This window comes from Alkanindiges hydrocarboniclasticus, from assembly GCF_001982605.1.
GTDB classification, from domain to species: Bacteria; Pseudomonadota; Gammaproteobacteria; order Pseudomonadales; family Moraxellaceae; genus Alkanindiges; species Alkanindiges hydrocarboniclasticus.
The window spans coordinates 1-57671 of sequence record NZ_MLCN01000008.1 but is presented as its reverse complement, the minus strand read 5'-3'; the positions used below and the strand labels follow the sequence as shown (position 1 = coordinate 57671).

General features: G+C 45.1%; 53 protein-coding genes, 1 tRNA gene and 1 other RNA gene (1 of these 55 running past the window's edge). 28 read left to right on the top strand and 27 right to left on the bottom strand.

Going from position 1 to position 57671, the window contains the following annotated elements:
* The 4 genes from BKE30_RS03430 to BKE30_RS03415 form a co-directional block, all read left to right on the top strand.
* Positions 1-394, top strand: partial view of an acetoacetate decarboxylase gene (locus tag BKE30_RS03430; RefSeq protein WP_076877261.1) — the final stretch only. It extends 656 nt beyond the left edge of the window; the window shows 394 of its 1050 coding nt (coding positions 657-1050); the start codon falls outside the window, past its left edge; its stop codon occupies positions 392-394.
* Between the two features lie 153 nt (positions 395-547).
* Positions 548-1009: a DUF2147 domain-containing protein gene (locus BKE30_RS03425; RefSeq protein ID WP_076877260.1), complete on the top strand. Its 462-nt coding sequence runs from the start codon at positions 548-550 to the stop codon at positions 1007-1009.
* Between the two features lie 175 nt (positions 1010-1184).
* Positions 1185-2096 carry an alpha/beta hydrolase gene (locus BKE30_RS03420; RefSeq protein WP_076877259.1) on the top strand — a complete coding sequence of 304 codons (912 nt, stop codon included), beginning with the start codon at positions 1185-1187 and terminating at the stop codon, positions 2094-2096.
* Positions 2097-2123: 27 nt separating this feature from the next.
* A complete protein-coding gene (locus BKE30_RS03415; RefSeq protein ID WP_076877258.1) occupies positions 2124-2960 on the top strand; it encodes an SDR family NAD(P)-dependent oxidoreductase in 837 nt (278 codons plus the stop codon).
* An 18-nt stretch (positions 2961-2978) separates the two neighbouring features.
* On the opposite strand, the gene BKE30_RS03410 is transcribed toward BKE30_RS03415, so the two are convergent.
* Positions 2979-4031: an AraC family transcriptional regulator gene (locus BKE30_RS03410; protein ID WP_076877257.1), complete on the bottom strand. Its 1053-nt coding sequence runs from the start codon at positions 4029-4031 to the stop codon at positions 2979-2981.
* Positions 4032-4214: 183 nt separating this feature from the next.
* Here BKE30_RS03410 and BKE30_RS15810 point away from each other — a divergent pair, with 183 nt between their 5' ends.
* Positions 4215-4508 (top strand): hypothetical protein, encoded by a 294-nt coding sequence (locus BKE30_RS15810; RefSeq protein WP_143253637.1) that lies wholly within the window; start codon positions 4215-4217, stop codon positions 4506-4508.
* A gap of 41 nt (positions 4509-4549) precedes the next feature.
* On the opposite strand, the gene BKE30_RS03405 is transcribed toward BKE30_RS15810, so the two are convergent.
* Positions 4550-5596 carry a lipase secretion chaperone gene (locus BKE30_RS03405; RefSeq protein ID WP_076877256.1) on the bottom strand — a complete coding sequence of 349 codons (1047 nt, stop codon included), beginning with the start codon at positions 5594-5596 and terminating at the stop codon, positions 4550-4552.
* A 128-nt stretch (positions 5597-5724) separates the two neighbouring features.
* Entirely contained in the window at positions 5725-6726 is a 1002-nt protein-coding gene (locus tag BKE30_RS03400; protein ID WP_406564663.1) for a lipase family alpha/beta hydrolase, read from the bottom strand.
* A 392-nt stretch (positions 6727-7118) separates the two neighbouring features.
* Here BKE30_RS03400 and BKE30_RS03395 point away from each other — a divergent pair, with 392 nt between their 5' ends.
* A complete protein-coding gene (locus BKE30_RS03395; protein WP_076877254.1) occupies positions 7119-7892 on the top strand; it encodes an SDR family oxidoreductase in 774 nt (257 codons plus the stop codon).
* Between the two features lie 44 nt (positions 7893-7936).
* Here BKE30_RS03395 and BKE30_RS03390 read toward each other — a convergent pair whose 3' ends face one another.
* The gene (locus BKE30_RS03390) at positions 7937-8977 is read right to left on the bottom strand and encodes an AraC family transcriptional regulator (RefSeq protein ID WP_076877253.1); all 1041 of its coding nucleotides are present in this window, start codon (positions 8975-8977) and stop codon (positions 7937-7939) included.
* 279 nt (positions 8978-9256) lie between these two features.
* On the opposite strand from BKE30_RS03390, the gene BKE30_RS03385 reads away from it, so the two are divergent.
* Positions 9257-10549: a serine hydrolase domain-containing protein gene (locus BKE30_RS03385; protein WP_076877252.1), complete on the top strand. Its 1293-nt coding sequence runs from the start codon at positions 9257-9259 to the stop codon at positions 10547-10549.
* 518 nt (positions 10550-11067) lie between these two features.
* On the opposite strand, the gene BKE30_RS03380 is transcribed toward BKE30_RS03385, so the two are convergent.
* The 4 genes from BKE30_RS03380 to coaD all read right to left on the bottom strand — a co-directional run bounded on the left by BKE30_RS03380 (position 11068) and on the right by coaD (position 12464).
* Positions 11068-11144: transfer RNA gene (locus tag BKE30_RS03380), tRNA-Met, on the bottom strand.
* 107 nt (positions 11145-11251) lie between these two features.
* Positions 11252-11615, bottom strand: an RNA gene (gene rnpB / locus BKE30_RS03375) — RNase P RNA component class A.
* Positions 11616-11660: 45 nt separating this feature from the next.
* Positions 11661-11933, bottom strand: a complete 273-nt coding sequence (locus BKE30_RS03370; RefSeq protein ID WP_076877251.1) for a YfhL family 4Fe-4S dicluster ferredoxin — start codon at positions 11931-11933, stop codon at positions 11661-11663.
* A gap of 39 nt (positions 11934-11972) precedes the next feature.
* The gene (gene coaD / locus BKE30_RS03365) at positions 11973-12464 is read right to left on the bottom strand and encodes a pantetheine-phosphate adenylyltransferase (RefSeq protein ID WP_076877250.1); all 492 of its coding nucleotides are present in this window, start codon (positions 12462-12464) and stop codon (positions 11973-11975) included.
* Between the two features lie 168 nt (positions 12465-12632).
* Between coaD and smpB the strand changes: the two genes are divergently transcribed.
* From smpB to cysN, 3 genes are all read left to right on the top strand, one after another.
* Positions 12633-13112, top strand: coding sequence for an SsrA-binding protein SmpB (gene smpB / locus BKE30_RS03360; RefSeq protein WP_076877447.1), 480 nt, complete (start codon positions 12633-12635; stop codon positions 13110-13112).
* A gap of 298 nt (positions 13113-13410) precedes the next feature.
* Positions 13411-14319 carry a sulfate adenylyltransferase subunit CysD gene (cysD, locus tag BKE30_RS03355; protein ID WP_076877249.1) on the top strand — a complete coding sequence of 303 codons (909 nt, stop codon included), beginning with the start codon at positions 13411-13413 and terminating at the stop codon, positions 14317-14319.
* Between the two features lie 123 nt (positions 14320-14442).
* A complete protein-coding gene (gene cysN / locus BKE30_RS03350) occupies positions 14443-16071 on the top strand; it encodes a sulfate adenylyltransferase subunit CysN (RefSeq protein WP_076877248.1) in 1629 nt (542 codons plus the stop codon).
* 52 nt (positions 16072-16123) lie between these two features.
* Here cysN and BKE30_RS03345 read toward each other — a convergent pair whose 3' ends face one another.
* The 6 genes from BKE30_RS03345 to apbC all read right to left on the bottom strand — a co-directional run bounded on the left by BKE30_RS03345 (position 16124) and on the right by apbC (position 25195).
* Entirely contained in the window at positions 16124-17617 is a 1494-nt protein-coding gene (locus BKE30_RS03345; RefSeq protein WP_406564657.1) for a hypothetical protein, read from the bottom strand.
* A 21-nt stretch (positions 17618-17638) separates the two neighbouring features.
* Complete coding sequence (locus BKE30_RS03340) at positions 17639-20044, bottom strand: DUF6160 family protein (protein WP_076877246.1); 2406 nt, start codon at positions 20042-20044, stop codon at positions 17639-17641.
* Positions 20045-20066: 22 nt separating this feature from the next.
* Positions 20067-20744 carry a SymE family type I addiction module toxin gene (locus BKE30_RS03335; protein ID WP_076877245.1) on the bottom strand — a complete coding sequence of 226 codons (678 nt, stop codon included), beginning with the start codon at positions 20742-20744 and terminating at the stop codon, positions 20067-20069.
* 63 nt (positions 20745-20807) lie between these two features.
* Positions 20808-22817: a hypothetical protein gene (locus BKE30_RS03330; RefSeq protein ID WP_076877244.1), complete on the bottom strand. Its 2010-nt coding sequence runs from the start codon at positions 22815-22817 to the stop codon at positions 20808-20810.
* 380 nt (positions 22818-23197) lie between these two features.
* Positions 23198-23767, bottom strand: a complete 570-nt coding sequence (dcd, locus tag BKE30_RS03325) for a dCTP deaminase (RefSeq protein WP_076877243.1) — start codon at positions 23765-23767, stop codon at positions 23198-23200.
* 87 nt (positions 23768-23854) lie between these two features.
* Positions 23855-25195: an iron-sulfur cluster carrier protein ApbC gene (apbC, locus tag BKE30_RS03320; protein WP_227518342.1), complete on the bottom strand. Its 1341-nt coding sequence runs from the start codon at positions 25193-25195 to the stop codon at positions 23855-23857.
* A 118-nt stretch (positions 25196-25313) separates the two neighbouring features.
* Here apbC and metG point away from each other — a divergent pair, with 118 nt between their 5' ends.
* From metG to BKE30_RS03305, 3 genes are all read left to right on the top strand, one after another.
* Positions 25314-27419, top strand: coding sequence for a methionine--tRNA ligase (gene metG / locus BKE30_RS03315; RefSeq protein ID WP_076877241.1), 2106 nt, complete (start codon positions 25314-25316; stop codon positions 27417-27419).
* Between the two features lie 298 nt (positions 27420-27717).
* Positions 27718-29265: a DUF1800 domain-containing protein gene (locus BKE30_RS03310; RefSeq protein ID WP_076877240.1), complete on the top strand. Its 1548-nt coding sequence runs from the start codon at positions 27718-27720 to the stop codon at positions 29263-29265.
* Between the two features lie 35 nt (positions 29266-29300).
* On the top strand, positions 29301-30539 hold the full coding sequence (locus BKE30_RS03305) for a DUF1501 domain-containing protein (RefSeq protein ID WP_076877239.1): 1239 nt from the start codon (positions 29301-29303) through the stop codon (positions 30537-30539).
* Positions 30540-30747: 208 nt separating this feature from the next.
* On the opposite strand, the gene BKE30_RS03300 is transcribed toward BKE30_RS03305, so the two are convergent.
* Both BKE30_RS03300 and BKE30_RS03295 read right to left on the bottom strand, forming a co-directional pair.
* Positions 30748-31422: an SDR family NAD(P)-dependent oxidoreductase gene (locus BKE30_RS03300; protein ID WP_076877238.1), complete on the bottom strand. Its 675-nt coding sequence runs from the start codon at positions 31420-31422 to the stop codon at positions 30748-30750.
* Complete coding sequence (locus tag BKE30_RS03295) at positions 31422-32192, bottom strand: SDR family NAD(P)-dependent oxidoreductase (RefSeq protein WP_076877446.1); 771 nt, start codon at positions 32190-32192, stop codon at positions 31422-31424. Before BKE30_RS03295 ends, BKE30_RS03300 begins: the two co-directional genes overlap by 1 nt.
* Before the next feature lie 306 nt (positions 32193-32498).
* On the opposite strand from BKE30_RS03295, the gene BKE30_RS03290 reads away from it, so the two are divergent.
* Positions 32499-33152 (top strand): glutathione S-transferase N-terminal domain-containing protein, encoded by a 654-nt coding sequence (locus BKE30_RS03290; RefSeq protein ID WP_076877237.1) that lies wholly within the window; start codon positions 32499-32501, stop codon positions 33150-33152.
* Between the two features lie 77 nt (positions 33153-33229).
* On the opposite strand, the gene BKE30_RS03285 is transcribed toward BKE30_RS03290, so the two are convergent.
* From BKE30_RS03285 to orn, 4 genes are all read right to left on the bottom strand, one after another.
* Entirely contained in the window at positions 33230-33745 is a 516-nt protein-coding gene (locus BKE30_RS03285; RefSeq protein WP_076877236.1) for a hypothetical protein, read from the bottom strand.
* 157 nt (positions 33746-33902) lie between these two features.
* Positions 33903-34637, bottom strand: coding sequence for a Bax inhibitor-1/YccA family protein (locus tag BKE30_RS03280; protein ID WP_076877445.1), 735 nt, complete (start codon positions 34635-34637; stop codon positions 33903-33905).
* A gap of 74 nt (positions 34638-34711) precedes the next feature.
* Complete coding sequence (locus BKE30_RS03275) at positions 34712-35869, bottom strand: GGDEF domain-containing protein (protein WP_076877235.1); 1158 nt, start codon at positions 35867-35869, stop codon at positions 34712-34714.
* Between the two features lie 222 nt (positions 35870-36091).
* Positions 36092-36640 carry an oligoribonuclease gene (gene orn, locus BKE30_RS03270; protein ID WP_076877234.1) on the bottom strand — a complete coding sequence of 183 codons (549 nt, stop codon included), beginning with the start codon at positions 36638-36640 and terminating at the stop codon, positions 36092-36094.
* Positions 36641-37326: 686 nt separating this feature from the next.
* Here orn and rsgA point away from each other — a divergent pair.
* The 5 genes from rsgA to BKE30_RS03245 all read left to right on the top strand — a co-directional run bounded on the left by rsgA (position 37327) and on the right by BKE30_RS03245 (position 40783).
* A complete protein-coding gene (gene rsgA / locus BKE30_RS03265; RefSeq protein ID WP_076877233.1) occupies positions 37327-38376 on the top strand; it encodes a small ribosomal subunit biogenesis GTPase RsgA in 1050 nt (349 codons plus the stop codon).
* Between the two features lie 170 nt (positions 38377-38546).
* The gene (locus tag BKE30_RS03260; RefSeq protein WP_076877232.1) at positions 38547-38954 is read left to right on the top strand and encodes a rhodanese-like domain-containing protein; all 408 of its coding nucleotides are present in this window, start codon (positions 38547-38549) and stop codon (positions 38952-38954) included.
* A 65-nt stretch (positions 38955-39019) separates the two neighbouring features.
* Positions 39020-39289, top strand: a complete 270-nt coding sequence (grxC, locus tag BKE30_RS03255; RefSeq protein ID WP_076877231.1) for a glutaredoxin 3 — start codon at positions 39020-39022, stop codon at positions 39287-39289.
* A gap of 60 nt (positions 39290-39349) precedes the next feature.
* Positions 39350-39814 carry a protein-export chaperone SecB gene (gene secB, locus BKE30_RS03250; protein ID WP_076877230.1) on the top strand — a complete coding sequence of 155 codons (465 nt, stop codon included), beginning with the start codon at positions 39350-39352 and terminating at the stop codon, positions 39812-39814.
* Positions 39815-39982: 168 nt separating this feature from the next.
* Entirely contained in the window at positions 39983-40783 is an 801-nt protein-coding gene (locus BKE30_RS03245) for a YdcF family protein (protein ID WP_076877444.1), read from the top strand.
* A gap of 83 nt (positions 40784-40866) precedes the next feature.
* Here BKE30_RS03245 and coaBC read toward each other — a convergent pair whose 3' ends face one another.
* Positions 40867-42150, bottom strand: a complete 1284-nt coding sequence (gene coaBC / locus BKE30_RS03240; protein ID WP_076877229.1) for a bifunctional phosphopantothenoylcysteine decarboxylase/phosphopantothenate--cysteine ligase CoaBC — start codon at positions 42148-42150, stop codon at positions 40867-40869.
* 222 nt (positions 42151-42372) lie between these two features.
* On the opposite strand from coaBC, the gene radC reads away from it, so the two are divergent.
* Together radC and BKE30_RS03230 are read left to right on the top strand one after the other, a co-directional pair.
* Positions 42373-43053 carry a RadC family protein gene (radC, locus tag BKE30_RS03235; protein ID WP_076877228.1) on the top strand — a complete coding sequence of 227 codons (681 nt, stop codon included), beginning with the start codon at positions 42373-42375 and terminating at the stop codon, positions 43051-43053.
* A 26-nt stretch (positions 43054-43079) separates the two neighbouring features.
* Positions 43080-43985, top strand: coding sequence for a bestrophin family protein (locus BKE30_RS03230; RefSeq protein WP_076877227.1), 906 nt, complete (start codon positions 43080-43082; stop codon positions 43983-43985).
* 21 nt (positions 43986-44006) lie between these two features.
* Here the strand turns inward: BKE30_RS03230 and BKE30_RS03225 are convergent, their stop codons facing one another.
* On the bottom strand, positions 44007-44855 hold the full coding sequence (locus BKE30_RS03225) for a PHP domain-containing protein (protein ID WP_076877226.1): 849 nt from the start codon (positions 44853-44855) through the stop codon (positions 44007-44009).
* 47 nt (positions 44856-44902) lie between these two features.
* On the opposite strand from BKE30_RS03225, the gene BKE30_RS03220 reads away from it, so the two are divergent.
* From BKE30_RS03220 to mnmC, 4 genes are all read left to right on the top strand, one after another.
* Positions 44903-45523 carry an inner membrane-spanning protein YciB gene (locus tag BKE30_RS03220; protein ID WP_076877225.1) on the top strand — a complete coding sequence of 207 codons (621 nt, stop codon included), beginning with the start codon at positions 44903-44905 and terminating at the stop codon, positions 45521-45523.
* A 32-nt stretch (positions 45524-45555) separates the two neighbouring features.
* Positions 45556-45852: a YciI family protein gene (locus BKE30_RS03215; RefSeq protein ID WP_076877224.1), complete on the top strand. Its 297-nt coding sequence runs from the start codon at positions 45556-45558 to the stop codon at positions 45850-45852.
* Positions 45852-46214 carry a hypothetical protein gene (locus tag BKE30_RS16275; protein ID WP_227518337.1) on the top strand — a complete coding sequence of 121 codons (363 nt, stop codon included), beginning with the start codon at positions 45852-45854 and terminating at the stop codon, positions 46212-46214. Before BKE30_RS03215 ends, BKE30_RS16275 begins: the two co-directional genes overlap by 1 nt.
* 159 nt (positions 46215-46373) lie before the next feature.
* Positions 46374-48440, top strand: a complete 2067-nt coding sequence (gene mnmC, locus BKE30_RS03205; protein ID WP_076877223.1) for an FAD-dependent 5-carboxymethylaminomethyl-2-thiouridine(34) oxidoreductase MnmC — start codon at positions 46374-46376, stop codon at positions 48438-48440.
* 29 nt (positions 48441-48469) lie between these two features.
* Here mnmC and BKE30_RS03200 read toward each other — a convergent pair whose 3' ends face one another.
* Complete coding sequence (locus tag BKE30_RS03200; protein ID WP_076877222.1) at positions 48470-48784, bottom strand: rhodanese-like domain-containing protein; 315 nt, start codon at positions 48782-48784, stop codon at positions 48470-48472.
* A gap of 95 nt (positions 48785-48879) precedes the next feature.
* On the opposite strand from BKE30_RS03200, the gene BKE30_RS03195 reads away from it, so the two are divergent.
* On the top strand, positions 48880-49368 hold the full coding sequence (locus BKE30_RS03195; protein ID WP_076877221.1) for a YajQ family cyclic di-GMP-binding protein: 489 nt from the start codon (positions 48880-48882) through the stop codon (positions 49366-49368).
* Between the two features lie 29 nt (positions 49369-49397).
* Entirely contained in the window at positions 49398-49898 is a 501-nt protein-coding gene (locus tag BKE30_RS03190; RefSeq protein WP_076877220.1) for a DUF4442 domain-containing protein, read from the top strand.
* An 86-nt stretch (positions 49899-49984) separates the two neighbouring features.
* Here BKE30_RS03190 and BKE30_RS03185 read toward each other — a convergent pair whose 3' ends face one another.
* Genes BKE30_RS03185 through BKE30_RS03175 form a run of 3 tightly spaced genes read right to left on the bottom strand, consistent with a single transcriptional unit; the run spans position 49985 to position 51748 of the window.
* Positions 49985-50404 carry an acyl-CoA thioesterase gene (locus BKE30_RS03185; RefSeq protein ID WP_076877219.1) on the bottom strand — a complete coding sequence of 140 codons (420 nt, stop codon included), beginning with the start codon at positions 50402-50404 and terminating at the stop codon, positions 49985-49987.
* A gap of 12 nt (positions 50405-50416) precedes the next feature.
* Entirely contained in the window at positions 50417-50836 is a 420-nt protein-coding gene (gene trxC / locus BKE30_RS03180; protein WP_076877218.1) for a thioredoxin TrxC, read from the bottom strand.
* 24 nt (positions 50837-50860) lie between these two features.
* Positions 50861-51748 (bottom strand): alpha/beta hydrolase, encoded by an 888-nt coding sequence (locus BKE30_RS03175; RefSeq protein ID WP_076877217.1) that lies wholly within the window; start codon positions 51746-51748, stop codon positions 50861-50863.
* A 203-nt stretch (positions 51749-51951) separates the two neighbouring features.
* Here BKE30_RS03175 and BKE30_RS03170 point away from each other — a divergent pair, with 203 nt between their 5' ends.
* Complete coding sequence (locus BKE30_RS03170) at positions 51952-52287, top strand: TIGR01244 family sulfur transferase (RefSeq protein ID WP_076877216.1); 336 nt, start codon at positions 51952-51954, stop codon at positions 52285-52287.
* A gap of 153 nt (positions 52288-52440) precedes the next feature.
* Here BKE30_RS03170 and BKE30_RS15955 read toward each other — a convergent pair whose 3' ends face one another.
* Positions 52441-57612, bottom strand: a complete 5172-nt coding sequence (locus BKE30_RS15955) for a beta strand repeat-containing protein (protein WP_454464554.1) — start codon at positions 57610-57612, stop codon at positions 52441-52443.
* Positions 57613-57671 lie beyond the last annotated feature (59 nt).

Here is a 57671-nt window from a genome sequence, read left to right as displayed (position 1 = left end):
CCCCAAATGGCTCACCAGTATTGATGTCAATATTGGCACACAAGTCAATGCAAGCCTAAACGATACCCACGGCAAAACCGACTTAAGCCTGACTGCCCCGCTGCCTGCCATGAAAAATGTGAAACCGCAATCGCATCTGGAAACCAAAACCATGCTCAACCAGATTGATGGCGTATGGCATCAGGCTTCGGTGCAGTCCAACACGCTGTCATATGGGCAACAGCTTTTCCCCAGAAATGTGAAACTGGTACGTCACGGCGGCCCACTGAGCCGCTTACTGGATGAACTGGGTGCCAACAAAATCTTGCGTCTTGATGTGGTTAAGGATGCACAACTGGCTCTCCATATGCCAGTGCCATTAAAAGCCCTTAATGCTCCTGAAGGGAAAAAGTAAGAGTCATTAAATCCCACCTGTTGATGCAACCGCATGTGGGATTTTTCCATTAATAGCTCACCCATCAAAACCTAGCGTTAAAAGTCAAAGTAACCTGTCTTTTATTACTCTGGATTTTGATGATCTAACATTATAAATTTTCAGGGATTGATCATGAATATTAAAGTTCTAACAAACAGCTTGCTTGTCATGGCAGCATTGTTTTACTCACCCGCGCTGTTTGCCAGCAATGCCATTGTGGGTAAATGGAAAGTGGTTGATTCCAAAAGCGGTGTGGTGAAGTCAATTAGTGAAGTAACTGAAGAACCGGATGGCACCTTCTCAGTAAAAATTGACCGGTTTGTTAACAGCCTGCGTAAAGAGAATCCGTATTGCACCAAGTGCCCACCACCTTTTCACAATAAACCCTTGTTAGGTCTTAAACTGGTGTGGGGCTTAAAGCCCGGTAGCAAGCCTAATGAATATATTAATGGCTATGCATTAGATATCGATTCCGGAAAAATATATCGCGGTAAAGCTAAGCTGTCTGATGATGGCCGCCGCCTGAAGATGCGTGGTTATGTGGGCACCAGTGTGCTGGGAAGAACAGAAGTCTGGATCAGGGCGGATGAGTAAAGTAAGCAGGCTACAGGAAAGTAGTCATTTTTCAGTGTCATCCCGCGACCAATCATTTTGGCCTAAAAAACTTTTTTATGGCGCAAAATATCAAGCATTCTGGCAGCAAGCGTCAAGCTGTCTGGTCGGCATTGCCTGAAAATCCCATCATCAACCGCCTGATGGAATTTTTACCATGAACAAAAAAGTAGCCAATCCGTTGCAACCTGCTAATGTCCAGTTTGCCTCAGGCGGTATTCAATGTAGTGCTTATCTTTACCGTCCGGCCGCAGCTCAGCCTTCTCCCATTATTGTGATGGCGCATGGTCTGGGCGGTACGCGAAAAATGCGCCTGACCGCCTTTGCCGAACGATTTGTGGCACAAGGGTATGCCTGTCTGGTGTTTGATTACCGTTATTTTGGCGATAGTGAAGGCCAACCCCGTCAGCTACTCGACATTCAGTGCCAGCTTGACGACTGGAAAGCCGCGCTTAACTATGCACGCAGCCTGCCTGATATAGACCCCAAAAGAGTCATTCTGTGGGGGTCGTCTTTCTCGGGTGGGCATGTGCTGGCAACAGCCGCTTCCGAACCAGAACTGGCGGCGGTACTGTCACAGTGTCCATTTACCGATGGTTTGGCTTCCACTCTAGTGATGAACCCAGTCACCTCAGTCAAGCTTACTGCACTGGCACTGCGAGACCGGATTGGTGCTGCCCTAGGTAAACAGCCCATTATGGTGCCTGTGTCGGGTTTGCCCAGTGAAACAGCCCTGATGAATTCTGCTGATACCATTGCAGGGGTAACAGCATTGACCCAGTGTGACCCAGATTATAAGAACCATGTGGCCGCCCGTTTTGCGCTGGATATTATTCGCTACTATCCGGGTCGCAATACACCAAAAATCAAGGCACCGGTGTTGTTCTGTATTTGCGATCCCGATACGGTTGCCCCTGCCAAAGCCACCTTACGCCATGCCAAACGCACCCCGCGCAAGGAAATTAAACACTATGACTATGGTCATTTTGATATTTATGTCGGTGATGCATTTGAGCAAGTGGTGCAAGACCAGCTTAATTTTCTTAAAAAAACCGTTCCTGTTTATTAAGCTATTAACCGAACAGAAGAACACACCATGAAAAAATATCAACTCAAAGACCGGGTGATTGTAATTACCGGCTCAACCGGTGGACTTGGACAGGCTGCTGCACAGGCGTTGCATGCCAAGGGCGCAAAGCTGGCCTTGCTGGACCTGGATCTTGATACAGTTAAGGCACAAGCCAATGCACTGGGTAGTGATGATATGATCAAAGGCTGGGCTGCTGATGTCTGCTCACTGGAAAATCTGGAAAACGCACTGGCACAGGTCGCACAGCATTTTGGCAAAATTGATGTAGTGATTGCCAATGCGGGTATTGGTAAACCAGAAGCCATGCAATATATAGATCCCAAAACTTTTGAACGGACCATTGATATTAACCTTGTCGGGGTATTTCGCACCTTTAGGGCGGCCCTGCCTTATGTGACCACTAGCCGCGGCTATCTGCTGGCTGTGTCTTCCATGGCAGCCTTTGTCCACTCGCCGCTTAATACCCACTATACCGCCAGCAAGGCCGGGGTCTGGGCCTTGTGTGATAGTCTACGTTTAGAACTCAAGCATTTGGAAATTGGCGTGGGCAGTTTGCATCCCACTTTCTTCCAAACGCCCATGAGGGATGCCGTTCAGACTGATCCTGCCGCCAATGCACTATGGAAAGGCAATACCGGTATCTGGAAATATGTGCCTATTGAAGACGTGGTGGCCGGGCTGGTTAATGCCATTGAACAGCGCCGTGATATGGTGATTGTGCCCAAAGCCAATACCTTGGTTGCCCGTGCGCCGGGGTTACTTCGCAACCTCATTGAGTTGATTGGCTTTAGCCGTAAAGGACTGGCACAAACTATGCAAATTGCTAAAAAACAGCAGGATTAATTATTTTTTTAGCGCAGATTAGCCATGATCGACGGTAATGCTTATCTGCGCTGGCGTGGCCTGTATTGACTGTAATTCACGTTCCTGCTGTGGCGTATGGCCTGTCCATTCCTTATAGGCACGGGTGAAGGCACTATGTTCGGAATAGCCCAGCAATAAGGCAATATCAACAATTTGCAATCTGGGGTCCTGCAAATAAAACCGGGCCAGCTCGTGCCGTACCATGTTTAATTCACGGCGAAAACTGGTTCCTGCTTCTGTCAGCCGTCGCTGCAAGGTGCGCCGTGAGCAACACAGCAAATCTGCCAGTTGTGCAATATCAGGTTCACCCTGACGCAGTAAATAGGCAATCTGCTTGCGCACCTGCTCAACAATTTCCTGTACCTGTGGCAATCTGGCCAGCAACTGATCGGCATGCTGATCCAGCACGGCAATCAATGCAGGATCAGGGCTTTTTAAGGGCAAGCTCAGCATATTCAGGCCAAAACGCAACAGGGGTTTGGGCTGCTCAAACAGCACCGGACAACCAAAATAGTCCTCATAAGGCTTAATGTCAGCGGGCTGCTCATGAATAAAATGCACGGCCAGCAATGAAGTAGTACCCCGAATCAAGCTACGGCAAAACTGCACCATCACCGTACGCCCGGTTTCATCCACCAAGCCCCCAGCTTGATAGTCCTGAATATCCCAGGTTAATTCAATGTACGCTGGCCCAATATCAATGCTTGCAGGCACAACATCAAAAATCAGTCGCTGATAACGCTCAAAACGCTGCATAAGTGCGCCAAAATTATCACAGGCCAGCAGCACCGAACCCAGAATGCCCAGATGCCGGGCAGTAATGGTTTGCCCCACATGCAAGCCAATGAGGGGATCATTCAAATGCTGTTTTGCAGTTTGTAACAGTTGATCCCAATGCGCTACAGGCATACCACCAAGGCCTTGCACATCAGGCACAGGCCATGGTTCACCCAGTACGCTTTCAGGGTCATGGCCCTGAGCTTCCAGATACTCAAATAGCAATTGCACATAAGTCTCTGGAATCATCTTGCGGTGTAGTGGTTTGCCCAAGCAGCCAATCTCTTAACAGACACGGTTGGCGCAAAGTATCAAATGATTCATTAAAAATTGTCAAGCCTATATCCGCACGGGCTTATCGACTGTCTATAGAATGCTGGGGCTGGGTGCAGTACAGAAGCAAAAGCCAATCCAGCCGTAAAATCACAGCAGAAACACTCAAGCATGAACATTTGAATGGATATTGAAGGTGTCAGCACACCTGTGTTTGCCACCCTGCAAATGTCATCAGCCACGCAGGATTTTATTCGACAACGACCTATTACCTTGAAGCTGCACCACTACCCCTTCCCTTACAGCCAAGCGCCATCATTAAAAACCGTTACCATTGAAATAAACTTCGAGCGGGCTGATAAAGAGCCATGTCTGGATATTTACCCTACCAAGAAATTCTCAATGTGCTGGTCTACCTATAAGAAAAATTTAAGGCTACCCAGCATATTACTGCTACCCCGTTGCTTCACTGGGTAGCAGTAATACGCCAAGCTTCAAGGCAGGCAGTTGTTTTCCGGTTAATTTCGCTTAAGGGATATTTGCTCATAGGTTTGCACACGAAGCTGCTGCTCTGGGGTATTAAACATGCTGGCCCTTAATGAATCAATTTCCCGTTGACGCGCTTGAGGATCTGCGACTGACACATTAATTTGTTCACGCGCGGCCAAATAACTGTTTACTTGTTTCTGCCATATTGCATTATTGGCATCCAGAACGGCCAGACGGTCTGCGGCTGCCTCACCCACCAAATTGACACGCATCTTACGTAATTCTTCTGGAGAGCCACCCTGCGCCTGAATTTGCTTGGTTAACTTTTGAATCTCTGCATACTGCATGAGAGACTTCATACTCTTGGCTAATTCTGGCGGCTGCCGGGCAATGAGGTCAGCAATTTGTTCTGCTTTTTGAGCAGCACTTAAACTTGAGTCAGCATTAATTTTCATCTCTGCAATCGTATACTGCGTGTACGCATCTTCATTGCCAAAAAAAGCTTCTTCTTCTGGCGGCGTAAAAAACTGCTGCCGTAAGTTTTTTACCCTATATAAAATACCCTCTAACACCTCAGGAGTTATTTTTTCAATTTTTGTAAATTTTAGACTTTGTTGCTGACTCGCATGCCGATATGCCATGTACTTATCAAGCAATTGCAATGCATAAGGGGACGCAGTGGGAGGCAGTACAGTGTTTAAATACAGATCAATATCAGCTACGAGTTGCGATTCGGTTTTTTCACCCAGACTGGATAAGAAATAATCAAAACAGTTACGAATGCCAGTCGTTAAAATCAATTGTTTTTCCTGGTCGATTGCCAAGGAACAATCAACTTCCGTACCACGCAAGGAGGGTGCCAGCGTTGGCAATTGAGCAACTGGCTTTGGATTTAATGACATCTGGACAGCCGTTGGTATATTTATGGCCGCACTGGCTTTCTGTAATGTCCCAACATTTTGACTTACCAGTATTTCAGTAGATTTTGGCTTAAGTTGCCAAATCATCAAAAGGACCACAAGGCAAAAAATAGTGATACCAATGACCAAGCCACCTTTTTCCAAGATTTTTTTCATCGCTAATTTCCTTTTAGCTTGCCTGCTTGTATTAAGCGTTCTTGATCGGGAAAGATACGAGAGGCTATTTTTCCCGATCAAGGCTGAGTTAAAAATCAATCAATTATAAATCAATTACTTAACAACTATTATAATCCGGCAACCTTCAGGCGATTGGCATGTTGACGATACAGTGTCACTGGGCTGACTTCAAAAGGACTGACCAACCCTGCAACCTGATTGACTTCATCTAAATGATTTTGAAAATAATTATCACGAATGACCATACCAAGGTGGCTAGAGCATTTCGGCACCAAGCCATCACTGGGTTCACTGATTAATAGGCCAGTCGCTGTCAATAATGGCGTCGCAGGATTGAGAGGATTGGTTAATTTACCTGTCCCACTCCATGAATAATAACGGATACCATTTACCATAGCGGCACCCTGGCCGCACTTTGTAGTTGGTATGCCTTGAGGAAATTTTTTATTAAATTCAGCTGCTCCTGTTGAGGTAAGTGCGTAAAGACTGGCTTGCGTATCTTGTGAATAATATTGTCCCGCTGAGACATTGATTAATGTAAAAAACGAATCCATTGCCGTTGATACCACTGTCGATACGATACGGCCTAATACCGGGGTCTTAAGCAGTGTATAAATATTATCTGCAACTGGTGATCCAAGATTTGGGCCGGCAACACCTGTGACTGAGGCAACCTGATCAGGAATCACGCCTGCGACATAACGAATAGATTGACTCCCATGACTATGGCCGATCAGGTTTACTTTACTGTCACCCGTAATGGCCAGAATCTGCTGCACCTGATCCAGCAGTTGCTCACCCCGGTTCTCGGAGGAATCAAGAGAAGCTTCATGGGTGATAAAAACATTACCGCCATTGGTGGTCAGATTTTGTGGAATCCCATACCAATAGTTAAATTCACCAATTGAAGAAAATCCAGCCGCGCCATTTGCAAAAACCAGAGGATATTTTGTTTTGGCATAACTGGAGGACACTGTTTGACTACCACCTGCATTGGCATGACAACCAGAAATATTGCATAACTGAAAAGTTGAAGTTTCTGCAATGCTTAATGTCGATACACTCAGGCCAGCAGTTACCAATAAAGGCAATAATGCTAATTTCATAATAGATCCCTTTAAATTTAATTAATATTTTGTTCCCCTGATATCCAGATCTATGACAATTACGCCTTCCCGGCCAATTCCCTACTCCACCATGAGTACTAAATCTTGATTTCAGGTTGAGAGATTATGTTTTTTCCATCAATCAGGCAGTGAGATGTAAAAGAGTCAATATGATTATCATTTGCGGCCAAATTTTAATCACCACTTTAAAAAAGACTTTTATTTTATAAAGTTAAGGGCTGAGATAAGCCGATCAGTAGTATTTTTTTAGTGAGTATGGCCTGAATTGATAAGCAATATGACCGCCCAACGGCTCATGGCATGCCAGGATTTAAGAAATAATAATCAAAGCAGTGTCTTATTTTGTACATGACTATTTATCTGGCAGGAATCCAATGGAAAAAAAAGCTGTTTTTATTACTGGCGCAGGTGCAGGAATTGGCCGCGCTACGGCACTTTTATTTGCGCAGCAAGGCTGGTTCGTAGGGCTTTATGATCGTGATGAAGGCGCTGTACAGGCTTTAGCAGCACAACTGGGCCATGAGAATGCAATAGCAGGAAAACTTGATGTTACTGAGGTTGAAGATTGGCAAAATACGCTTGCCATGTTCTTTGGGCATACGGGGCGGCTGGATGTGCTCATCAATAATGCCGGAATTCTTTACTCCGCACGATTTGAAGATCTGAGTATTCAAAAGCATAAACAACTCATTGATATAAACCTGCTGGGTGCATTAAATGGCTGTCATAGTGCCTTACCTTATCTCAGGCAATCGCCCACTTCTCGCGTCATTAATATGTCTTCTGCTTCTGCCATGCATGGTCAAGTTAATCTATCCAGCTATTCTGCCAGTAAATTTGCAATTCGGGGTTTAACTGAAGCACTGGATAATGAATGGCGGGAATATGGTATTCGCGTTGTTGATGTCATGCCATTATTTGTACAAACTGCAATGGTAGCCAATGTGACTATAGGCAGTGTAAGCAAACTTGGTGTACACCTCAGCCCGCGTGATGTTGCTAAAGCAATCCTGCAAGTGGCCACCAGTCACCCGTTATTTACTGCCCTGCATAATCCGGTTGGGCTACCTTCTCGGCTGCTGTACACGGCTACAGGCTTTACGCCAGACCGCTTGAATCACTGGTTCAATCATATTCTGGGAAAATAATAGATGTGGTTGAAGCTCAAGTCGCTGTATTCACTTTATAATTCTTAACGTTTAATCAGCACCCGGTATTCACTGGGTGTAATGCCCATCCACTTACGAAATGCGCGGGTAAAATTTGCAGGATTAATATAACCCATGAGTTCTGCCACTGTGCTGATATCCAGTGAAAGGTTGTCCAGTAGTTTTAAAGCATCAGCCTTTTGTGTATTTTCCAGTAATAACTGATAACTCGCACCCTGACTGATTAATCGCCTTCTTAAGGTGCGAACCGACATATGCAACTTTTCAGCCAGCTCATGCTGTGTTGGATAATGATTATGGCTTAATACCATGTGCTCAAGCACGCGGCTGATGAAATCCTTGGCTGTATCTTCCAGAACAATCCTTTCCCGCTCACATTGAGCAATACAATGTTTTAAAACATCCGGATTATAGGTTAAAAGCTGACGATCTAGAATTTCTACGGGAAAACGGCACTGGGTTGTAGGCATGTTATAGCGAATTGGCGGCAGCTGGTTCCGGTAAGCCTGATAATATTCAGGCTCTGCATAATCTAGCCATATCTCAGCATTGATCTGCGTATCACACAATAAAATCTGAATAATGCGATAAAACATAGCGACCAGTGCATCAAAATGCAGGATGCGCACTTCATCAGGATAAGCCGCATTTACATAGAGGCTCACAATGCCATACTTATCCTGTTCAAGAAATTGACAGCGAATCGTACGCTCTCTTATATGCCAATACCGCTCTGCCAACTTTACGGCTTCACGCAATGTTCGACAACACAGCAATGCAATACCCAGACTACCATGGGCAGTAGGTGTCAGCCGCAATCCAATTTCAAAGCCTAAGCCCTTATTACCGGTAAGCTCAACAATAAGCGCAATTAACCAGAAATGATTAATCGGTGGTACCACGCCTAGGGTATCGTGCAATATATTTTCGCTAAGCCCAACTTTGTGGATTAAGTCCAGCTCATTGAGACCCCGCTCTGTGGCAATCTGTAGCAAGGTCTGAAGATAGATAACAGGGATACGCGGCTTATATATCCACTCCAAGTTGTTGTTTTCTGAGCTCATTCCATTTGGCCGCAATTGATTGGTAACTTGTCCTTATAGCATCTCACAACTATCTTGGTTTTAGCAAATACTTACCCCGGTATCGCTATGCGCATCAAAACGTAAGCATGATTGCCTTATATCTGCGAGCTTACGAATGTTTGATGACACATAAAAAGCATAGCTCGCTCAACAGTAGCCTTTGCAAGACTGACCTTGGATCAAGAGTAAAAAAGATCATTTACTCTTTAACCTATCCGCTGTCTGTGTGGGAATCGCTGAAAAAACATAGGAAGTACAATGAAATTCTTTTCGACACACACAATTCAGGTTCCTCAAGATATCAGCAGTGTAACCAGAACTGGTTCAAATGAAGTACTCCCAGAAAAGGCCGGAATGACTCAGGTGCAGGTAGCGCGTATCTGGAGCGCAATGGAGAAGTTATATCTAACTGGCAATCATCCCATGCTCGCTATCTGTTTACGTCGGTATGGCCAGATAGTGCTTAATCGCAGTATTGGTCATGCCCAAGGTAACAGCCCTACCGATTCCGCTACAACGCCAAAACTAATTGCTACCCCGGATACACCCCTATGCTTATTTTCAGCGTCTAAAACCTTTACAGCAGTATTAATTCATCTCTTGAATGAACGCGGTTTAATAAACTTGCTAGACCCTGTTAGTTATTATATTCCTGAATATGCTGTTCACGGTAAGCAGGAAACCACGATATTACATTTGCTGACCCACCGTGGAGGCATCCCGCAACTCGCAAATGAGTCAGATCCTGAGTTACTATTTGATCACAGGAGCTGTGTTAAAAAGATCTGTGCGGCCAAGGCTATCTTCCCAGCAGGACATCACCCAGCCTATCATGCCATTACCGCAGGCTACATCTTAGGAGAGATCATTGAACGTGTAACGCAGCAAACGATCAAGGAATTCCTGCAAGAAAATATTTCTGTTCCCATGGACATGCCTTACTTAAACTATGGTCTGGCCAGTGAATATCGATCTATTGTTGCGCAAAATTGCATCACTGGCCTTAACCCGGCGCTTGGTACAAATGCTTTTTTTAAGCGCATGCTAGGCGGTGACTTACAGTCCATCGTCAATGTCACAAACGATCCTCGCTTTATGGATGCCGCTTGCCCAGCTGGTAATATTTATACCACTGCTGAACAGTCTGGTCGCTTTTTTGAGATGTTACTAAATGGCGGAATATATAAGGGAAAGCAGATTTTAGCGCGGACTACTGTTCGTAGGGCGACCATGGAAAATGCGCGGACTTCGTTTGACCGGACATTAGGGATGCCCATGCGTTATAGTGCAGGCTTCCAATTAGGATCATATCCATTTGGCATTTATGGGCCAGCAACCCGACAGGCTTTTGGTCATCTGGGTCTATCCAATAATTTTTGCTGGGCTGATCCTGAACGTGATATTAGTGTATCCATATTGTCTAGTGGCAAATCCATTATTGGCTCTCATCTCTTTGCTCTGGTGAATTTGCTGTGTCAAATTTCAACGCAGTGTCACGCTGATCCACATTCAACATTTAAGAAAAAGATGAGTGAGCTCTACACGGTATAAACAGGAGAATAATTTGTTTTTTACAGTAAGGCTTGCTATAGGATGTATAAGTGATCACTCGTTGATAATCACTTTAAAACTCAATATTAAAAACTTGTTCCTGCCCATATGGCTTATTCATCTACGCGATGGCAAACGCATCATTAAGGCCTTTTGTGTACTACTGCATCGTCTAAACTGGGTGTCATAGGTTGTACCTCGACAATAAACTAAGCATAAAAAAGCCCTAGCAGGAACAACCCACTAGGGCTTTTTTATGGGATGCTTTGGTAGTAGCTGGAGTGACGTTTAAAGGGTTTATAGACAAATAAGATTTATATTATATAACCCATACCATTAAAAAAATGAGCTGTGTTGAGATTTATTGAGCCTGAATAAAACAGTCAAAATTGTTTTAGTTAAAATTTTGATACCATGATTATTTTAATGAAACGCTTTAATGACAAGGGTTTTGATGCTATTTGAGAATGCTTGAAACGCAGATAAAAAAAAGTCACTCGGGTGAGTGACCTATAAAATGGTGGCTATGGCGAGACTCGAACTTGCGACCCCAGCATTATGAGTGCTGTGCTCTAACCAACTGAGCTACATAGCCTTAAACTGTGCGCGCATTATCATTATTTCTTTACCTGCCGTCAAGCCTATTTTCAGCTTGGGCGCCTAAAAAGCAGGCAAATCAATCAAATTATTTTCAGTAATCAGGCTTGAAGTGAGTCTATAAGCCGGGTTCTGTCGAGGACGATCATTCCTCTAGGCGTATCGTCACCAATACGCTCAAGCAACCTACCCGAATCCAACGCGGGCCACGCCAAGGGATTCCTATTTGGTCTTGCTTCTGGTGGGGTTTACCATGCCGTGACCTGTTACCAGACACGCGGTGCGCTCTTACCGCACCCTTTCACCCTTACCAACCTGCCTAAGCAAGCTGGCGGTCTGCTCTCTGTTGCACTTTCCGTCGGCTTTCACCGCCCAGGCGTTACCTGGCACCATGCCCTATGAAGCCCGGACTTTCCTCCCCTGCTTTAGTCACGAAGACCTCCACAGCAGCGACCGTCCAACTCACTTCAAGGCGCGCATAGTAGCAAAAAAAACAATGCCGTGCTGTTAATTTTCAGCCGTTTTTTTCACTACCGGTCTGTACTGCCTGCAACCGTTCATATTTTTGCATCAGGTCCTGGGGGCTTTCTACATGCTCAGAATCGTGCGGAATGCAGTCTACCGGACAAAAAAGCTGGCATTGTGGCGTATCAAAATGTCCGACGCATTCCGTACATAGGTCAGGATCAATCTGGTAGATTTCCTCACCCATGTAAATGGCCTGATTGGGGCAAACCGGCTCGCACACATCACAATTAATGCATTCCAGCGTAATTTTTAAAGCCATGGTTTATCCCGGTTTTATCACTAAATCTACCAGTCGTTTTTACCAGCCACCTTGCGCATGTTTTTGGGCAAAAGCCTCAGACACCACCTTGGGTACAAACTTGGTGACATCACCTTTTAGGCGGGCAATTTCACGCACCAGCGTAGATGACACAAATGATAAATGCTCAGATGGGGTTAAAAACACCGATTCAAACTGGCTATCCAGTTGGCGGTTCATATTGGCCAACTGAAACTCATATTCAAAGTCAGATACAGCACGTAAACCACGCAGCACTGCGGTGGCCTGCTGCTCCTGAAACAAATTCACCAGCAAGCCACTAAACCCAATCACCTTAATATTTTTAAGATCACTTAAGGATTGCTCGGCCAGTGCAACCCGCTGTTCCAGACTAAACACCGGATTTTTATGATGGCCTGCTGCAATGGCCACGACCACTTCATCAAACATTTTTGAGGCACGCACTACAAGGTCAACATGACCATTGGTAATAGGGTCAAAAGTGCCCGGATAAAGTACTTTAGTGGCCATTGCTTCTGCTCGGTTGCTAATAAATTTGCCCTAGTTTAGCAAAAATCAGAGGCCAAAAACCTGTTTTTAATCTCAGGGCAACCACCGGACAAATGCTATAACCAAAATTAACTAAATCCGCTGGCCAAAATTAGGTAAACTAGTGTTCTTATTGGATTCTTGATGAATATGAATAAAACCACTGTCAAAAAACTGCATCAGGGCGGTACGATTGCCCAGAATCGCCGGGCCCGTCACGACTATTTTATTGAAGAAAAATTTGAAGCCGGCATGTCGCTACTGGGCTGGGAAGTCAAATCCCTGCGTGCTGGCAAGATGAACCTGTCCGAAAGCTATGTCATTTTTAAAAATGGCGAGGCGTTTTTGTTTGGCAGCCAGATCATGCCGCTATTGTCTGCATCGACGCATGTGGTTCCAGAGGCCAATCGCACGCGAAAGCTATTATTATCGCGCCGTGAAATTGAAAAACTGATGGGTGCAGTGAATCAAAAAGGCTATTCCTGCGTGCCTTTGGCTTGCTACTGGAAAGGTGCATTGGTAAAATGCGAAATTGCGCTGGTCAAAGGCAAGCAAATGCATGACAAGCGTGCCACTGAGAAAGACCGTGACTGGTCGCGTGAAAAACAGCGTGTGTTTAGGACTGCCTAAGCACCGCTTTTACTATATAACGATGAATTGCTTAAAACTTAACTGTTGATTTAATCCATTTAACTCCCAATCACTTTATTTTTCTGTGCTGCCTGCTGACTTTAATCCTTCCAGACATCAGTTTAACCCTGCACTCAGCATTCTTTTAATTAAAATTAATAACTATCAGTATGTTCAAAAGTTTTATTAATATAGCTTATCAGCCTATCTGAGCGTGATTCCTGTAAAAGCAGCCGTAGCCCAAGGCAAAACGTGTTACAATACTGCGTTTAAAATTTAGTCCTTGCTGGGTAAATAAATGACTGAGGAAAGACTCACACATCTGAAACAGCTTGAAGCTGAAAGCATTCACATCATTCGTGAAGTTGCAGCCGAATTTGATAATCCGGTGATGCTGTATTCCATTGGCAAGGATTCTGCGGTCATGCTGCATCTGGCCATGAAAGCATTTTACCCTGCCAAGCCACCGTTCCCCCTAATGCATGTGGATACCGGCTGGAAATTTAAGGACATGATTACCTTCCGTGATCAAATGGCTAGCAAACTGGGGCTGGAGCTGATTGTTCACCAGAACAAGGAAGGTCGTGAAGCCGGGATCAATCCTTTCACGCACGGTAGCTCCAAATATACCGACATCATGAAAACACAGGCACTCAAGCAGGCACTGGACAAATACCAGTTTGATGCGGCTTTTGGTGGCGCGCGCCGTGATGAGGAAAAATCCCGTGCCAAGGAACGTGTGTACTCCTTCCGCGATTCAAAGCACCGCTGGGATCCCAAAAACCAGCGTCCTGAGCTGTGGAATATTTACAACGGTAAGGTGAACAAGGGCGAAAGCATTCGGGTGTTCCCGCTGTCCAACTGGACTGAGCTGGACATCTGGCAATATATCTACCTTGAGCAAATTCCACTGGTTCCACTGTATTATGCTGCCGAGCGTCCGGTGGTTGAGCGCAATGGCACCCTGATTATGGTGGACGATGAGCGCATGCCACTCCGCGCAGGTGAAGTACCGCAAATGAAGTCGGTGCGTTTCCGTACGCTGGGTTGCTATCCATTAACTGGTGCAGTTGAATCTGCCGCAGATACGCTACCTGAAATTATTCAGGAAATGCTGCTGACCACCAGTTCCGAGCGTCAGGGCCGCATGATTGACCATGATGAAGCCGGCTCAATGGAAAAGAAAAAGCAGGAAGGTTATTTCTAATGAAAACACTGGCGCGGATATCGCATTGCCTAGTATTGCATTGAGTGCCACGCCACTGTTTTTCCTGATTGCGCTATAGCCATTGTATAGAAGCCACCGTATAGAATTTTTGGAGTTATTCGAATGTCTCATCAGTCCGAGCTGATTAGCCAGGATATTTTGGCCTATTTAAAGCAGCATGAACAAAAAGACCTGCTCCGCTTTTTAACCTGCGGCAACGTGGATGACGGTAAAAGTACCCTCATTGGCCGCCTGCTGTATGATTCAAAGCTGATCTACGAAGATCACCTACAAGCGGTAACCCGTGACAGCAAAAAAGTGGGCACCACGGGCGATGCACCTGATCTGGCATTGCTGGTTGATGGCCTGCAAGCCGAGCGCGAGCAAGGCATTACCATTGATGTGGCTTACCGTTATTTCTCAACTGAAAAACGCAAGTTCATCATTGCCGACACCCCGGGACATGAGCAATATACCCGTAACATGGCCACCGGTGCCTCAACCTGTGACCTTGCCATTATCCTGATTGATGCGCGATATGGCGTACAAACCCAGACCCGGCGACACAGCTATATTGCTGGCCTGCTGGGCATTAAGCACATCATTGTTGCTGTCAATAAAATGGACTTGCTGGAATATTCGCAAGCCCGTTTTGATGAAATCAAGCAGGATTACCTGAATTTTATTGACCAGCTTGGCAACCGCAAGCCTACTGAAATTCACTTTGTACCGATGTCTGCCTTAAATGGCGACAATGTGGTAAATCCGTCAGAACATACGCCATGGTACCAAAACAATGGTAATCAGGGCCAAACCCTGATGCAGATTCTGGAAACCGTGCAGATTAACCGTGATACCAGTAAGCGTGATTTCCGCTTTCCAGTGCAGTATGTCAATCGCCCAAATCTGGACTTCCGTGGCTTTGCGGGAACAGTGGCGTTGGGTTCGGTGCGTGTGGGCGACGAAATTGTGGCGCTACCTTCCGGTAAGCGTAGCACAGTCAAGGAAATCGTCACTTTTGATGGCAATCTGGAACAGGCATCTGCTGGTCAGGCGGTCACCCTTACCCTTAATGATGAAATTGATATCAGTCGCGGCAATATGCTCACCCATGCTGATAGCGCGCCACTGATTTCACGTGCGGTGCGTGCTACCGTGGTATGGATGACCGAACAGCCACTGGTTAAAGGCAAGCTGTACAATATTAAGGTTGGTTCACAAAATGTACCAGCCGTGGTTAGCCAGATTAACTATCGGGTTGATGTGAATACGCTTAAGCAAAATACTGCTGAGCACGTTGAACTCAATGGCATTGCCGATGTCGTGGTAGAGTTTGATACCCCAATTGCATTTGATCGCTATGCAGATAGTCGCTACACCGGCGCGTTTATCTTTATAGACCGCCTGAGCAACGTCACTATTGGCGCAGGCATGATTGAAGATTCAGTTCAATTGTCTGATCAGCAGCGTCCCGTTAGTTCAGAAGAGCGTGCAGCACGTCTTGGTCAAAAACCTGCGGTACTGGGTTTATCTGCCGGGTTGCTGGTGCAGGGTGAAACCCTGGAACGTTTGTTATTACAGCGCGGCATTGTATCTATTGCCAATGCTGAACTGAATGACCATGAGGCTGCCCTGCTTCGTAATACAGGTATTACGATACTGGTAAGTGAACAGCTTAAAGCTGACTCAACAGTGACAGCAACAACACTTGAAGAAGCCGTTGAGCAAATTGTTGAGTTTGTTAGGTTGTAAATTTAGTGAAAATAAAAAAGCGGCCTAGGCCGCTTTTTTATTGCAGCAAATATCAGCAGAAAGTTAAACTTCCATAACAGTTAGGTACAGGTTTTTGATTACCATCAAGTAACAAATTCTCTAAAACCATTACAGCTCGAGCATCATTGGCTAATTGAATATTACCAATCCCTTTATAAATTGGTGCTCCAACTGCTGCACCTAAAGCTTCACCAAAACCTAAGTCAATATTATTTTGAGATAAATAGTCTGTAACATAAGTAGCAATTTGAGGCAATACATCCTGCATTGGAATTCCACTGGTAGGATTTAAGGCTCCAAAGTCTAAAGGATCTTTAAAAGATAACCACCATCCAGGTTGAGCAATATCCGCACTATCACTACCAGGCCATTTCATTGCTTCTTTTTGCAAAGATAAATAGCCTCCACTGCTGATTGGCAAATTATGTATTAAATTAAAATTTTGCTTAACAGTTACATTTGCTTTCAAGTTAGTAATATAGGAGCAATTTGAAGTATTATAGTTGGCTGCACAACTAGCACTTGATGTACCTTCGGCTCCCATAAAAAATAGAGGATCATTTGCTAATCCTAGAATACTTTGATCCAAGCGCATACGTAATGCACCATCAGCAGCTCCAATTGCGATTGTAGGAATAGGAACATCTTTAACAACTAAATTTAATTGTGACATCCTATTTCCAGTCACAATAGTTTCTGGAAAATTAAAGTTCACATTTTGCTTTGCAACATTAATACCCCAAACTTTCTGGCCAGTTACAGGATCTACATATGCTGCTATATCATTCCCAGGCGTTTCATAACTTCCTGAGCCTGGAGTCATGGCATTAGGATTGGTAGTTACTGAACGATCAATACCCAAAGCTGTAATTTTAGCATATATCATTTGATCCTTTGTCGTACCAAACATAGCAGGATTGGTAAAAGCATTTACAGGGGTCTGTGCAACCTTAATGAACCCACTAAAAGTTTTAATCCCATCTGTTGGATTTGCAACGTTTGCAGTTCCTGCTGATAAATAGCCTAATACATCTTCAGCACTTAAGCGAAAACCCATTACTTCACGCGTTGAAGCACTTGTTGGATTTTTAATAGCAAACTCAATAAAGGGATTGGTCATTACTGCGCTTGTACTTGGTCTTCCAGTACTCCATGCAGGTGTACCATTCTCAGCGATATTAGCACTATTAACTTTTCCATCAGCTGGCCCACTTAAAGATACATTGGACATATCAATATCACATACGCCTGGTCCATTCCTGCCACCACAGCCTAACTGCAAATTTTTAATATTAAGATTCATCTCTACTTTTGCTTCCATACCTAACTTATAGTATCCATAATCAGTCAGGCCACCTGTAGTGCCGGAAGGAGCAGTATATCCCAATGATAACAATGCCTGCCCTGTTTCAGCAGCCATTTCATCATCGGATAAACTTATCAGATTTGAACTTGCAAATGACGAAGTAGTCATCGCGACTATTACACTAAAAGCAAGTAATTTCACCACATGATTTCCCATCACTATCTCCGCTTGATCCTTAGCTTAATTGCGAGGTACTAAGGTCATGTTAGCATTTAAACGTCCGCCAGTAATAACCATTTCGCCCAAGCGTTGTCCTCTATTATTCACAGAATTTACAGGAGGATAGAAGTTAATATCTTTTACTCTAAATACATCACCTGCTATCTGATTAGGGTTAAAAGTAAGACCAAAATTAAAGCTTACATTACCCTGCTGATCACTAGGAGCAGAATTGTCTTTACTAATAACAATGGCATTATTAAATCGAATTAGCCCAGACATCCTATCAAAGCCTATCATTGACTCATCTATAGGATCACTAATCTGTACTGTACCATCTATCATTTTATAATCACCAATAATAGATAAACGATTGCCATCTGCGATTGAGTTATTAGGTACAAGGGCAAAATTCATATCACCTAGTAATTTAATCTTTAACCCAAATAACACATCTTTATTTAGGGCAAAATTATTAGTGGGGGCAAAATATGAAGATCCAAGGGTTTTGGCTTTCGCACCTGGTAAATAACCCGCAGCAACCTCAGCAGCCATAACAATTAATAGATTTGGCAATGTGACATTAAAGTTACTATTCTCAACACCAATTGTGCCATAACCGCTAAGTAACATATCTATATTGCGCAGACCAAAATAATAATCCGTAGGCTTACCAGAGTTATTAGGATTATCTGCTCCATCAATGACAAGTATAGATGTAGTTTTACTGCCTGTAGAATCTCGTCCTTGTGTACTTAAGGCCATAGCAAAGCCTAAGCGCTGAGAGTTTGAAACTGTTGACTTAGTTACCTCATTGGTAAGGTTATTTAAGGTATAAACGTCGCCATTATAAGTAGTGCCGTAGGTTGCAATATTGGCATTTAAATTATAAATAGGTAAACCTAAACCCCATTTATTATTTAAGCCAGCGCTAGGTGAAAAAGCGTTTCCAACTGATACTCCACTGCTTGAAGTAAATCTTCCTCGTTTGGAAAGAGCCTGAAAATCCATGCCACGAATTGCCATAGTCAAGCTATAAGGATTATCACTTAAGTTGTGAATTTGTTGTTTGTAATCTTCTGCCGATGTTAAAAACGTATTAGTAGTACCACCGAAACGTGAAGTCCTTAGTACTGCATTTTCCGGCATTTGCAAATACTTAGTATTTGCAAGATTTAAATAGATATTTCCACTATCAAAATATGCTCTTTCGGTACTGCCAGATACTAATGGACTTAAATTACCAAACTCAAAGCCAAAAGTATTTAAGCCAGCCCCACCGATTTCAAGCGTAGTAGCCTTACCATCAGCACCCAACATACTATCGTTTTCTTTAGTAAAATCACCTTTCATTCGAAAAGCTAAGCCTGTAGAACCCATAACGCTGGCGTTAGTTCCAATAACAGATGGCGTAGTTGATACAGCTGTGGCAGCGGCGGCATAACCTAAAATATTATTTGTTGTATCACGAGCATCAATCCCCCTTACTTGTAGATATCCGTTAACAATACGCCCACTTGCTCCAACTCGTATAAGGCCTTTAGCGTTATCTAAACTATAAGGATTGCCTAACGACATATCTACATTAGCTTTAGTCATAAACTCCAGATTCAAACCAGCATTTGTACCTTCATAGCTTCCATTCGTTAAGATTGCTTTATCTGGATCATTTACTCGTGCAAGATCAACATATCCTAATGTCTCAGAAGGAGTACTAGTACTTGTAGCAATGGCAGCACCAGTATTTGTTTGGAGTTTTAAACCCTCTATATCACTAACAAACATGTGCCCCTTACCAGTAAAATTAAAATTAAAATTCTTTAAAATTAACTGATTCTGCGTATTAACATTAATGTTCTGCTTTTGCCCAAGATAAATATTAATATTATTTAAGCCTAAATTAAGTTGCGCCTGTGCAGTTTCGCTAAATAATCCATTAGATGTTTTTAAACCTAAAGTAAGAGGTGAACTAGTCTGAATAGCCATGCTACCTAAAGATTTACCACATATAGATGTATTGGCAGTGTCACAAATATTAAAGTCATCAATAGAAATAGTTGAAGGGCTAGAAGTTATCTGAAAATCTAGTCCAGCTCCACCATTCTTGCTACCAGCATCAATCTTTATATTAGTCCCCAGGCTATATATATCTGCTGGATCGGTATCGCGGATTTTTACTCCATTGGCGGTAGCACGTAAAGTCTGCTCACTATTGCCAGCAGTTCCTGTTTTATCTTCCCAATATAACTGATCAATATCAGCCTGAGTATATTCAGTACTAATATTTATGCCATCTTGTCCATCAACTTTTCTTAAGTCGCGGTCATCTAATACCTGCATAGCATAGGTATTACTGCTGAATTGGAGCATACTGGCTGCCAATGCTGTTAATGCAAACTGGCGAGTTTTATAATGATTCCGTATCATTGATTATGTCCTTAAACAATCACTAACAACGAGGATGTCCACCTGAACCACCTTCACAGCTGAACATCTTAATTGTTCCACCAACAGCAAGATTTCCATTCATATTAATACCTAAAAATCCCTTTTCCCTACCTGTATTAGTTAAAGGGTTATTCCCATCAAAAGCATTACCGCCTAAACATGATGATGTTCCAGTAGATGAAGAGCAATATTTATCACTTTTTAAATATCCCGGTCCTACTTCATTTGCACCATCATCAGTTTCAATTGCCAATGATTGAAATCCTAAATTTCTTATTAAAATAGGTTTTGCTGCATCAAATGATAATTGAATAGCAGGCTTAAGAATATTAGTTGTCCCATTATTATATTGTAGATCAACGCCATCCAGACCAATCTTTTGGATATTAATAGTTCCTTGAATCCCCTTAAAAACCAACCATTGCTTACGCCCGGTGGTTGATGGAATTCGATTTCCACTCGCATCATATGTATCCTGTGAACCATCGTGATAGCGGTTGCTTAAAGAAAAAGCCAGCCGACAATACTCAAGATTATTCGCTGGGCAAACAGAAGTGTCAAAAACATTGGCAGTAGTATGGTTTAATTTTAGTTCAAGGCTGATGTCAGCTCCAGCCTGACCATCAACTTGCTGTAGCTGATCATTATTTAGTCCCTCTAGAGCTGCAAATGATGGCATGCAAGGCAGAAGGACAAGTAGAACTAAATAAGAGCATCTTTTTTTCACTTTGTAACCCTCTCCTTAGTTCAAACCTGTGGTTGTAAATTTAAAATGCTGAATAAGCAATCCATCAATTACTGCAGAGCCAAAATTATTTGCTACTGTAGCTCCCGGTGGGTTCAAATTATTTACATAGGGATTAGGTACAGTAGTTTGGATACCCAAGATTTGACCATTCGTATTCTGGTTGAATTCGGTTTCATAAGGATTAGGATTTGCTATAGTACCTAATTTTGGTGCAACCGGTGACCAAGCACTCCAACTACCCCAACTGCCATCTCCGCATATTCCCAAAAAACAACTGGTATTTCCCACTCTTGTTCTTCTAAAAACTTGCGTATAATCAACTTTGTTTTCGCTATATAAAGCAGTACCTGCTTTCAACTCACCTATAGAAATACCTATGGCTTCGATACCTTTATAAGCGGTTAAACGATTCTTCACGCTATCATACTCCGTAGAACCAATGGTAATACTGCTATGAGTAGCTTTTGAATCTTGATAGCTAGTTCCCCCTAAATTTACGGTACTACCACAACTATGAACATTACATGTACGCCCTAAATACTCAGTAGAGTTAGGGTTATCGTAGTCCTGATAAATTTTCTTATAAATTGCTGCATTATCAGGAATACGAGCAAGTTCCATAGAAAAGTTTCCACCATCGGTACTAAACATTAATGGTTGATATAGATTGCCCAAAACAATATTAATATTTGGATTGTATAAAAAAACTCCCTCAGCATTACTATTAGGCCCAAAATTCGGAATATTTCCCTTGGCTCCTGCTCCGCCAAGTGCTGGCGTACCATCGCCAAATACACTACCTAGAAGCTCCTGAGTATTAATACGAATAACACTTTTAGCAGCTGGAGGGGTCCAATTGTTGGTGCCAGAAGCAGTATGAGTTAAAGTCTTGTAGCCTTCTTGAGTAAGACATTGACCTGCATGAGAGGAACTATTACCCACTGTATTTGGTCTAGGATAAGTACACATACCGCCGTTTGGAAAGCTACCTGGTACGTCAGCATTTGTAGGAGGTTGATAAGTTATCGTTATACCAGTTGTATCATTTACTGGCGTCGTCCGATTTATCGTTTGACCGCTTACAGTAGCTCTAGAATCATGTCCATTAGTAGGGCCACTATTTAGCCTTACTACCCCTGCAATACCCAACGTTTCGTTATAAGATGTATTTAAACCGTAATTAAAAGTTTTTGAAGTAATAACATTATTAATTTTTAAATTGGCTGTATATGTACCCCCCATGCCAGCAGTTACGCCGTCCAGAGTACGGAATACTTTTAAATTCGAACCATTAACACTAAACCCATCCCAGACAAAGTTAAGTCGCAATCGATTGCTTAAACCTGCATATTTATCTCCGCCTGCATTTTCAACAATAGTCTTATCCCGCATAAAGGCATCTGCCCAAAAGCCCATTTTCAGGTTATAAGCCGATGCCTCAGGTCCAGTAGTTGGTATCGTTGTATGCATTAAGGGTGCTTCAAAACTCAGATAAGGCACATCTTTTGAAACACCGGCAAAATTTGGTGCACTATCAGTAATTGTTTTGAATATCCAAGGATTAGTCGCAGAGCCCCATGAGGTAATGGGACGACCAAAGTCTGTGGCCGAAGGGGTAGCACCAATAGCGCTAACATTACCAAAACCAGTTCCCCAATCAGAGTTTGTCCGTTCTATCCCATAGTCTTTTTTAGATTGTGCTAGAGATAATCCATATAGATAAATATCAGCCTTTTGATAGCCTTTATCTTCTACAGCAGTACTTAACGGACCTACAGGAATCAAACGAATACTACCTGCCCCTGCAACGTTGTTTTCATCCTTAAATTGCATGCTGAAATTCTCTGGCAAGAACGCAATACCTTCACCAGTAGAGTCGGCCAAGCCCTCATCATCCAGTGCTTCAAGTGCAAAACCATGAGACGACGCTAAAGAAAGGCCGATGGATAGTGCCAACGTACTGAGTCTAAAACCAGATTTAACGCGTAAACGTAGATGAGACATGCTACCTAGCCTTCCTTCTTAATTGCCATACTGCATTAAAGCAGTTCAATCCTCTTGGTCCTCATACATCAAAGGTATTATTATTGTGCCTTTTGATGTCTATAGTACGGTATACAGTACTACACTTTATATTATGAGGCTTATTTGGCAAAATGCAAAAATGTTTTGCTGATCGCTTTAATTTAAACAGTTTTTTATTTTTACTTTCAAAATTAATATCATTAAAAACAATAGCTTAATTAGAATAACCGCTCGTCGGGTTATTTTTCCATCTATCCCTGATACTAATATAGAAAGAGTTTTCTTAAAACTCCCTTAAAATAAGGGGGTGAATGTATGCTATCACCACCCTTAAGTCTTATTACTACATTGGCTAGGGATTAGGCTTTAGGTAAAGTTACCCCAACCTGCCCCTGATACTTGCCGCCACGGTCTTTATAGCTGGTTTCACATACTTCGTCACTTTCGAAGAATAGCATTTGTGCAACCCCTTCCCCAGCATAAATACGCGCAGGTAAATTGGTGGTATTGGAAAATTCCAGCGTCACATGGCCTTCCCATTCAGGTTCCAAGGGCGTGACATTCACAATAATGCCACAGCGTGCATAGGTGGACTTGCCCAGACAAATCGTGAGCACATTGCGTGGAATGCGGAAATACTCCACCGTACGCGCCAGGGCAAATGAGTTTGGTGGAATGATGCAGACATCAGATTCGATATCAATAAAGCTTTTTTCATCAAAATTCTTGGGGTCGACAATGGCCGAATGCACATTGGTAAATACCTTGAATTCACGCGCACAGCGTACATCGTAGCCATAGCTGGACACGCCATAGGAAATCAGCTTTTGGCCATTGTCATCCAGACGCACCTGATTTTCGGCATAGGGTTCAATCATGCCGTGGTTTTTACTCATTTCACGAATCCAGCGATCCGATTTAATGCTCATTGATTTTCCCAAATACTGTTTAAAAAATTGTGCTTACTTTACCTTAAAACTTGGCTTTCAAAAAAGCGGCCAATTAAAAAGCCGCAATTAAAAAATACGGTTGCTGTCCCGCTCGCGGCTTGGAATTTTGGCCAGTTGCACCAGCATGGCCAGCGCAATGTCCTTGTAATGGATAGCAGCTGCATCGTTGGCAATCACACTAGGCTTACCCTGATCAGCATTGTGGCGGATGCTGGCATTGAGGGGCAAGCGGCCCAATAAAGGTACCTGATAGGCAGCACTTAATTTATCGCCACCGCCCGTACCAAAGATTTCATCAGTATGACCGCAGTTGGAGCAGACATGCGTAGACATGTTTTCGACCACACCCAGCACAGGAATATTTACCTTGTTAAATAGTTCAATACCTTTTTGGGCATCCATTAACGCCACATGCTGCGGGGTAGTGACAATCACTGCACCTGTGACCGGAATGCGCTGCGCCAGCGTGAGTTGAATATCACCCGTACCCGGCGGCATATCAATCAGCAAATAATCCAGATCAGGCCATGCAGTCTGGTTAAACAACTGCATGAGTGCGCCGGTTGCTTTTGGCCCACGCCAGACGACAGGTGTATTGTCATCACCCGTTAAATTACCAATGGATAGCACGGCCATGCCGTAAGCTTCCAGTGGAATAAACTGTTCGTTTTCAATTAAAGGTGTCTTGCCTGCTGTACCCAGCATGGTTGGTACGCTAGGGCCATAAATATCAGCATCCAGCACGCCCACTTTTGCGCCGGTTTGCTGTAGCGCCAAAGCCAAATTTACGGTGGTGGTAGATTTGCCAACGCCGCCTTTGCCGGAAGCCACCACAATGACATTTTTAATGCGTGGATGGGCTTTAAGCTGGCTTTGGGTGGACGGCGCAGGACGCTTTGATGTCAGCTCATCTTCACGTTGCACGGCTTCACTTTTTATAGGTTGCGCTTGTGCCTGAGCATCAATGACAGGCGGTAATTCTCCCCTTGTTAAGGGGGAGTTAGAGGGCGCTTCTTGTGCATCGATTACCGGGGGCAGGTTGCTTTGCGCTCTTCTTACGGAATTATATCCCTCAGGGCGAAGTTCTTGCGCAGCAGTGCTGCTCACGCTTTTTCCCCGCTCATGTTGAGTGCCACTGGCCTTTTGGGTCACAAAATGCAGATTCAGCTCGCGAATGCCCACTTTTTCCAAGGCACTGGCCAGACTGTTGTGTAGCTGCTCAAAATCAGCTTCCGAATTCACCTGATAGCCTGCCGGGAGCTTAAGGGTTAAGCCCAGTACATCATTTTGCTGCTGACGCTGAGTGACAAGCGACAAAATAGGATGTTGAGTATTTGGCAAATAATGTGCTTGCAGAATTTCATCAACTTGCGGATTTCCAAATTCAGCAAATGGGGCAAATTCCATTTTAAATGGTTTAAACCATGACATAAGCGATACTCCAACGGGATAACAGCGGGCAATTTTACAGGGGAAGCATGTTATATTAACCTGTATTGCAAAATTACAAAGAGAGTATTTGTCCGTGCCACATTCTGTACGTCGCATTTTAGTCACCAATGCACTTCCCTATGCCAACGGCCCGATTCATTTGGGTCATTTGTTGGGCTATATTCAGGCTGATATCTGGGTACGTGCAATGCGCGCCATGGGTCATCAGGTGACTTATGTGTGTGCCGATGATGCGCATGGTACTGCAATCATGCTCAAAGCCGAGGCCAACGGCGTGACGCCTGAACAACAAATTGCGCAGGTACAGCGCGAGCATGAGCGCGATTTTGCCGGATTTGATATCAGCTTTGATCATTACCACTCCACACACAGTGAAGAAAACCGCCTGCGCTCACAGGAAATTTATATCAAGAACCGCGATGCCGGACATATCAGTACCCGCCCGGTTAAGCAGCTGTTTGACCCGGAAAAAGGCTTATTTTTAGCAGATCGCTTTATTAAGGGGGAATGCCCCAAATGTAGCGCGCCGGATCAATATGGTGATTCCTGCGAAGTGTGCGGTACGACTTATAATGCGACCGAGCTAAAAAACCCTTATTCCACCTTAAGTGGTGCAACCCCTATTGAAAAAGAATCGATTCATTACTTTTTCAAGCTGCCTGATTTTGAGCAGTATTTGCAAGACTGGACGCGCACACCAAATCGCTTGCCGGTGAGCATTGCCAACAAGCTCAATGAATGGTTTGAAGCGGGTTTAAACGACTGGGATATTTCGCGGGATGCGCCATATTTTGGCTTTGAAATTCCCGATGCACCGGGCAAGTATTTTTATGTGTGGGTAGATGCACCTATTGGCTATATGTCCAGCTTTGAGAATTATGTTAGCACTCATGCAGGCAAACAGGCTGGCCTCACCTTTATGGATTACTGGGGCAAGGACAGTAACGCAGAGCTGTATCATTTTATTGGCAAGGATATTGTGTATTTCCATGCGCTGTTCTGGCCTGCCATGCTGGAAGGGGCCGGCTATCGTACGCCCACCGGGGTGTTTGTGAATGGCTTTTTGACTGTGAATGGCCAGAAGATGAGCAAGTCACGTGGCACATTCATTAAGGCCGAAACCTATCTGGAACATTTAAACCCGGAATACCTGCGTTATTACTTTGCCAGCAAGCTGTCGGATAAAGTGGAAGACAGTGACCTGAACCTTGATGATTTTATCTTAAAGGTAAATAGCGATCTGGTGGGTAAAGTGGTGAATATTGCCAGCCGCTGTGCCAAGTTTATCAATACCAAATTTGATAATAAAATGTCTGCACTATGCAGCGAGCCAGAACTGGTGCAAAGCTTTATTGATGCAGGCGATGACATTGGTAAAGCCTATGAGGCGCGTGAATTTAGTACGGCAATCCGTGACATCATGAGTCTTGCTGATAAAGCCAACCAGTACATTGACGAGAAAAAACCGTGGGCGCTGGCCAAAATTGATGGCATGGACAATGAAGTGCAGGATGTTTGTTCAGTCGGCCTCAACCTGTTCCGTCAGCTGGTGGTTTATCTAGTCCCGGTATTGCCCAGTCTTGCCAAACAGGTGCAACTGTTCTTTAAACTGGACAGCATGGATTTTGCTTCGCGTCAGCAGGTTTTGCTGGATCATGAGGTGTATACATTCCAGCCGCTGATGCAGCGTGTAGACAAAGCCAAAGTAGAGCTGATGGTTGAAGCGTCCAAAGAATCCCTTACCACTACAGCTACGCCTGCTACACCGCCCAAGACTGCTAAAAACGCGGCACAAGCGGCAGCCAAACCTGATAGCAAATCGACTGTCGCCAAGCCGGACACAAGCGCTAGCGAAACCATTAAGATTGATGATTTCTTAAAAGTCGACTTGCGGGTGGCTAAAATCATTAATGCGCAAACCGTAGAAGGCTCGGACAAGTTGCTGCAACTTACGCTGGATGTGGGTGAGGCTGAACCGCGCAATGTGTTTAGTGGCATTCGTGGGGCTTACGAAGCAGACAGTCTTGTGGGCCGTTTAACTGTGCTGGTGGCCAATCTGGCGCCACGCAAAATGCGCTTTGGTGTATCCAATGGCATGGTGCTGGCTGCTGGTAATGGCGAAGGGATTTTCCTGCTCTCACCAGATACAGGTGCCAAACCAGGTGACAAGGTGAGTTAAGGTGATCACTTTAGGGGGTCGATAATAAAATACGTCTAAATAAAAAGACGTTGACTCATAATTCCCGTTACTCATTAGGCAGTCATGATCATGGCTGCTTTTTTTCGCACTAATTTTTTGTATTAGGTTTCGTACGGAATTTTTGCGCTGATCAAACGCAGCAGTTGCAAGAAACTACAGTTTATCCTTTGTTTTTCTTTGATGGTTCCCTATGTTGGCAGAGCATATGTCGGCAGCACATACTTTGCAAGAGTATGCATTAAGCGCACCATTTTTTCCGATTTATTAAGGAATTTATATGTTTCAGTTTTCTTTCCCATTTATCGGCTTGGTCAAAACAAGAATAGCACTTGCCAGTATAGTGATTTTTTCAATTACTCCTCCTGCTCTTGCAGCGCTTTCATTACAACAAAAGCAATTGCATGTACTTAACCGTTTAGGCTATGGCGTCAATGCCATTGAACTGGCAAAAATTCGCAAGCTGGGTATCGAGGCCTACATTGACCAGCAATTAAATACCAAGCCTCAGCCGTTGCCACCGTTCTTGGTGGAGCAACTTGAGCAAACAGCAGTGATTCCATCACTCACTATAATTGCTACTCAGGAACTAAGTTTACAACAGCAAGGTAAAGCCGCCAAAGCCAGCAATAATCAAGATGAAATCAAAGCTATTGATATACAGCGCCGGGAGCTATACAAACAACTGGATATTGCAATCAAAAACCAGCGAATTTTGCTGGCGACCTACAGCCCCAATCAGCTTGAAGAAGTGATGGTAGATTTCTGGTACAACCATTTTAATGTATATGCTGCTAAATCTTCCGCTACGCGCCTGTTTTATTCGGACTATGAAAAAACAGCCATTCGTCCTCACGTTTTAGGTCATTTTAGTGATTTATTAAATGCCACTGCACATCACCCTGCCATGCTGGATTATTTGGATAACAGGCTGTCAGCCGCTGAACGTACCAGCACTAAAAACAATAAAAAAATCGTTAAAGGTGGCATTAACGAGAATTATGCACGCGAAGTTATGGAATTGCACACACTGGGTGTAAATGGCGGCTATAGTCAGGCTGATGTTACTGCACTAGCTCGAATGCTAACTGGATGGACTTATAACTTTAAAGATCTGGCAGCAGGCAAATTTTTTAGCTACAACCCCAAGTTGCACGATAGCACTCAAAAACAATGGCTACGACAAACCATTGTCAGTGGACAGCAACAGGAAGAGGGCGAAAAAGCCCTGCAAATACTGGCAAACTCACCTGCCACTGCCAACCATATTGCTTATGAGCTGGCCAGCTATTTTGTAGCCGATCAGCCACCGCAAGCCTTGGTCAATACCCTCAGTCACACCTTTATCAAAACTCATGGTGATATTCGGCAAGTATTGCGTAGCTTATTCAATAGTCGGGAATTCTGGGAGGAACGCAATGTACAGCAAAAGTTCAAGCCGCCTTTTCGTTATCTGATTTCTAGTCTTCGAGCCAGTAATATCAACCCCATTAATCCTATTATTATTAACCAGAAAAATACAGCTATGGGTATGCCCTTATATGGTGCATTTAGTCCGGATGGTTATGACTGGAAAGAAATAACATGGCTAACGCCTAATGCGCTTAAAACCCGGATTGACTATGCCACTCAATTAGGACGTGGCAATTTATTCAAGCAAAGTAAAAATCCTGAAGCCAATATTAATTACACAGTTGACCCTGATCAGGTCTTTGGTCAGCTTTCTGCTCTGCTCTCACCGCAAACCATAACGCACTATCAGCAACTGACTGATCCTGCGCAAAAGTTAACCCTGTTAATGGGTAGCCCCGATTTTATGCGTTATTAAAATGCAACCGATAAAAGTTATCAGGACAATAGACAATGAATCGTAGAGAACTGATCCGACATAGTTTGTTATTAGCCAGCACACCCTTGCTGTTTAATAATACCTGGGCAGCCAGTACACCTATTGCTCAAAAAAAGCTAATTATTGTAATGCTGCGAGGCGCAGTAGATGGCTTAAATGTGGTGGTGCCGTATCAGGATGAGCATTACTATCAATTGCGCCCTAACATTGCCCTGAGCAAACCAAGCGCCAATCAACCGGATAGTGTGCTTGATCTGGATGGTTATTTTGGTCTAAATCCGGTACTAGCCCCACTTATGCCATTATGGCACAGTAGAGAGCTGGCTTTTATTCATGCAGCAGGCTCACCCAGTGCAACGCGCTCACATTTTGATGCGCAGGATTATATGGAAACTGCCACACCTGATATCAAAACCACGCGCAACGGTTGGCTAAACCGCCTCTTACTGCAACTTGATGCAAAAAAATCCAGTAGCTTACAGGGTATTTCAATCAGCACAACCATTCCACGAATTTTTGCTGGCCAGCATCCGATTACTGTCGTATCGCCTGGGCAATCTGTCAAAAAAAGCAGCACTATCAGCAGTGCCTCTTCACGTCGTTTGTTCGATGGTCTATACAAGAATAGTGGAACACTGGGAGAAGCTTACCAGTCTGCTCAGGTTGCTGACAAAGCCCTGCAACGCGCTTTGAGTGAACAGCAGCCCGAGCAGGAAAAAGCAGCTAACGGCGGTCAACCGGTACGGGGCTTTGCCGCCGATGCCAGACAACTGGCCAGCCTAATGCATGCACGTGATGATATTGGCTTTGGTTTTTTTGGCATTAGTGGCTGGGACACCCATGCAGCTCAGGGTAAAGAAAAGGGCAAACTCGCCAACTCACTGACCTTGCTAATGAATGGCCTAACAGAGCTTAAACAAGGACTCAGCGACAAATGGCCAGACACAGTAGTGGTGGTGATGAGTGAATTTGGGCGTACCGTCAAGGAAAATGGCAATCAGGGCACTGATCACGGCCATGGGAATGTGATGTGGCTGCTAGGGGGCGCAATTAAAGGAAAAAAAGTGTATGGCGAGTGGCCAACCCTTCAGCCACAACGACTATTTGAAAACCGGGATCTAGCCGTTATGACTGACTTTCGTACTGTCCTATGTGAGGTTATTACCAACCAGTTTCATTTAAATCCTGAACAGCTCAATCAAATTTTTCCAAATTTTCAAACTTCAACACATGCATTAGGGTTATTCACCTAAAAATGATTGATGAAGTACCTAGCAAATAAACTTTTTCCTATGCGCCTAAATGGCGTAATTTAGCAAAAGTATTCAATCTGAATTTGCATTAGTAAAGAATTTTGCTCAAATCCTGTAAGGTCTGTTTGTACTTCAGAGCAAGTTATGGTGAAACCATGTTATTCAATTGCATTGACTTGCCCCTTTATAAAATTAAACAACTTAAAAATTAGCGATACAGGCTCAATTCCTGACTCCACGCTGAACGGGGTTGCTGATAAATGTGCCAGCAGGTTTGTGCAATGGCCTGCGCCGTTTGCATATTTTCAGTGCTCCAGCCTGATAACGCCATATAACAACACTGTATTCCCTGCGGCTGAAACTCGCGGGCTAGTGACTGAAATAACGCCCGGTTACCCGCCTGTAGCGCTCCATCTGCCAGCCAGCCTGAGTCTGGTTCACTGGCATGCATTGAACCGAGGGCAATAAACTTTCCCTGCTGACGGGGCAGCATAGATTTAATGGCATGTTGCGCAATAGTAATGGCACTTAAACCAATGTCCTGCCAGCGTTGCTGGATGTATTCCGGAGTTAAATCAGTACTGGCAATTTCAATAGGTGTCGCAGGCTGGAATACCACCAACTCAACCACATGGCCAGCTTGTTTAATTTTTTTAAATAACTGTACCATGGCTTTAGGGTCAATCAAATTTGCATTCACACTGGTGAGTTGGTTCAAAGCCTCATGGTGCAGCGTGTTATATTGCTGGCTATGGCTCACTTGATACAGCGCCAGTTTTTGACTTTGTGCCTGTGGCAGCAATGCCTGGGATAAGGCCTCAACATGAGTGCCGATAACTACTATACAACCCTGTGATGATTTTTTTCTTCTGAAGATATTCATTAAAATTTCTCACTATAAGGCCGTAAATCCAGCTCGTGCGTCCACAATGGTTTAGCCTGCTGATGCAGCATCCAGTAGTTTTCGGCAATGGCTTCAATATTCAAGCCGCCCCCGCCTCGCGTTTGACGCAGCATACGGCCCAAACCAAACACAGCTTGATTAATACGCTCTCCATCCACCATGCCATCAACCACCACATGCGCAATATGAATATTCTGCGGATTTAATTCTTTTGCCAGTCCTTGCGCATACGCTCTTAGTGCAGCCTTGCCTGTGGTAAATGCCGCAAAATAGGGCTTGCCGCGAATTGAGGCACTGGCCCCGGTAAAAATGAGGGTTCCCTGTCCCTGCTGTTGCATGGTTTTAACCGCTTGCTGGCCCACCAAAAAGCCTGATAAAAATGTCAAACGCCACATGCTGTCAAAAAAGCTCAGGCTACTTTTTAAAAACCGCGATGGCATATTACTGCCTACATTATGGACTACCAGAGCAATGGCCTGCTGACGGGCGTGAATATGGCTGAATAATGCCTCTACCTGACTGACTTTAGTGGCATCCAGAATATAACTTTCTGCCTGCCCACCAGCCTGCTGAACTTCGGCAACCACCCGATCCAGCTTTTCCTGCGTGCGCCCTACCACATAAACCAGCAGGCCTTCTCGGCCAATACGGCGGCTCACTGCAGCGCCAATCCCCTGTGATGCACCTACGCCAATTACGACTGCACAACGCTGGCGGATTACCGCTTGTGTTAACGTTTTAGTATTCATCATTTATCTATCCATACTGCTAGACCTGACCCGCTTCAACATTTGTGATGTGCGGTTTTACTGCGATCAGCAACTGGGTGAGTCAAGCCGATTATTAAGTACTTTTAGTTCCAAAAAGGAACTTATAGCAGAGTTTTCGAGCAAACAATATGTATTATTGTCAGGGCCGGATTAATACACCTGATGCCACATAAGCGAGACTTTGCTGATGATGAAAAAATGGCCGTTTAGGCACACGTGATTAAACTTGATATTCAAAAAGCGACGCGCTATATCTTTAACGATAGAAAATACTCTGGTATCAACATGACAACAGGCACGCAAGCACCTATCCAGCTTTTTTATTTTCCTACGCCCAATGGCCATAAAATCACCATTGCACTGGAAGAAATGCAGCTTCCCTATGAAATACAACTGGTTGATATCCGCAAGGGTGACCAGTTCAAGCCAGCGTTTCTGGATATTTCACCCAACAACCGGATGCCTGCCATTATTGACCCCAATGGGCCGGATGACCAGCCGATTTCCATTTTTGAATCTGGTGCAATCTTGCAATATCTGGGTCGTAAAACTGGTTTATTTTATCCGCAGGATGAACGCCAGCGGATTGAAGTCGAACAATGGCTGATGTGGCAAATGGGCGGCTTTGGCCCCATGCTGGGACAAAACCATCACTTCAACCGCTTTGCCCCGGAAAAAATCCCCTATGCCATTAACCGTTATGTGGATGAAACCAAGCGCCTGTATGGCGTGCTAAACCAGCGACTGGCAGACCGTGATTATGTGGCTGGTGAGTACTCCATTGCTGACATGGCCATGATTGGCTGGGCCTTAAGCTGGGAATGGCAGGATATTAGTATTGCTGAATATCCGCATGTAAACGACTGGATTGAGCGTCTAAAAGCACGTCCTGCGGTGCAGCGTGCTTTAGCGCAAAAAGACAAAATTATGGATTTATAAAAGCATGAATTCAGCTGTATAAATACACCGCAGCCGTATATAAATTACTGCTGCGGGCAAGTAAAACCAGTAGCTGCTTAGCGCTGTCCCTGTACCACATTAATCAAGGCATCCAGCAAAGCCTGCTGATGCTCAATACATTGGGGCACCAGTTTTTTATAGGCCTGATCCAGTTGCACCATGGCAAAGCCTTCCTTCCAGTACGGAAATTTATCTGCCAATGCTTCGGTCACCAGCCCTTCATAATGTGAGGCATTCACAATCAGCGACAAGGTGTTCATCGCATCAGCACCAGCCAGTGCATTAAAATCAATACCATGCTTTTTAAACAGGCGCACACGATCTTTTTTATACAGTATTTTTTTCGCCTGAAAGTCATTTAAGCCAAATGCAGCAATAGTGGCTTGTTGCAGCATTTCTTCATAATGCTGGTATAACAGACTAAATGCCGTGGTATAAGTGCTGGCCTCGTTGGACTTATTCAGGTTATTACGGATAAAGGACTGCGCCTCTTCATCCAGCGCGGTTTGCTTTAAACTGTTTAAGTAAGTAATGGCCTGCTCTGGCGAGTTGTTGGATAAATCAGATGTCATGCGCTTTGTTTTCCTCGCCCCGGGCTTTGGTTAGCACGAGAAGCTCTACAGAATAAATAATATAAAGATGGCCCATTGTCGCACATTTACTCCGTCATCAATAAAAAAGCCTCAAAACATTTCTGTCTTGAGGCTTACTGATGACATCAATACGTTCTTAGTTGGAACGGATAATACCCAGCAGGCGCAGGAATGAAATATACATCCATACCAGAGTCGCCAGTAGCGCAACGCCACAAAACCACTCCATGTATTTAGGCGCTTGGTATTCAGCAGAGCGCTCAACCAGATCAAAATCCAGAATCAGGTTTAATGAAGCAATTACCGCCACAAAGGCCGCAAAGCCCAAACCAATCATGCCGTTTTCAAACAGGAATGGAATGCTGTTTCCAAATGCCAGTACCATGATCCACTGCACCACATATAAAATTACAATGGCCAGCGTGGCAGACAGCACCACGGCCTTGAATTTTTCAGTGGCCTGAATAATTTTAGCCTTGTATAAGCCGAGCAAACCAAAGGTGGTCACAAAGGTCGCAGCCACAGCAATCAGTGGCAAGCCCGGAAAACGGTATTCATAGGCTGCCGAAATACCGCCCAGAAACAACCCTTCCAGTACCGCATACGGCAATGCCAGACTACTACTGGTTTGTGGCTTAAATGCCATAATCAATGCCAGCACCAGACCGCCAATTGCCCCAACAATGGCACCCAGCATGGCAGGACTATTGGTATAGCCAAGGTTTAAACAGTAAAAATAAAACACCAGTGCAATAGCTGTGGCCACGCCTGTCATCAGGACCGCTTTGTTGACTGCCCCGGCAACCGTCATCGGTTCGGTGTAGGCCGCATCAAACGTGACCTTTTTAAACATGGGATTATTACTTTGCATCTTCATTCTCTTTATTCAGTTGCATCACAGATTTTACAGATTACAGCATGGATTCATCATCATTATATGAAGAGTTAAGTGCGAATTGTATTTAAAATTGAAACCACTTGGTTGCGGCCCTGATGCTTGGCCTCATACAGGTATTTATCAGCCTGACGTACAATTTTATCCAGCTGATAACCACACTGCTCGCTGCAACTCACCCCAAAACTTGCAGTCACCTGCAAACGCTGGTCATGCTCATCACTCACATAGGCATTGCTAATGGCAACCCGGCAGCGCTCTGCAATAATTACCGCCTGTTCCAGTTCAGTCTGGCTCAGCACAATCAGGAACTCCTCGCCCCCATAGCGCCCGACCTGATCGGCTTTACGCAAGGTGCTTTGCAACGTGGCTGCTACCACTTGCAGGGCTTTATCACCAATTGCATGGCCATGCGCATCATTGATTCTTTTAAACAAGTCAACATCCAGCAATACCACAGACACCGGAAAGGCCAGATCAGCGTTTTGCTCGAGCGAGGCTTCCAGACAATTTGTAATGGCACGACGGTTGTATAAATTGGTCAGGCTGTCAGTAATACTGATATGGTGAATATTGCGCTCACGCTGCCGCCAGCGAATGAAGAACAAGTCACAAAACCCGAAGATAGTAATAAAATGCGGCAGGGCAAAATAAATCATGCACAGCAAATAAAACGGACGCGCCTTAAACTCATAAAAAAATTCAGGCTTGAACAACGGACCATACGGAATATGACCGTAGGCACTTAATGCCGATAGTGCAATGATCAGCACGGCCGCGGTGCCAAAAGCAGCATAGACAATATGACGCTGGAACAGCACAAAGCCAAACAGTGGTGCGCCTGCCATGACCAGGCCGGTAGTAATATTGGACAGGCCAATGGTATAGCCCAGAATCACCAGAGAAATTGCATAGTAAAACGTGCTGATACAGGCAAATAATTGCTGTGCCCATTCCTTGTCCTTTACCTGCTTGCCAACATAGATCAGCACACTGGTTAAAAAAATCAGGAACGGCAAGCCCCATTGCAGCGTCATTAAGATGTCGTAATTAATATATTTGCTGGGAAAATAAGTCTGGTACACCTGAAATAACCAGTAGTGCACTAAAATGACCGTTAAAATAATTAGAACCAGCAATGACTTGCGTACCGGCGTCCAGTCCAGCACATCGTCAAAATACCTTACAATGCTATTGTTAAATCCCATAACACTGTCCTCATTAGCGTGGGACAACTAAATGGTTAAACTTGCCAGACTGTTTTTAATACAGTTTAACTGGCATAAAATTAACCGCTACTTCCATGTAGCCTTGACAATAGCGTTCTGATGAAATTTTGTCTACTAAATCATTAGACTTACGACAAACTGTGATAAAAGTCAGATAACATACGCATAAATGCCAATATGCTATCTGCCTAGTTTTAGTGATTAATTGATTCTAAAAAAATACTCACGGTAGTATTTGAGTTCGCGAATCGAATCACGAATATCATCCAGTGCCAGATGGGTTGCCTGCTTTTTCAGACCCGACATAATCTCGGGACGCCAGCGGCGGGCCAGTTCTTTAACTGATGACACATCCAGATTGCGATAATGGAAATATTGCTCAAGTGCCGGCATTTCGCGATGCATAAAGCGGCGATCCTGACAAATGGAATTGCCACACATTGGTGATTTTTTGGGGTCAACCCATTTTTTCAGGAAAGCAATGGTTTGCGCTTCGGCATCCTGACTGGTCAGGGTACTACGGCGTACCCGTTCAACCAGACCAGACTGCCCATGCTGACGGGTGTTCCACTCATCCATGCCGTTAAGTACCTGATCGCTCTGATGCACAGTCAGCACCGGCCCTTCTGCCAAAATATTCAAATGCTCATCAGTAACAATGGTAGCAATTTCAATAATATGATCACGGTCGGTATCCAGGCCGGTCATTTCCAGGTCAATCCATATTAAGCGCTGATCGCTGCTACTCATCGTTGTTGCATCCACACTGTCTTGCTGTAAAGACGCTATATTAGCAAACTCACAGGTCTTGCTAAATCAATAAAAAAACTTCACAACAATTCATTGATTTAAATTACTTTATTTAAACACTTGCAGCGTTATTAAAACTTTTGACTTACTTTTTCAGTAGCACCCGTCTTTTTCAATAATGTTGGCAAAAGATCAGAATGTGCAGTTATTGACCGAACTGACCAATGAAATGAATTTTTCGGCCAATTCATTGTGGTTTATATGCGCTATACTTAAAATGGCTATAAATTTATCAAAATAACTATTTTTTAAAACGTCAAGTGCTTATTTCTTATTGTAGACAAACTGTCCAGTCACTCCCTGCTACTTTGCAGTGCTAAATTTTCGGCTATATTAATGGTCCCTGTTCTGTTGCCTGCTCTTAGCGGTGGGCAATTGAAGGACCCCGCGCCGAAAGGTGCGGGGTTTTTAGTTTTAGGCCATTGCATTTTTTGTCCTGATAAAAATCAGTTTTGACCATCAATACTATAAAAATAATTGAACCAGACTTGCATGTCATCCCAGCCATTTACCTTCTTCGCCGATAAATCTTACCTGCTCGATTAATTAGAACGTATACTAATAAACACTTTTTCACAGTAATCCCCAACGGGACTGGATACTTATAATGGAGCTTTTTTAGGCTTATGGCTTTAATCCGCAAACGTCGCCTGACTGAACAACAGGAACGCCGCATGCAGGCACAGCAGGAACGCCGCCAGCATGACCTTGATGACAGCCAGCAGCTCGAAGGTCTGGTTGTCGCGCATTATGGCCGCCAGCTTGAAGTGCAGGCTTTATCAGTCCCCGAACAACAAATACCGCCTGTCGTCAATGATGGTGAACCTGAGCCATTCTGGCGTCCGGTGGTGGAAGGCGAAGTCTGGCGCTGTCACACCCGTACCAATCTGGAATTGCTTGTGACCGGTGACCGGGTACGCTGGCAGGCTGACAGCAACACTGGCCTTGGCGTGATCAATGCCATGCATCCACGTTCTTCCCTGCTTACCCGCCCGGATCGTTACCACAAGGTGAAACCGGTCGCAGCCAACGTTAGCCTGATTGTGATTGTATTTGCGCCGTTGCCTGTGCCTTCGCCCTTATTAATTGACCGTTATCTGGTGGCTTGTGAGCAGGCAGGCATCAAGCCGTTGCTGGTGCTGCACAAATCTGACCTGTTAAAAGAAAATGATGAGCTATACCAGTTGCTTGATGAATATCAGGCCTTGGGCTATGAAACCCTGATTACCAGTAAAACCCATGGACTGGACAACCTGAAAGCCCGGCTGGCAAACCAGACGGTGGTTTTTGTAGGTCAATCCGGCGTTGGTAAGAGTTCGCTGATTAATATTCTGGCACCCAATGCACTGCAAAAAACCAATATTATTTCCGAAAATTCGGCGCTGGGCCAGCATACCACCACCACCACCAAGCTGATCCCCTTACCTGAGGGTGGCGCACTGATTGATTCACCCGGTATCCGTGAGTTTGGGGTATGGCATCTGGATGTGGATGCCATTCGGTCTGGTTTTGTTGAAATGCAGGATTATTATGGCACCTGCAAGTTTCGCAATTGCCTGCACCGACAGGAACCGGGCTGTGCACTGCTGGCGGCCAGTCAGCGCGGTGAAATTCTGGAACGCCGCTTGAAAAGCCTGAATCGGCTGGAAGCTGAAGTTCGCGACAACGAAGGCTAACTGGTCTGATTAATCCGTGTCTGATCCTGTAATTTAAAATAGTCCCTGTTTTTATGATCAGGTCTGCATTCATGCGGTAGGCCTAAAACAAAGCAATCATATAAAACCCTGCAAAAAAGCAGCAGATTATCGGTATACTGTGTGCAATTTTAGATGTAATCAGGTGCACTGTGGAACGCTGGCTAGAGTTTATGCAAAATCATCCCTTTCTATTTGGAATTCTGGGGGTGTTGATTGTTTTGTTTTTTATCCTTGAAAACCGTCGTAGCGGCCACAAGATATCTCCTCAGTCCCTTGGCGTTTTAATTCAGCGTGAAAATGCTTTATTAGTTGACTTGCGTGATGCAAAGGACTTCAAGGCCGGACACATTAGTGGAAGCCGTAATATTCCATTCAGCCAGCTTAAAAATCATGTTGAAGAGCTGCGCGAGAGTGACCGTCCAATTGTCATGATTTGCAACATGGGTCAGGTGGCAGGTTCTGCTGTACAAATGATTGCCAATGCCAAATGCTATCGTCTGGACGGTGGCATCAGTAACTGGAAGGCTCAGGGCTTACCGCTGGTCAAGGCACGCTAACCGTTTTTGACGGCTGCTGGTTTTGACAACATAGAAATTAAATAGAAATTGACTGGAGTACGATCATGAGTGCCAATGTTCTTGTTTATACCACAACAGTTTGTCCGTACTGTGTCCGTGCAAAACAGTTACTACAGCGCAAGAATATTGCGTATGAAGAAATTGACCTGAACAAGGAACCCAGCGAAGTACGTTCCGAACTGATGGCACGCACCAAGCATCGTACTGTACCGCAAATTTTTATTAATGATCAGTTTATTGGGGGCTTCGACCAGCTCTATGCGCTAGATAAACAGGGCAAGCTGGATGAAATGTTGAACGCCAATAATGGCTAATCGGCTTAGACCGATTTTTTACTGCAACACGTTTAACGAAACTAGATTAGGGATATTTTTATGAGTGAACAACAAGCTCAACCACAACTGGCACTTGAGCGTATTTACGCCAAAGATATTTCATTTGAAGTACCAAGCGCTAAAGTATTTACCAAGGAATGGCAACCTGAATTAAATATCAACCTGTCGTCCAGTGCTGAACAAATTGATACCACCCATTATGAAGTGGTTTTAAAAGTCACCGTCAGCGCTGAAAACCAGCAGGAAACTGCGTTTATTGCAGAAATCCAGCAAGCCGGTATTTTCCTGATGGAAAATATTGATCAGGAACAACTGCCACAACTGCTTGGTGCCTATTGCCCAAGTATTTTGTTTCCATTTGCCCGTGAAGCCATCAATGATATCGTGACCAAAGGCAGCTTCCCGCAATTGCTGCTGGCACCCATCAACTTTGATGCAGCCTTTGCTGAAAATCTGGCGCGCGCCCAGCAGGAACAACAGCAGGCTGCCACTGGTAATGCTTAAGCAGTATGATTAGGGCTGATCTTAAAGCCACTAAAAGCCACAGTTTTGCTGTGGCTTTTTTATATCAGCAAGATTAGAACCTATGAGGAAATGTCTAGGTAATCTTTAATCCATGCTAATGACTTTAACAAGTTGATGCTAAAAAAAATGATTCTAAAAAAGAAATTTATGACAAATGATAGTGCCTACAGCCGTTTACTGCCCAGAGCGTTATTGCTGATTTTAGGCACAGTATTGCTTCTGGACAGCTTATATTTACTCATCCAGAAAAAACTGCATATTGGTATTGTCTTGCCACTACTCATTGGTACTGGCTTTATTACTTATGCCGTTCTGTGGGACAAAATTCATCATTGGCTGAATCAGCATATCCGGATCAAACGGTTATGGAAAACTGGCTGGTGCCTGTTTTTAGTATGGTGTGTGAGCTTGGGCTGGTTTGCCCTGAAAATTCATGAAAATATGAACCACGTCATTGATAGCACACCTGTCAAAGCAATCATTGTGCTGGGCAGTGGGGTTGAAAATGGCAAGCCATCCGCAGCCTTGGCAAAGCGACTTGATGCTGCTGTACCAGTAGCAAAAATTTCGCCGCATGCCTTGGTAATCTTAAGTGGCGGGCTTGATTTTGGCGAACAGGAAACTGAAGCTGTGATTATGGCACGCTATCTTGGGCAGCATTATGCAATTCCCGTGTCACGCATGGCGCTGGAAGATCAAAGCACCAGCACCGAACTTAACCTGAAAAACAGCAAGCGCCTACTGGCACAGCACCATATTGCCCTGACCGATCCAGTGGCGATTGTCACCAGTGATTTTCATACCATTCGTGCAGCAGCCATTGCCAGAAAACAGGGCTATACGAATGTCACCATGATTAGCGCCCCAACGCCATTATTGATCCGTTATAACGCGTGGTTACGCGAGTATTTTGCTTTTCTCAGTGGCTGGGTTTTTAATGAATATTAAAAGTAAATCAGGCCTAAGCAGTAAACCCTGACATTTACCTTATCGAGTGCTTAGTATAAGGGTCAGCGCAAGGCAAAAACGTGCTAATGCGCTGACTGCGCCTTAGCAATACATTCCACCAGTTGCCATGCAATTTTTGATTTGGATGCCTTGTCCAGATGTTGTTGCGATAGATGATAGTGTTCAGCAAAAAATACCGTCATGGCATTCTGGTCACTGCCAAAGCCAATGTCGGAACGGGACACGTCATTCACCGCAATCATGTCCAGCTTTTTGCTGACCAGTTTACTGCTGGCATATTGTTCCATGTGCTGGGTTTCGGCCGCAAATCCCACCATAAACGGACGTTTTTCCTGCTGGGCCACTGTTGCCACAATATCCGGGTTTTTGACCAGTTGAATAGTCAGCTCGTCACCCGCTTTCTTGATTTTATGGGGTGACACTTCGGCTGCGCGATAATCAGCCACCGCAGCCGTTGCAATAAAAATATCACAGCCCTGATTGACTACTTTCAAGCACACGGCCAGCAATTCCTGCGCCGAACTAATATCAATACGCTCAATGCCTTGCGGCGTTGGTAAAGTCACCGGGCCTGCAATCAGGGTAACCTTGGCCCCTGCGTCACGGCAGGCCTCAGCCAGTGCAAAGCCCATTTTTCCCGTGCTGTGATTGCTCACATAACGCACCGGGTCAATGGCTTCGCGCGTGGGTCCAGCGGTAATCACCACATGCTGGCCTGCCAAAATTTGTGACTGATGTGTTGATTGACCTAAAGGCTGGCTGTTTATAGCTTGAAAATAATCTGCAACCTGTGCAGCCAGTGCCTCAGGTTCCGGCATACGGCCTAGCCCGACATCACCGCAAGCTTGCTCACCAGCATCCGGCTGGATCATCTGCATGCCATAGTCAGTTAAGGTTTGCAGGTTACGCTGGGTTAGCGCATTAGCCCACATTTGCTGATTCATGGCTGGGGCCAGCCAGACTGGTGCCTTGGTCGCTAGCACCAGTGTGGCTAACAAATCATCAGACATGCCGGCGGCCAGTCGCGCGACAGTATTGGCACTGGCCGGTGCAATTAAAATCAGGTCGGCCCAGCGCGCCAGTTCAATATGGCCCATGCCTGCCTCGGCAGCCGGGTCAAGCAAGCTGGTATGTACTGCATTACCGGACAGGGCCTGAAAGGTCAACGGCGTAATAAACGCCTGAGCACCCTGAGTCATCACCACGCGCACATCAAACCCGGCTTCCTTGAGGCGGCGTACCAGTATGGCGCTTTTATAGGCAGCAATTCCGCCCGTCACACCCAATACAATTCGGCCAGTAGTCTGGCTTGCCTTAGGGGTGGTGGCGTTCTGGCTTAATGTCATGCTCATGCTGTTTTCCCGTAGCTGTTTTTCGCACCTGCAACATGGCGCACACAATAGCATTAAAGTATTTTTTACCCAAATAAAACCTTGGCCCTATGGCCAGCATTCATATTAAAATCCCTGCGCCTTTAAAAAGCGGCAATAGACAGAAATCAAAGATTTTTATAAACAGAATGACAAAGAACTTCATCGCCATGATGATAACAAGCCAATGGAATAAACATGAGTATTAAATGCTGGCCTGCCTCTGAACGCCCACGGGAACGACTGCTAAAACAAGGGGCAGCAGCTCTGTCAGATGCCGAACTGCTGGCTATTTTTCTGCGCACCGGTAGCGCCAGAGCCTCTGCCATTGAAATGGCCCGCACCATGATTGGCGAATTTGGCAGCCTGTTTGACCTGCTGAATGCCAGTCAGGAGCAATTGCTGGCCTGTCATGGTATGGGTGATGCCAAGGTCGCGCACCTGATGGCCGCACTTGAGATGGGCCGGCGTTATGTTGGTCACCAGTTGCAGCAACATCACCAGTTAAATGAACCAGCACTGGTCAAACAGTATTTTTCCCAACAGTTACGGCATGAACCCCGTGAGGTATTTGCAGCCATGTTTCTGGATAGCCAGCTGCGCCTGATCCAGTTTGAAAAAATCTTTTATGGCTCTATTACCCAGTGTAGTGTGCATATTCGGGAAATCATGCGGCTGGCGCTCACGCATCGCGCTGTTAACCTGATTGTGGCGCATAATCATCCGGATGCACCAGCGCAGCCTTCCCCGGCTGACCGTCAACTCACCCTGCAACTGATGCAGGCCTGCCAGCTACTGGATATCAGGCTGGTGGATCATGTTATTGTGGGGCAGGATATGGTTTTATCCTTTGCTGAACAGGGCTATATGCCGGTTTAATTTTTACAGGACAGGTTTTTAATCGCATGATTGTTCGTGAACGCCCCAATTCGCTGAGGCTGCTGCTGGCCATGCAGGGCTCAATATTGCCACAAATCATGCCGCAGCTTTTGACAGTGATCGGCTTGTCTGCGCTGCTGTTGGGACTCAACCACTGGGCGATTCACCCACTGGCTGATGTGCCAATTGCTGCGTTCTCACTGATTGGCCTGACCTTGTCCATTTTTTTGGTGTTTCGCAACAATGCCTGCTATGAACGCTGGTGGGAAGCCCGCAAGCTGTGGGGTCACCTAATTGCACAGGTCCGTCATCTGGATCGTAATAGTCAGTTGTTACCCGCCATACCGCGTCAACAGCTAATGCAGTATGTACTGGTATTCAATTATGCCTTGCTGGCCAGACTGCGCAACATACCGCTGTCTTCCCGCACTCAACAATGGCTTAGCCCTGCCCAATATCAGCTTATACAGCAGCACAACAACGCGCCCCAATATGCCTTGGTGCTGGCACATGATGTACTGATGCAAAGCCTGCATCAGGGTAAACTGAGCGATATTTGCTATGTGCAACTCAATAATCATATCAGCGAATGTGCCAGTGTGCAGGCTGCCTGTGACCGGATTGTGTCCACACCCTTGCCCTTTGCCTATTCACTGTTGTTGCACCGCACTGCCTACCTGTTTTGCCTGCTATTACCGTTTGGTTTGGCGCATAGTCTTGGTTTTTTTACCCCATTGGTGGTTGGTCTGCTGGCCTATACCTTCTTTGGGCTGGATGCCCTGGGCAGTGAGTTAGAGGAACCGTTTGGACTGGAAAAAAACGACCTGCCACTGGATGCGCTGCTGCGTACCATGGAAATTGATATTTTAACGGGCTTAAATGCCATTGATATTCCTGCGCCGCTACAACCCGTCGATCATGTGCTAACCTGATGAAGGCCTGACCCAGGCAGGCTAAAACTGCTCCCAGACCCCACGCTGGTTTTCCTTCACCGCAGGTACATGACCCAGTTTTAGCCATGGCATATTATTGCCATGAAAATCACTGGCAACCGATACCGCAAGGTCATGCTGGGCAATCAGGTAATCTATCATGGCGCGGGTAGCTGGTGGCTCAACAGCTGATGGTAGCTCAATGGCATGCCCACCCAGACTTTTAAACAAACCTGCCAGATAACGAATATGCGTGGCCGACAAGCCATAGCGCGTGGGATGTGCCAGTACAGCCTGTCCGCCACTGGCATTAATTACCTCAAGCACCTGTTTTAGGTCTGCCCATGCCAGTGGGATAAACGCACTTTTGCCTTCCTTTAAATAATGGTCAAAGGCCTGTTGCTGGCGTGCCACAATGCCTTTTTGTACCAGCCAGCTGGCAATATGCGAGCGGGTCACACCTTCTGCCCGGCCATCAGCCAGTGCCAGCACTTCAGGCCATGGATCAGTCTTGGTTACTTTTTCCAGTTTTTGACAAATTTGCTGCGCCCGTACGGCCCGAATCTGCTGCTGCCCGGCCAGTAGCTCCTGCAAGGGTGCCAGATTTTTTGGGGCCAGCGCCACAATATGTACGCCAAACGGATTTTTTTTATTGGGCTTGTACCACTGGCTGGAAACTTCCACCCCCTCAACCAGCGTGATGCCATGTTCCGTGGCAGCCAGCCGTGCTTCAGGCAGGCCATCCAGTGTGTCATGGTCAGTCAGTGCCAGCATGTCCACATGACTGCACCTTGCATGCTCCATGAGTGCCGCCGGTGACAAAGTTCCATCAGAAAAATGGCTGTGGGTATGTAAATCCATGCGTTGCATATTCTATACTTTCGGCACTTTAACCTTGACTTGGCTGACACTGTAGCATGAAAGCCCTATTGGACTATGTTCCATTAATTATATTCTTTTACTTCTACAAAACCACAGATCCGGCGGATCGCACTCACCCCCTGTTGCAGCTTGTTGGCAGTACCGGCGCGCCTGATAACAACAACATTCTGGTGGCCACCTGTGCCCTGCTGATTTCAACATTGGTGGTATACGGTACGCTGCTGGTGTTTCAGAAATTCCGTCTGGAAAAATCGCAATGGTTTGTGCTGGCCATGACGGTAGTTTTTGGCGGTATCACCCTGATGCTGAGTGATGATTTTTATATTCGACTTAAAGCCGTCATCATTAACGTGGTATTTGGTTTTGGCTTCCTGCTCAGTCCGATGCTGATGAAAGACCGTAAGCCTCTTATCCAGCGCCTGTTTGGGCCAGTGTTTGAGCTTGATGACCGCAACTGGAAAAAGTTAAATCTGGCATGGGGCCTGTTTTTCTTTTTCATGGCATCACTGCATATTTTCTTTGCTTTTATCCTTTTTAATGGCAAATACTGGGGCGAATTTACTGCATTCGGCGATATAATTGTCATGTTTAGCTTCCTGATTGCCCAGATGGTCATCCTGAGAAAATACATCAAGATTTCCAGCAACGGATCTTAGTCACGCCACTGATTGAATACCTGAGAAACCACATGCCTTTATTTGCCATTCACTGCACTGATGCCCCTGACCAGCTGGCCAAGCGTCTGGAAGTTCGCCCGCGTCATCTGGAACGTCTCAAAGCCCTTCATGAACAGGGCCGGGTGGTTCTGGCAGGGCCATGTCCCAAAAATGCAGCAGATACCGCGCAGGGTTTCTACGGTAGCCTGCTGGTGCTGGATTTTCCGGATCGTGCCAGTCTGGATGCATGGCTGGCCGAGGAGCCGTATTTGCTGGAAGGTGTGTATAGCCAGATTGACGTTAAGCCCTTTATCAAGGCTTTACCCTAATGCCATTACGCAATCTTACTAAGGTGCTGGCTAGCTGGCTGCTGTTATTGGGATTATTGCTCAGTACGTATACCAGCGCGGCGCCTGCGTCTAGCGGTATTGTCATTAATCAGCAACTGCACCAGCAAATCCAGCAAAACACTGCCCGTCTGGCCCAGCTGGAACAGGCCAATCAGAATGCGCTAGCCCGTAATCAGGAGCTGCAACTGATGAACGATAACCTGACCGTTCAGGTACAGGTGTTGCAAAGTGAACGTAGCGCACAAATGTTTTTGTATGGCGCGGTCACACTGGCTGTTGGCGCTTTTATTGGCTTTATTCTGGCCAACTATATTTTAAGCAAACGCACTCGCCGCTGGTGATAGGAACGAGAATAGGTTAAGCGAGGCGTAAGTGAAGGTACAAGAGGATACATCGAGCATCGCTCAATCTGTGCGCAAAGCAGGTATCCGTAAAATGACTGCACCTTCGCTTGGCCCACTCTGGTTTTAAACTGTTTAGCCTTTCTTTTTTAGGATGTTATGCCCGTGCCCTCCAGCCTGACTGCTCCAATCCTGTATGCTGACCTCGACTGGATTGTAGAGGATGGTGTTGAAATCCCGGTCTCCCGGCAATTTGGCGACGTGTATTTTTCCAAAGCCAATGGACTGGCTGAAACTCGTCATGTCTTCCTGCAAGGCAATGAACTATCTGGACGGCTGGCACAGCTTCAATCGCATCAGTATTTTTGTGTTGGCGAAACCGGCTTTGGCACGGGCCTGAACATTCTGGCACTGTGGCAACTCTGGCAACAGTGCCGACCCAATAACCATAGTCGCCTGCATGTCATTACGGTAGAAAAATTTCCACTATCACATAATGACTTACAGCGCGCTTTAGCTGCATGGCCTGATCTTGCTCATTTATCCAGTCAGCTCATTGCCCAATATCCACCCGCCCTGCCCGGCTGTCACCGGCTGGTATTTGCCGATGAACGATTTTCCATTGACCTGTGGCTGGGTGATGCAACGGACTGCCTACCGGTTATTCAAAGCAGTCATGCGGTTGATGCCTGGTTTATGGATGGCTTTGCGCCCAAGTGCAATCCAGAACTCTGGCAGGAAAATATCCTAAAACACCTGATCCGGCTTTCTGGCCCTGGCACCACCTTTGCCTCATTTAGTGTGGCAGGTGTGGTTAAACAGGGTTTACGCCAGTTTGGCATTAAAGTGACCCGGCCAGCCGGTTTTGGCCGCAAACGTGAAATGCTCAAAGCATGGTGGCCTGCACTCGGAAAAAATCAAGCATTGCTTGATCCGAGTGCAAGGCCGAAAGCTATGCTTGAGGTACAAGAAATAGAAACGATTAATAATCTTTTCCCGAGTGCAAGCCCGAAGGCTATGCCTGAGGTGCAAGGATTAGAAATCCGAGACCAACAGGTCATATTGAAACCAACAAAAACCCTGCCTAAAATTGCCATTATTGGGGCTGGCATTGCCGGGTTATCTATGGCGCATGCCCTGGCAAGCCGGGGCTATGCCTGTGATTTGTATGATCAGGAACAGCCGCTGGCCGGCGCATCCGGCAATCCACGCGCCCTGCTTGCACCCAAGCTGGTTTCCCTGTCAAAATTTGCTGGCAACCTGCTTAATCTCGGTTGTTTATTTAGCCTGCGCTACTGGCAGCAATTTGCCCATGTGGTTGAGAAAACCGGCATGTTGCATATGCTGGACAAGCGTGCTGAGCAGGAACTGGAGAAAGCCAGCGCTTACCATCACGACATCATTGAAGGCTTATCAGCGTCACAAAGCAGTGCACACCTGCCAAGTGAAACTTCCGGTACTTGGTCTGGTATCTGGTTTAAACAGGCCGGATTACTAAACCCGCATGCGCTGGCTCAAGTAATTTTAAAAAATCCGGCCATTCAGTACTCTCAGGCAGAAATTGTCCAAATAAAAGCAGTAGAAGAAAGTTTAGGCGAAACATCAGTCATTGCACCGCCATTAACAGCCTCGCAATGGCAGCTTATCAATAGCCAGCAGGAAATTTTGGGACGGTATGATCACGTGGTGATTTGCAGTGCACTCAATAGTTCGCTGCTATGTGACAGTTTGCCTATATTAAAGCCAATCCGTGGGCAAGTGTCATGGTTTATTAAACCCGGCAACCTAGCTGCTTTGCCTATGCCCATGACTTATGGTGGCTACATGGCTCAACTGAACCAGCCCGAACACGAGGCGACTGTGTTGCTGGGCGCCTCATTTATCCGGCAGGATGCCAAAACTGATATCAGACTTGCCGACCATCAGCACAACCTTGATTTAATCACGGCCATTGCACCAGCGCTCGCCGATAGATTTCCGGCAATTACCACGTGGCAAGGGCGAGCCGCCATTCGTGCCCAGTCTCCTGATTACTTACCGCTTGCAGGCCAGATTGCAGGGTATGCTGGCTTATGGACACTAACCGGACTGGGTTCCAAGGGCTTTAGCTTTGCACCATTGTGTGCAGAACTACTCTGTGCCCAGTTGCTGGGTGAAGCCTGGCCATTGTCAGCACACATTGCTACGGGCATTGATCCAAATCGCTTTGTTCAAGCCCGTAAATAGAATGTCCCTTAATAATCCTTAATGAATTATTACTGGCTTTGCTCAAGCTGCATACCAGCAGCCTTGGCAGCACGAGTACCACCCATCAGTACCACGATATCGCGGTTTTCATCAAAAGAATGCAGTAGCTCCGCTGCACGGGGTGCCTTACTGCCACCACCACACAACACATAAATTGGCTGACCAGTATCAATCTGGCTTAACTGATCCGCAGATAAATCATTAATAGGCTGGTTGACCGCACCCTTAACGTGCCCTTCTGCAAAAGCCTTGGCATCCCTTACATCCCAGATCACAGCATTTTCCGGGAAATCAAAGGTCGTAATTTCAAGCTTGCGAATCATTTATACACTCCTTGACTACAATCAGCACTTGGCAAAAACTTCAATACCACCTAGCATTCTTACAATAATTTTCCACTCAATGTAAAGGATAAATCATGCCGTCATTTGATATTGTATCGGAATTGGAAATTTTTGAAGTCAACCACGCGGTTCAGAACACCCAAAAAGAAATCCAGACCCGCTTTGACTTCCGTGGTTCTGAAGTCACTATTGAGCTTAATGAAAAAGCCAAAGAAATCAAGATCAGTGCCGAAAGCGACTTTCAGGTTGAACAGGTTTACACCATGCTGGAAAACCATTTTCACAAGCGCAAAATAGACCTGCAAAGTCTGGATCCGCAAAAAATGACTGCTTCAGGCAAGCACACCATTCAGGTGATCAAGCTCAAAGATGGCCTTGATTCTGATACTGCCAAGAAAATCAACAAAGCAATTAAGGAAAGTGGTATCAAGGCACAGTCTTCCATTCAGGGCGACAAAATCCGGGTGACTGATAAAAAACGTGATACCCTTCAACAGGTCATGGCATTTCTAAAAGAACAGCAATTTGGCCTGCCACTGCAATTTAACAATTTTAAAGACTGATTTTAACTTCACAATTCCGGGGAAATTTTATGAGCAAACCTAACCGTATGATGAAAGTGGTCAATGCCACTGCCAAGCTGCCAGAACCTGTTCGCACTTTTGCCATTTCCAAAGCATTTGGCACGATTGTACCCATGGTAGGGACTGCCGGCATTCGCTATGAGCATGTGACCCCGGATAAAGTCGTGGTCAGCATTAAAAACAAGCGTCCGATGCAAAACCATATTAAAGGCCTGCATGCTGCTGCCATGGCCTTGCTGGCCGAAACAGCCACTGGTTTTGTGGTTGGCCTGAATGTCCCGGACAACCGCATCATGCTGATCAAATCCCTGCATGTGGACTATAAACGTATTGCCAAGGGCGACATGACAGCCACCGCCACCCTAAGCGACGAACAGCGCCAGTATATTGCCGATAATGAAAAGGGTGACCTGATTGTGCCCATTACCGTAGTCGATGAATCTGGCCAGTCACCAATTCAATGCAGTATGAACTGGGCCTGGCTTCCCAAGAAAAAGAAACAGGCTTAAGCTTTACAGCTTCAGTAAAAAAAGCTGCCAGATCATAATATGACTGGCAGCTTTTTTATTAGCACTTTTGCAGTCCCTCTTGGACTTTACTGCGGAATGGCCCGTTTTTTACCAGACTCATCAATCGCTACATAAGTAAATACACCGTTTGTCACCAGTACCGGATTGTCAATATCATTGGTTTCCCATACTTCAACCATAATTTGCATTGAAGTCGTGCCAGTTTTGATCACTTGCGTATAACAGCCCAGCACCTGCCCAACCTTTACCCGCACATGAAACACCATGTTATTAATGGAAATCGTAGCTACCCTGCCCTTGGAAACCTGATGCGCATGCACTGCACCAGCCAAATCCATTTGCGATACTAACCAGCCACCAAACACATCACCATTCCAGTTGGTATCGGCTGGCATGGCAATCACTTTTAAAGACAGCTCACCAATTGGTTTTATTGCTGTCTTTTCTGTTACAGCCTGCTGTTGGCCTATTGGGGTTTGCTGCATTGCACCTTTCCTTTACTTAAATTCTGCCAGCCACTGCTGGATTTGTGCTGAAGTCATGGCTCCTGCCTGCCGTGCGATTTCCCTACCCTGCCTGAATACAACCAGCGTCGGAATACTGCGAATGGCAAACTGCTGGGCTGTGATAGTGGCTTGCTCGGTATTCACCTTAACAAACTGAATATCACTTACCTGTCCAGCTGCATGCTCAAAATGCGGTGCCATCATCTTGCAGGGGCCACACCATGACGCCCAGAAGTCTACCAGTACCGGTAATTCAGTAGAACTGGTAAATTGCTGAAATGTTTGGTCATTTAACTCTACCGGTTTGCCATTTAACAAGTATTCATGGCAGCGGCCACATTTTGGAGCCTCAGTTAGACGGTTTTTTTCCAGCCGGTTTTTTGCCAGACAATATGGACAGCTAACAATCATGATCTTATCCTGTTCATAAACCAGTTAACCAATATGTTTCTTTAAAAAAGCCAGTTGCACCCGAATGCCTTCCTCAAACCAGCGCCCCTGCAACAAATCAAAATGCCCAATGGGCCATTCCAGATATTCAACCTGCTTAATCTTTGCTGCTGCCTTACGAGTTGCAGATAGTGGAATCAGGCTATCCTCTTGCGCAGCAAAAATTAGCGCTGGACATGGTACCCTGGCTGCTTCCTTGGTCGGCCGGTACTGATTAATTGTAATAATAATGCGTGCTGGCACCAAACCGACCCAGCTACTGCCTTTGGGCACCATCTGCATGTAACCTTCATAACAGTCATCGCCAGTCAGGCAGCGTACACCCTGCTCAGCTACTACTGGAATACGAACCGGATCACGGCCAATCTTGGAACCTGCCAAATCCTGCAAGGCCAAAGCTGTGGCGCGCGGCAGCAAATGCTTGGGATACATCATGGCGCTGGCAAATCCATCCACATGCGGCACCAATCCAATAATGGCAGCAATACCTTTCTCCCGCGCTGCAGTAGTAATCACATGCCCGCCACTCATGGACATACCCCACAGTACAATGCGTGAAGTATCCACATCCTTACGCTTTTTAACCTGCCCTAGCACGGCTTTCCAGTCTGCCACATGGTTGGGTGCTGACACCAACTCACGGGGCTTTCCAGTACTGCCGCCAAAACCCCGGTAATCAAACAATATCACTGCATAACCGGCCTCAGCAAATGCTGTTGCAGTATCCGGTAAACTAAACTTGCGTTCTCCTGCAAATCCATGCGCCATAATAATCACCGCAGGTTTGCGTACCTTGGCAGGTCGATAAAAATCTGCTCCCAGTGTTTCCCCGCTGCTTTTTAAAAATAATGGCTCTATGCTGTACTGGCCCATTTATTATCCCTCTGTCCTAGAAGTGTATGCCTAAAAATCGATGGCTCATGGTTTTTAGTCCCTGTTTTCCAGTTACAGTATAGAATAGAAGATTCATCATTTAACCAGTTACAAACATTTTTTTGCTGAAAATTATTTGTTGATATTGTCTTAACTTAGGTACAGTTTAGCTATCTTATTTTTAAATCAATGGAGAATAAACCATGACAGAGCAAGTGGGTTTTGCAGGACAGCTTTATCCAGAACATATGCCCGAAGTCACCCAAAAAGGCTTTAAATCTTTAATCAATAACCGACCAGATTTTGAAGGGGGTAATGACCAGCCCACCAGCGCCCAGCTTGAAGAAGCTGCACGCAATGCCGGAATTGACTATGTATTTCAGCCCATAGTAGCTGGACAAATCAGTCAATTGGATATCGAAGCCTTTGCCCGCCATTATAATGAACTACCCAAACCCATACTGATGTTTTGCCGTACTGGAAACCGCTCCAGCAATTTATATCAACTAGCTAAGCAAATGGATTTACTGGATGATTAGATTTGGCTTTGTTTTATTGATTGCGTTTACAAGTTTAACTGCTTGTCAGAATATGCAGGTTCGACCTACGGCAACAGTTAGTGTTGGCACAGGTTTATAAATTTCAGGCAATAAAAAACGGCTCACTGGGAGCCGTTTTTTATTGCTCAAGGATTAAGGACAACCATTCGTTGTGCCATATGGACTATTCAGGTTAGGACCAAACGTACCATCAGTGCTGTAATCACCAGCAAGCGATGGTAACCCTAAGTCATAAACTGTTCTATTTGGCAAAGAGGCCACTGTAGAAGTTGCCCCAATGCGAACATTTAACCATTGTGCATAGATTTTTGGATAGCGAATAGTAAAATCAAACTTACCTTCTGCATCTGTAGTATAGGTAGCTGTAGAACCTTGACCAAGGAAAGTTGGTACTTTCACAGGAATATTCGTTACCTCTCCATTTGTTACAGCAGTACCTGCTGCGTTTGCAAAACATAGGTTTGCATTGTTTGATGTAGTCGTTGCTGGGAAGTCATCACTAATATTAGCTGGAGTACCGTTATTATTCATTGGTACAGTGCTACCTGCAGGAAGGTAAACATTAGCATTGCTAAAATCATAGTACTGATCGCCAGGACCTACCCACTTAGCTGCGTTATCCCCACCCACTACTGGTGCAAGTGCCCAAATGTAGCGACCCTTAATATATGCTAAAGGTGTAATATCAAGTGATACTTCCTGCTTAGCCAATGGCCGACCATCAAAATCGACCACACTTGCAGACATATTACGTGTGTAATAAACCCCATCACTTGATGCACCAATCTCAGTCGGATTAACACCAATGACAATAGAAGCAACAGGCTGCTGAATAACTGATTGAACAACATTGACTTGAGAAACTTGAGATATAGCAGCATATCCCTCTTCACTCAGTCTAGCTGTTAAGGTTAAATCATCAGCCGCAAATTGCGTGGCAGTGTAAGTTTGACTACGTGTGGTTTCATCCACTTTGACTCTAAATGTCGCTCTACCGTTTTCATCAGTCGTTAGGCCAGAAGGCCCTACAATAATAGCGCCATTACGCACAAAATCATCAATGCCAAGGGTTACGTATTTTCCTGCAACACCACCACCATTACTATCAATGACAGTTACAGTCACATCACTAATATCATCACGCACATTGAGCGTTGGCTTAGCTGGCGAAAGGCGTAGGCTATAGCGTGATGGTAACTGATTTCCAGCTCCCCCCGTATTAGAAACGACGTTCAAGCGACTAATTTGTGTCGTTTCTACGCCATCGCCATCAATATTGCTTGCATCGAGTAAAATACCGCTTGCAACCAGCAAATCTTGATCAAATCCTGATGAAGGAATACGTACCTTATAGAAACCACGACCAAGCTCATCAGTCGTCACAGTTTGTGGCTCCGTTGCAATAACTGAACCATTGGCAGTGACAATTACAGTGCCTGCTGTATTACGAGCCGTTAAAGTAATCTTTTTATTTTTTACAGGCTGATTGTTTCTATCTAGCAGAGAAACAACTACTAATGTTTCATCTCCCTCAACATTTAAAGTGGTTTTGGTAGGGCTAATATCAAAATGATATACGCTCACTTTATCCTCAACTGCTAGCTTCAAATCAGGACTATAACGCTTATTACCATTAGGTAGCGTTACCGAGGTCTTAATCGTTAAGCCATTATTCAACAACTCATCAATTTGAGCCTGATTTGTCTTGGCAGGCAGTGTAATCTTAAAGCTGACATTACCACTTGCATCGGTAACTGCATTGAATCCGCCTTCAACATTAACACCGCCATTAACCGCTACATTATTAACCACTAATGTTACTGGCTGAGATTTTAAAGGCGCACCTTTGTTATCAACCAGTTTAGAAGTAATGGTTACCGTATCCCCAGCAATCAACAATGAAGGCTTGGATGGTGTTAAAGGTAAAAGGTTATAAGTTCCAGCAGGCACCCTCACGTTAATTTTGCCCACTTGATTTACTGAGTTACCATCGTTTTGATTAATAGTATTTACTGCATAGGTTAGCCCATCTTTGATCAAATCATTGTCTAGCTCACCATTAGCAATACTCACAGTAAAGTACACATACCCTTGACTATTGGTGGCAGCTGAAGATTTATCCACACTCACCCGAGCATTTGTAGCATTTACTCCCCCTAAAGCAAAACTAATATCTTGATTAACGACAGGATTACCTGCAGCGTCAACCGCACGAACTGCAACAACTGTGCTACCTCCTGTACTGTCAATACTTTCAGCCGATGGTGTTGCTATTAGAGATTTTACTGCTAACGTTTGAGGGGCTTTTGCCATTACTTGCGTAGTTTGTTTAATCTCTGCACCGTTAGATTGCACCACAGAAGCAGTTAAACCAATGCCATTAGCAACTAGGTTATCAATCGCCTGCTGGCTTGCACCCCGGACATTAATCGTAAAGGTAACATTACCACTCGCATCAGTTTTTTGCTGGTAGACACCAGCAATAGTTACTCCATTTTGTGCGGCTGCTGCATCTAAACTCAGGCTAACAAACCGGTTCTCTGCTGGATTCCCACTTCTATCAATTACTTTAGTGGTGAGCGTAAAGCTGTCACTGTTGGCAATTACTTCACCTTTAGAGGTACTCACCTCTAAACGCTGTGCATCTGTAGCAATTGCTGCACTATTCGCGTAAAACTGAATTTTCGTACTTTGAGTGATTACTTTTCCACCTTCGGTATAACTCGCTGTTGCCTTAACACCCGCCAATAAAGCTTTAATTTGAACAGGTGTGAGGTTAGCATCAGCTGGCGCAGTATAGGTTATGGTAAATTTAGCTTCACCATTCACATCAGTGATATCAGATATATTCGTGCTCGGCGTTGCACTAATCGTCAAGCCTGCTGGAATATCGGCTAGCTCAAGCGAAATACCCTTACCAGCAAGTATTTCTCCTTTAGCATTGAAAGCTTTAACCTTAATCTCAGTACTGCCATTAACAGTCGTGGCTAGAGATTGTGAACTAACAGTTGTCAAGTAACTTACCGCAGTTGCGGCCACTTCTTCAGCAGCTTCCGATACCACACGAACGTTAGTGGTTTGGTTGATCGCTGTAGAACCATCACCTTGTACTGCTGAGGCTGAAATGGCGATGCCTGACGCAAGCAAAGCATCAAGGTCAGCTTGGTTTTGTACCAAAGCTTCTACTGTAACTTCTGCCTGACCATTTGAATCCGTTGTGACAACCGTCAAACCACCGGTCACATCTTTAAAATTGACTAGTCTAAATAAGATGTTATTGTCCACCGCAATGTTATCTAACGATAAAATCACTTGGCGATTAGCCACAGGTTTGCCATCTCTATCTTTAAGTGTCACTGTTGTTTTAAATGACTGTTTAGCGTTTAGCCTCAAAGAGAGAGCACCACCATTTTGAGTAGGTGATTGGCTCATTGCAGTCACCAGATCCATACGCTGGATATTTTGTTCATTTACATAAAACTGAACAATAGTACTTTGCGAGATTTTTTCATTAGTTGACTGTACTGTATAGCTAGCAGTTGCCTGAATGCCTGCAAGTAGCAACTTAATCTGCTCAGCAGTCAAATTAGATTTTGCTGTGTAAAGGATAGTAAATTTAGCTTCGCCTTTCGCATCAGTACTAACAATAACACCTTCTTGAGGTTTGATATTTCCATTGATTTTAATATCTAGACCACTAGGTAGGCCGGCTAAGTTTAAAGCTAATTTGATCTGTTGATTTGCTGCTGCAATACCTTTGCCACTCATTGTTTTAACAGTGACTACAGCTTCTCCGCCTGTAGTAGCAATAATCGCATTGGTGCTCATAGTTAAAGCAGTGGCTTCTTGAGAGAATACGTTCACTTTGGTGCTTTGGCTAATTGTGCCACTACCATCACCTTGCACCGCTGATGCACCAATGCCAATCCCTGATGCAATTAAGGCATCCAGTGTAGTTTGATTAGCGGCATTCACATTCAAGTTAACAACTGCCTGACCATTTGCATTAGTGCTAACAACGGTTGAGCCGCCTTTAGCACCAGCAATGCTCACACCATTTTGTAGTGCCGCTGGATCTAATGCAACGGTCACTTGACGATTAGCAATTGCAGCACCTTTGGCATCTTTGATGGTCACTGTGGTTTTAATAGTTTCAGCAACACCAATTTTGGCAGTCAGCGCAGCTTTATCCACAACCAAGTCCATGCGCTGGATGTTAACCTGATCCACATAGAATTGAATCACAGTACTTTGGCTAACAGGCTTGCCTGAGTTCGAGGTATATGTCGCTGTAGCTTGAATACCACCAAGTAAAGCGGTGATTTGATCAGCAGTTAAGTTAGTTGCTGCTGCATAAGTAACAGTAAATATAGCATTACCTGAGGCATCAGTCACTTTACTTGCTGCATCGGCAGTGATGTTTAAGCCAGCAGGTATTTTAGCAAGGTTTAACTTCACGGTCTTACCTGCAACTGCAACACCTTTGGCATTAAATGCTTTGACGGTAATGGTTGAGGTACCACCTGTAGTGGCAATTACGCTGCCGCTGTCAGTGGTCATATAACCCACTTCATTCTCAGCCGCTTCGGACAAAACGTTGATTTTGGTGCTTTGGCTAATCGTGCCACCATCACCTTGTACTGCTAATGAAGAAATGGTGATGCCATTAGTAAGCAGGTTATCAAAAGAGGCGGCATTGGCAGCATTCACGTTCAGTTTGATACTTGCCTGACCTTTGCTGTTAGTATAAACCAGTGCAGTACCACTCAAGTTATTGGCAAAGCGTACCCCCGCTTGGAATGCGGTATCGTTGAGTGCTAGTGCCACTTGACGGTTAACAATCGGTTGACCTTGCTCATCCCGCAATGTGACGGTAGTTTGAACCACTTGAGCCACGCCCACGTTGGCAACCAGTGCAGGCTTGTCAACCATCAGATCCATACGCTGGATGTTCTGCTGATTCACATAGAACTGTACGGTCGTGCCTTGAGTAATGGTCTTGCCTGCACTGTTGGTATAGCTGGCAGTCGCCGAGATCCCTGCAAGTAATACCTTGATTTGATCAGCAGTTAGACTCGATGCAGCAGTATAAGTAACAGTAAATATAGCATTACCTGAGGCATCAGTCACTTTACTTGCTGCATCGGCAGTGATGTTTAAGCCAGCAGGTATTTTAGCAAGGTTTAACTTCACGGTCTTACCTGCAACTGCAACACCTTTGGCATTAAATGCTTTGACGGTAATGGTTGAGGTACCACCTGTAGTGGCAATTACGCTGCCGCTGTCAGTGGTCATATAACCCACTTCATTCTCAGCCGCTTCGGACAAAACGTTGATTTTGGTGCTTTGGCTAATCGTGCCAC

What these genes read in the sequence shown, in the direction of transcription:
- BKE30_RS03425 (WP_076877260.1), top strand. Translation starts at nt 548, where the DNA reads ATGAATATTAAAGTTCTAACAAACAGCTTGCTTGTCATGGCAGCATTG.
- cysN (WP_076877248.1), top strand. Translation starts at nt 14,443, where the DNA reads ATGTCTCATCAGTCCGAGCTGATTAGCCAGGATATTTTGGCCTATTTA.
- apbC (WP_227518342.1), bottom strand. Translation starts at nt 25,195, where the DNA reads ATGGAATTTGCCCCATTTGCTGAATTTGGAAATCCGCAAGTTGATGAA.
- BKE30_RS03280 (WP_076877445.1), bottom strand. Translation starts at nt 34,637, where the DNA reads ATGCAAAGTAATAATCCCATGTTTAAAAAGGTCACGTTTGATGCGGCC.
- BKE30_RS03175 (WP_076877217.1), bottom strand. Translation starts at nt 51,748, where the DNA reads ATGGGCCAGTACAGCATAGAGCCATTATTTTTAAAAAGCAGCGGGGAA.
- BKE30_RS03295 (WP_076877446.1), bottom strand. Translation starts at nt 32,192, where the DNA reads ATGAATACTAAAACGTTAACACAAGCGGTAATCCGCCAGCGTTGTGCA.
- coaD (WP_076877250.1), bottom strand. Translation starts at nt 12,464, where the DNA reads ATGGCCACTAAAGTACTTTATCCGGGCACTTTTGACCCTATTACCAAT.
- BKE30_RS03385 (WP_076877252.1), top strand. Translation starts at nt 9,257, where the DNA reads ATGAAATTCTTTTCGACACACACAATTCAGGTTCCTCAAGATATCAGC.
- BKE30_RS03185 (WP_076877219.1), bottom strand. Translation starts at nt 50,404, where the DNA reads ATGCAGCAAACCCCAATAGGCCAACAGCAGGCTGTAACAGAAAAGACA.
- BKE30_RS03305 (WP_076877239.1), top strand. Translation starts at nt 29,301, where the DNA reads ATGAATCGTAGAGAACTGATCCGACATAGTTTGTTATTAGCCAGCACA.
- BKE30_RS03290 (WP_076877237.1), top strand. Translation starts at nt 32,499, where the DNA reads ATGACAACAGGCACGCAAGCACCTATCCAGCTTTTTTATTTTCCTACG.
- BKE30_RS03285 (WP_076877236.1), bottom strand. Translation starts at nt 33,745, where the DNA reads ATGACATCTGATTTATCCAACAACTCGCCAGAGCAGGCCATTACTTAC.
- BKE30_RS03310 (WP_076877240.1), top strand. Translation starts at nt 27,718, where the DNA reads ATGTTTCAGTTTTCTTTCCCATTTATCGGCTTGGTCAAAACAAGAATA.
- BKE30_RS03390 (WP_076877253.1), bottom strand. Translation starts at nt 8,977, where the DNA reads ATGAGCTCAGAAAACAACAACTTGGAGTGGATATATAAGCCGCGTATC.
- dcd (WP_076877243.1), bottom strand. Translation starts at nt 23,767, where the DNA reads ATGAGCATTAAATCGGATCGCTGGATTCGTGAAATGAGTAAAAACCAC.
- BKE30_RS03275 (WP_076877235.1), bottom strand. Translation starts at nt 35,869, where the DNA reads ATGGGATTTAACAATAGCATTGTAAGGTATTTTGACGATGTGCTGGAC.
- BKE30_RS03415 (WP_076877258.1), top strand. Translation starts at nt 2,124, where the DNA reads ATGAAAAAATATCAACTCAAAGACCGGGTGATTGTAATTACCGGCTCA.
- smpB (WP_076877447.1), top strand. Translation starts at nt 12,633, where the DNA reads ATGAATAAAACCACTGTCAAAAAACTGCATCAGGGCGGTACGATTGCC.
- BKE30_RS03215 (WP_076877224.1), top strand. Translation starts at nt 45,556, where the DNA reads ATGCCTTTATTTGCCATTCACTGCACTGATGCCCCTGACCAGCTGGCC.
- BKE30_RS03395 (WP_076877254.1), top strand. Translation starts at nt 7,119, where the DNA reads ATGGAAAAAAAAGCTGTTTTTATTACTGGCGCAGGTGCAGGAATTGGC.
- BKE30_RS03225 (WP_076877226.1), bottom strand. Translation starts at nt 44,855, where the DNA reads ATGCAACGCATGGATTTACATACCCACAGCCATTTTTCTGATGGAACT.
- BKE30_RS03335 (WP_076877245.1), bottom strand. Translation starts at nt 20,744, where the DNA reads ATGCCATCATTTGCAGCTCTAGAGGGACTAAATAATGATCAGCTACAG.
- BKE30_RS03420 (WP_076877259.1), top strand. Translation starts at nt 1,185, where the DNA reads ATGAACAAAAAAGTAGCCAATCCGTTGCAACCTGCTAATGTCCAGTTT.
- BKE30_RS03340 (WP_076877246.1), bottom strand. Translation starts at nt 20,044, where the DNA reads ATGATACGGAATCATTATAAAACTCGCCAGTTTGCATTAACAGCATTG.
- BKE30_RS03300 (WP_076877238.1), bottom strand. Translation starts at nt 31,422, where the DNA reads ATGAATATCTTCAGAAGAAAAAAATCATCACAGGGTTGTATAGTAGTT.
- BKE30_RS03245 (WP_076877444.1), top strand. Translation starts at nt 39,983, where the DNA reads ATGACAAATGATAGTGCCTACAGCCGTTTACTGCCCAGAGCGTTATTG.
- BKE30_RS03370 (WP_076877251.1), bottom strand. Translation starts at nt 11,933, where the DNA reads ATGGCTTTAAAAATTACGCTGGAATGCATTAATTGTGATGTGTGCGAG.
- BKE30_RS03230 (WP_076877227.1), top strand. Translation starts at nt 43,080, where the DNA reads ATGATTGTTCGTGAACGCCCCAATTCGCTGAGGCTGCTGCTGGCCATG.
- BKE30_RS03200 (WP_076877222.1), bottom strand. Translation starts at nt 48,784, where the DNA reads ATGATTCGCAAGCTTGAAATTACGACCTTTGATTTCCCGGAAAATGCT.
- grxC (WP_076877231.1), top strand. Translation starts at nt 39,020, where the DNA reads ATGAGTGCCAATGTTCTTGTTTATACCACAACAGTTTGTCCGTACTGT.
- secB (WP_076877230.1), top strand. Translation starts at nt 39,350, where the DNA reads ATGAGTGAACAACAAGCTCAACCACAACTGGCACTTGAGCGTATTTAC.
- BKE30_RS03220 (WP_076877225.1), top strand. Translation starts at nt 44,903, where the DNA reads ATGAAAGCCCTATTGGACTATGTTCCATTAATTATATTCTTTTACTTC.
- orn (WP_076877234.1), bottom strand. Translation starts at nt 36,640, where the DNA reads ATGAGTAGCAGCGATCAGCGCTTAATATGGATTGACCTGGAAATGACC.
- BKE30_RS03170 (WP_076877216.1), top strand. Translation starts at nt 51,952, where the DNA reads ATGACAGAGCAAGTGGGTTTTGCAGGACAGCTTTATCCAGAACATATG.
- rsgA (WP_076877233.1), top strand. Translation starts at nt 37,327, where the DNA reads ATGGCTTTAATCCGCAAACGTCGCCTGACTGAACAACAGGAACGCCGC.
- mnmC (WP_076877223.1), top strand. Translation starts at nt 46,374, where the DNA reads ATGCCCGTGCCCTCCAGCCTGACTGCTCCAATCCTGTATGCTGACCTC.
- BKE30_RS16275 (WP_227518337.1), top strand. Translation starts at nt 45,852, where the DNA reads ATGCCATTACGCAATCTTACTAAGGTGCTGGCTAGCTGGCTGCTGTTA.
- cysD (WP_076877249.1), top strand. Translation starts at nt 13,411, where the DNA reads ATGACTGAGGAAAGACTCACACATCTGAAACAGCTTGAAGCTGAAAGC.
- radC (WP_076877228.1), top strand. Translation starts at nt 42,373, where the DNA reads ATGAGTATTAAATGCTGGCCTGCCTCTGAACGCCCACGGGAACGACTG.
- trxC (WP_076877218.1), bottom strand. Translation starts at nt 50,836, where the DNA reads ATGATTGTTAGCTGTCCATATTGTCTGGCAAAAAACCGGCTGGAAAAA.
- BKE30_RS03195 (WP_076877221.1), top strand. Translation starts at nt 48,880, where the DNA reads ATGCCGTCATTTGATATTGTATCGGAATTGGAAATTTTTGAAGTCAAC.
- BKE30_RS03330 (WP_076877244.1), bottom strand. Translation starts at nt 22,817, where the DNA reads ATGTCTCATCTACGTTTACGCGTTAAATCTGGTTTTAGACTCAGTACG.
- BKE30_RS03190 (WP_076877220.1), top strand. Translation starts at nt 49,398, where the DNA reads ATGAGCAAACCTAACCGTATGATGAAAGTGGTCAATGCCACTGCCAAG.
- BKE30_RS03405 (WP_076877256.1), bottom strand. Translation starts at nt 5,596, where the DNA reads ATGAAAAAAATCTTGGAAAAAGGTGGCTTGGTCATTGGTATCACTATT.
- BKE30_RS15810 (WP_143253637.1), top strand. Translation starts at nt 4,215, where the DNA reads ATGGATATTGAAGGTGTCAGCACACCTGTGTTTGCCACCCTGCAAATG.
- coaBC (WP_076877229.1), bottom strand. Translation starts at nt 42,150, where the DNA reads ATGACATTAAGCCAGAACGCCACCACCCCTAAGGCAAGCCAGACTACT.